General features: G+C 61.1%; 51 protein-coding genes, 1 tRNA gene and 1 rRNA gene (1 of these 53 running past the window's edge). 35 read left to right on the forward strand and 18 right to left on the reverse strand.

Annotated elements, in window-relative coordinates:
- The first annotated feature begins 14 nt into the window (after positions 1–14).
- Both rrf and CAG31_RS28320 read left to right on the forward strand, forming a co-directional pair.
- A 5S ribosomal RNA gene (rrf, locus tag CAG31_RS26025) occupies positions 15–130 on the forward strand.
- A gap of 743 nt (positions 131–873) precedes the next feature.
- Positions 874–1728 carry a hypothetical protein gene (locus CAG31_RS28320; RefSeq protein WP_139831403.1) on the forward strand — a complete coding sequence of 285 codons (855 nt, stop codon included), beginning with the start codon at positions 874–876 and terminating at the stop codon, positions 1726–1728.
- Positions 1729–2491: 763 nt separating this feature from the next.
- Here the strand turns inward: CAG31_RS28320 and CAG31_RS26035 are convergent.
- Both CAG31_RS26035 and CAG31_RS28790 read right to left on the reverse strand, forming a co-directional pair.
- Complete coding sequence (locus CAG31_RS26035) at positions 2492–3037, reverse strand: hypothetical protein (protein ID WP_085586618.1); 546 nt, start codon at positions 3035–3037, stop codon at positions 2492–2494.
- Between the two features lie 37 nt (positions 3038–3074).
- Complete coding sequence (locus tag CAG31_RS28790) at positions 3075–3293, reverse strand: hypothetical protein (RefSeq protein ID WP_085586619.1); 219 nt, start codon at positions 3291–3293, stop codon at positions 3075–3077.
- Between the two features lie 655 nt (positions 3294–3948).
- Here CAG31_RS28790 and CAG31_RS26045 point away from each other — a divergent pair.
- The gene (locus CAG31_RS26045; protein WP_176243885.1) at positions 3949–6423 is read left to right on the forward strand and encodes an SIR2 family protein; all 2475 of its coding nucleotides are present in this window, start codon (positions 3949–3951) and stop codon (positions 6421–6423) included.
- A gap of 260 nt (positions 6424–6683) precedes the next feature.
- On the forward strand, positions 6684–7589 hold the full coding sequence (locus CAG31_RS28325; RefSeq protein ID WP_139831404.1) for a DUF6216 family protein: 906 nt from the start codon (positions 6684–6686) through the stop codon (positions 7587–7589).
- Between the two features lie 660 nt (positions 7590–8249).
- On the opposite strand, the gene CAG31_RS26055 is transcribed toward CAG31_RS28325, so the two are convergent.
- The 10 genes from CAG31_RS26055 to CAG31_RS26105 form a co-directional block, all read right to left on the reverse strand.
- The gene (locus tag CAG31_RS26055) at positions 8250–8615 is read right to left on the reverse strand and encodes a histone-like nucleoid-structuring protein, MvaT/MvaU family (protein WP_085586621.1); all 366 of its coding nucleotides are present in this window, start codon (positions 8613–8615) and stop codon (positions 8250–8252) included.
- 282 nt (positions 8616–8897) lie between these two features.
- Positions 8898–9764: a chromosome segregation protein SMC gene (locus CAG31_RS26065; protein ID WP_371856131.1), complete on the reverse strand. Its 867-nt coding sequence runs from the start codon at positions 9762–9764 to the stop codon at positions 8898–8900.
- A 231-nt stretch (positions 9765–9995) separates the two neighbouring features.
- Positions 9996–12902: a DUF927 domain-containing protein gene (locus CAG31_RS26070; protein ID WP_085586623.1), complete on the reverse strand. Its 2907-nt coding sequence runs from the start codon at positions 12900–12902 to the stop codon at positions 9996–9998.
- On the reverse strand, positions 12899–13171 hold the full coding sequence (locus tag CAG31_RS26075; RefSeq protein ID WP_085586624.1) for a DUF3077 domain-containing protein: 273 nt from the start codon (positions 13169–13171) through the stop codon (positions 12899–12901). Before CAG31_RS26075 ends, CAG31_RS26070 begins: the two co-directional genes overlap by 4 nt.
- The gene (locus CAG31_RS26080) at positions 13168–13452 is read right to left on the reverse strand and encodes a hypothetical protein (protein ID WP_085586625.1); all 285 of its coding nucleotides are present in this window, start codon (positions 13450–13452) and stop codon (positions 13168–13170) included. The genes CAG31_RS26075 and CAG31_RS26080 overlap by 4 nt, the downstream gene beginning before the upstream one ends.
- Before the next feature lie 528 nt (positions 13453–13980).
- Positions 13981–14286 carry a hypothetical protein gene (locus CAG31_RS26085; RefSeq protein WP_085586626.1) on the reverse strand — a complete coding sequence of 102 codons (306 nt, stop codon included), beginning with the start codon at positions 14284–14286 and terminating at the stop codon, positions 13981–13983.
- A complete protein-coding gene (locus tag CAG31_RS26090; protein ID WP_085586627.1) occupies positions 14283–14564 on the reverse strand; it encodes an AlpA family transcriptional regulator in 282 nt (93 codons plus the stop codon). Before CAG31_RS26090 ends, CAG31_RS26085 begins: the two co-directional genes overlap by 4 nt.
- 100 nt (positions 14565–14664) lie before the next feature.
- Positions 14665–15504, reverse strand: coding sequence for a hypothetical protein (locus CAG31_RS28530; RefSeq protein WP_085586668.1), 840 nt, complete (start codon positions 15502–15504; stop codon positions 14665–14667).
- A 283-nt stretch (positions 15505–15787) separates the two neighbouring features.
- The gene (locus CAG31_RS26100) at positions 15788–17029 is read right to left on the reverse strand and encodes a tyrosine-type recombinase/integrase (RefSeq protein WP_085586628.1); all 1242 of its coding nucleotides are present in this window, start codon (positions 17027–17029) and stop codon (positions 15788–15790) included.
- 164 nt (positions 17030–17193) lie between these two features.
- Positions 17194–17278 (reverse strand) — tRNA-Leu (locus CAG31_RS26105).
- 108 nt (positions 17279–17386) lie between these two features.
- Between CAG31_RS26105 and queA the strand changes: the two genes are divergently transcribed.
- From queA to CAG31_RS26135, 6 genes are all read left to right on the forward strand, one after another.
- Entirely contained in the window at positions 17387–18436 is a 1050-nt protein-coding gene (queA, locus tag CAG31_RS26110; protein ID WP_085586629.1) for a tRNA preQ1(34) S-adenosylmethionine ribosyltransferase-isomerase QueA, read from the forward strand.
- Positions 18437–18450: 14 nt separating this feature from the next.
- On the forward strand, positions 18451–19566 hold the full coding sequence (tgt, locus tag CAG31_RS26115) for a tRNA guanosine(34) transglycosylase Tgt (RefSeq protein ID WP_170930080.1): 1116 nt from the start codon (positions 18451–18453) through the stop codon (positions 19564–19566).
- A 45-nt stretch (positions 19567–19611) separates the two neighbouring features.
- A complete protein-coding gene (gene yajC / locus CAG31_RS26120; protein WP_085586631.1) occupies positions 19612–19947 on the forward strand; it encodes a preprotein translocase subunit YajC in 336 nt (111 codons plus the stop codon).
- Between the two features lie 63 nt (positions 19948–20010).
- On the forward strand, positions 20011–21879 hold the full coding sequence (gene secD, locus CAG31_RS26125; RefSeq protein WP_085586632.1) for a protein translocase subunit SecD: 1869 nt from the start codon (positions 20011–20013) through the stop codon (positions 21877–21879).
- A 9-nt stretch (positions 21880–21888) separates the two neighbouring features.
- Positions 21889–22803, forward strand: coding sequence for a protein translocase subunit SecF (gene secF / locus CAG31_RS26130; protein ID WP_085586633.1), 915 nt, complete (start codon positions 21889–21891; stop codon positions 22801–22803).
- Between the two features lie 120 nt (positions 22804–22923).
- Positions 22924–23472 carry a glycine zipper 2TM domain-containing protein gene (locus CAG31_RS26135; RefSeq protein WP_085586634.1) on the forward strand — a complete coding sequence of 183 codons (549 nt, stop codon included), beginning with the start codon at positions 22924–22926 and terminating at the stop codon, positions 23470–23472.
- Positions 23473–23660: 188 nt separating this feature from the next.
- Here the strand turns inward: CAG31_RS26135 and suhB are convergent, their stop codons facing one another.
- Positions 23661–24479: an inositol-phosphate phosphatase gene (gene suhB, locus CAG31_RS26140; protein WP_085586635.1), complete on the reverse strand. Its 819-nt coding sequence runs from the start codon at positions 24477–24479 to the stop codon at positions 23661–23663.
- 145 nt (positions 24480–24624) lie between these two features.
- On the opposite strand from suhB, the gene trmJ reads away from it, so the two are divergent.
- The 21 genes from trmJ to CAG31_RS26245 all read left to right on the forward strand — a co-directional run bounded on the left by trmJ (position 24625) and on the right by CAG31_RS26245 (position 43476).
- Positions 24625–25395: a tRNA (cytosine(32)/uridine(32)-2'-O)-methyltransferase TrmJ gene (gene trmJ / locus CAG31_RS26145; protein WP_085586636.1), complete on the forward strand. Its 771-nt coding sequence runs from the start codon at positions 24625–24627 to the stop codon at positions 25393–25395.
- A gap of 2 nt (positions 25396–25397) precedes the next feature.
- The gene (cysE, locus tag CAG31_RS26150) at positions 25398–26174 is read left to right on the forward strand and encodes a serine O-acetyltransferase (RefSeq protein WP_085586637.1); all 777 of its coding nucleotides are present in this window, start codon (positions 25398–25400) and stop codon (positions 26172–26174) included.
- 215 nt (positions 26175–26389) lie between these two features.
- Positions 26390–26881 carry a Fe-S cluster assembly transcriptional regulator IscR gene (gene iscR, locus CAG31_RS26155; RefSeq protein ID WP_007956690.1) on the forward strand — a complete coding sequence of 164 codons (492 nt, stop codon included), beginning with the start codon at positions 26390–26392 and terminating at the stop codon, positions 26879–26881.
- 50 nt (positions 26882–26931) lie between these two features.
- The gene (locus tag CAG31_RS26160; protein ID WP_085586638.1) at positions 26932–28146 is read left to right on the forward strand and encodes an IscS subfamily cysteine desulfurase; all 1215 of its coding nucleotides are present in this window, start codon (positions 26932–26934) and stop codon (positions 28144–28146) included.
- Positions 28147–28229: 83 nt separating this feature from the next.
- Positions 28230–28616 (forward strand): Fe-S cluster assembly scaffold IscU, encoded by a 387-nt coding sequence (gene iscU, locus CAG31_RS26165; RefSeq protein WP_002552476.1) that lies wholly within the window; start codon positions 28230–28232, stop codon positions 28614–28616.
- 31 nt (positions 28617–28647) lie between these two features.
- Positions 28648–28971, forward strand: a complete 324-nt coding sequence (iscA, locus tag CAG31_RS26170) for an iron-sulfur cluster assembly protein IscA (protein WP_085586639.1) — start codon at positions 28648–28650, stop codon at positions 28969–28971.
- An 8-nt stretch (positions 28972–28979) separates the two neighbouring features.
- Complete coding sequence (gene hscB, locus CAG31_RS26175; RefSeq protein WP_085586640.1) at positions 28980–29501, forward strand: co-chaperone HscB; 522 nt, start codon at positions 28980–28982, stop codon at positions 29499–29501.
- Between the two features lie 51 nt (positions 29502–29552).
- Positions 29553–31418, forward strand: a complete 1866-nt coding sequence (gene hscA / locus CAG31_RS26180; protein ID WP_085586641.1) for a Fe-S protein assembly chaperone HscA — start codon at positions 29553–29555, stop codon at positions 31416–31418.
- Positions 31418–31759 carry an ISC system 2Fe-2S type ferredoxin gene (fdx, locus tag CAG31_RS26185; RefSeq protein ID WP_085586642.1) on the forward strand — a complete coding sequence of 114 codons (342 nt, stop codon included), beginning with the start codon at positions 31418–31420 and terminating at the stop codon, positions 31757–31759. Before hscA ends, fdx begins: the two co-directional genes overlap by 1 nt.
- Before the next feature lie 14 nt (positions 31760–31773).
- Entirely contained in the window at positions 31774–31974 is a 201-nt protein-coding gene (gene iscX / locus CAG31_RS26190; RefSeq protein ID WP_085586643.1) for a Fe-S cluster assembly protein IscX, read from the forward strand.
- Positions 31975–32062: 88 nt separating this feature from the next.
- Positions 32063–32488, forward strand: coding sequence for a nucleoside-diphosphate kinase (gene ndk, locus CAG31_RS26195; RefSeq protein ID WP_003227894.1), 426 nt, complete (start codon positions 32063–32065; stop codon positions 32486–32488).
- A gap of 29 nt (positions 32489–32517) precedes the next feature.
- A complete protein-coding gene (gene rlmN / locus CAG31_RS26200) occupies positions 32518–33666 on the forward strand; it encodes a 23S rRNA (adenine(2503)-C(2))-methyltransferase RlmN (protein ID WP_085586644.1) in 1149 nt (382 codons plus the stop codon).
- Positions 33667–33678: 12 nt separating this feature from the next.
- Complete coding sequence (gene pilW / locus CAG31_RS26205; RefSeq protein ID WP_085586645.1) at positions 33679–34437, forward strand: type IV pilus biogenesis/stability protein PilW; 759 nt, start codon at positions 33679–33681, stop codon at positions 34435–34437.
- Positions 34437–35495 carry a RodZ family helix-turn-helix domain-containing protein gene (locus CAG31_RS26210; RefSeq protein ID WP_085586646.1) on the forward strand — a complete coding sequence of 353 codons (1059 nt, stop codon included), beginning with the start codon at positions 34437–34439 and terminating at the stop codon, positions 35493–35495. The genes pilW and CAG31_RS26210 overlap by 1 nt, the downstream gene beginning before the upstream one ends.
- 3 nt (positions 35496–35498) lie before the next feature.
- Positions 35499–36608, forward strand: a complete 1110-nt coding sequence (gene ispG, locus CAG31_RS26215; RefSeq protein WP_007956680.1) for a flavodoxin-dependent (E)-4-hydroxy-3-methylbut-2-enyl-diphosphate synthase — start codon at positions 35499–35501, stop codon at positions 36606–36608.
- Positions 36609–36630: 22 nt separating this feature from the next.
- Positions 36631–37920: a histidine--tRNA ligase gene (gene hisS / locus CAG31_RS26220; RefSeq protein ID WP_085586647.1), complete on the forward strand. Its 1290-nt coding sequence runs from the start codon at positions 36631–36633 to the stop codon at positions 37918–37920.
- Positions 37921–37961: 41 nt separating this feature from the next.
- On the forward strand, positions 37962–38603 hold the full coding sequence (locus CAG31_RS26225) for a tetratricopeptide repeat protein (RefSeq protein ID WP_085586648.1): 642 nt from the start codon (positions 37962–37964) through the stop codon (positions 38601–38603).
- Positions 38596–39747, forward strand: a complete 1152-nt coding sequence (bamB, locus tag CAG31_RS26230) for an outer membrane protein assembly factor BamB (RefSeq protein WP_085586649.1) — start codon at positions 38596–38598, stop codon at positions 39745–39747. The genes CAG31_RS26225 and bamB overlap by 8 nt, the downstream gene beginning before the upstream one ends.
- Positions 39748–39941: 194 nt before the next feature.
- Complete coding sequence (gene der / locus CAG31_RS26235; RefSeq protein ID WP_085586650.1) at positions 39942–41414, forward strand: ribosome biogenesis GTPase Der; 1473 nt, start codon at positions 39942–39944, stop codon at positions 41412–41414.
- A 134-nt stretch (positions 41415–41548) separates the two neighbouring features.
- A complete protein-coding gene (locus CAG31_RS26240; protein WP_085586651.1) occupies positions 41549–42697 on the forward strand; it encodes a pyridoxal phosphate-dependent aminotransferase in 1149 nt (382 codons plus the stop codon).
- Positions 42685–43476, forward strand: coding sequence for an amidohydrolase (locus CAG31_RS26245; protein WP_085586669.1), 792 nt, complete (start codon positions 42685–42687; stop codon positions 43474–43476). The genes CAG31_RS26240 and CAG31_RS26245 overlap by 13 nt, the downstream gene beginning before the upstream one ends.
- A gap of 80 nt (positions 43477–43556) precedes the next feature.
- On the opposite strand, the gene leuA is transcribed toward CAG31_RS26245, so the two are convergent.
- From leuA to CAG31_RS26270, 4 genes are all read right to left on the reverse strand, one after another.
- Positions 43557–45236 carry a 2-isopropylmalate synthase gene (gene leuA / locus CAG31_RS26250; RefSeq protein WP_085586652.1) on the reverse strand — a complete coding sequence of 560 codons (1680 nt, stop codon included), beginning with the start codon at positions 45234–45236 and terminating at the stop codon, positions 43557–43559.
- A gap of 486 nt (positions 45237–45722) precedes the next feature.
- Complete coding sequence (locus CAG31_RS26260) at positions 45723–46544, reverse strand: peptidoglycan DD-metalloendopeptidase family protein (protein ID WP_085586653.1); 822 nt, start codon at positions 46542–46544, stop codon at positions 45723–45725.
- Positions 46545–46547: 3 nt separating this feature from the next.
- Positions 46548–47927 (reverse strand): exodeoxyribonuclease VII large subunit, encoded by a 1380-nt coding sequence (gene xseA / locus CAG31_RS26265; protein WP_085586654.1) that lies wholly within the window; start codon positions 47925–47927, stop codon positions 46548–46550.
- 80 nt (positions 47928–48007) lie between these two features.
- Positions 48008–48940, reverse strand: coding sequence for a LysR family transcriptional regulator (locus CAG31_RS26270; RefSeq protein ID WP_085586655.1), 933 nt, complete (start codon positions 48938–48940; stop codon positions 48008–48010).
- Between the two features lie 101 nt (positions 48941–49041).
- Between CAG31_RS26270 and CAG31_RS26275 the strand changes: the two genes are divergently transcribed.
- From CAG31_RS26275 to guaA, 4 genes are all read left to right on the forward strand, one after another.
- A complete protein-coding gene (locus CAG31_RS26275; protein ID WP_085586656.1) occupies positions 49042–49809 on the forward strand; it encodes a sulfite exporter TauE/SafE family protein in 768 nt (255 codons plus the stop codon).
- A gap of 163 nt (positions 49810–49972) precedes the next feature.
- A complete protein-coding gene (locus tag CAG31_RS26280) occupies positions 49973–50521 on the forward strand; it encodes a sugar ABC transporter ATPase (protein ID WP_085586657.1) in 549 nt (182 codons plus the stop codon).
- Positions 50522–50636: 115 nt separating this feature from the next.
- A complete protein-coding gene (gene guaB / locus CAG31_RS26285) occupies positions 50637–52106 on the forward strand; it encodes an IMP dehydrogenase (protein WP_085586658.1) in 1470 nt (489 codons plus the stop codon).
- 96 nt (positions 52107–52202) lie between these two features.
- A complete protein-coding gene (gene guaA, locus CAG31_RS26290; RefSeq protein WP_085586659.1) occupies positions 52203–53780 on the forward strand; it encodes a glutamine-hydrolyzing GMP synthase in 1578 nt (525 codons plus the stop codon).
- Between the two features lie 94 nt (positions 53781–53874).
- Here the strand turns inward: guaA and CAG31_RS26295 are convergent, their stop codons facing one another.
- Positions 53875–57671, reverse strand: partial view of a membrane-targeted effector domain-containing toxin gene (locus tag CAG31_RS26295; protein WP_085586660.1) — the 3' portion only. Its footprint extends 823 nt past the window's final position; only the last 3797 of its 4620 coding nucleotides appear in the window; its start codon lies off the right edge, out of view; the stop codon is at positions 53875–53877.

Genomic DNA, 57671 nt, shown 5'->3' on the forward strand with positions numbered 1-57671 from the left:
GGCACACAGAATTTCTTGACGACCATAGAGCGTTGGAACCACCTGATCCCATCCCGAACTCAGAAGTGAAACGATGCATCGCCGATGGTAGTGTGGGGTTTCCCCATGTGAGAGTAGGTCATCGTCAAGATTAAATTCCGAAACCCCAACTGCGAAAGCGGTTGGGGTTTTGTTTTGCCCGCAGGAAAGTTCCTACGTCGAGTTTCCTGGTGGGGGGGCACTCGCAGGGGGCATGGCTGATGATTGCCGTGCAGAAGAGGGGTGTGGGGCTGTTCAGGATGGCCTCTTGCAAACGCAAGCGATTGTTTGCGCCCCAACTGCAATGGTGGCAGCACGTGGCTGTGATGACCGCAGAGAGAGGCTGTGCCGCGCCCTGGAGGCGCCCAGCGACGGGCATTGGTACGTTGCACTCCCCATGCCTTGCCTCGGCTTGATCGCCGCGCAGCGCGGACCTGGTCGAGCTGGCGCCGTGCAATTGATCATGCCGCAGTGGCGATGACGAGTTTCTTGCCATTGCTGATGGCGGGACATTGCTCGCCACTATCCGGAAACGGGCAGTGGCAGCGCCCAATGCATGGGCGCATGCCTGATCAGATTCGCGATCGGTGAGGGAAGGGGTGGGAGATAAACCCCAAAAACAAAAAAGCCCGCTGTTAGCGGGCTCTAGAGATGTTACGTAGACGTTGGTAGTCGTCTATGTGTTGCAGATGGTGCCCCGAGGGAGACTCGCATATTCCATGTTTCCTAGGCCTCTCAGGCCATTTTCAGTTCAAGGGATACAAGGAGGGATACACGCCGTCGTCTACTGGGCCGCCAGTTCAGATTAGGTACTGCTACGATGAAGCGGCAGGAGGCTACCAAAAAGGGAAAACCATGCGCACTGATTTTGAGGAAGATTTTCTTACTTTTGTCCTGGCGGAACTGAAGAAGCTCAACGTGACTCCCCCAAGTCGGGATCTAACGGCGTGTGCGCTCCTTCTCTTCAAACTTGAGCGGCGGTGCCCTATCGCAGTACCTCGGCAGACGGCGCTTGCCACCTCCTTTTCAGTTCCCTCTCATTTGCAGGCTGGTTTCGATGGGCTCTGTTCAGCCATACACCAAGGCGATTCCCTATTCCCGTATTTGAGCCGATCGACGTTTAGTGTGGATAAAAACGATAGTCTTCTAGACGATTGGGGAATTTTGCATTTTCACCTTGGTACTGAGCGGTTGCCTAACGGTCTGATCAAAAGCACCAAGGTAGTAGCGTTTGGGTTAGTGCGCCCCGACTGCGTTTACTTTCTAGATGCATACCCTCATGGCCTTGGGTACCCAGAGACTTGGGTGCGAGAGCACTTGATTCATACGATTGAAGCTAATTGGCCCCGTCTTCTGCCCCCGAGTATCAATACGGTGACCCCGGACGTTCTGACACCTGAGCAGCGGGCAACCTGCAGGAAGAAATCGGTAAACGTTACGGTAACGACACTGGCTGGCGCAGTGATTTACCCACCAGGTGGTGGCGTTATGAGTAATGGAACCGCCATGAGTGATTTTACCCAGTTGCAAAGGATTTACTCACAACTCGATTGGGCTCGACGAATGTGTGAGGTGAACGAGCAGCCGATACGAGATGCCCTGGGCCTCCTTGATGAAGAACTCCGCCTACACATTGGTTTTGTAGAAAGGCAGATGCATTTGTATGAAGCCAGCACGGGTACTCGCATTGAGTTCGAGGGACTCAACTAGCCCGCTATTTTAGAAACGTGTCCAGATCAAACCGGAAATGCGAGGGGGCCCCTGGGAGCTTCCTTCACATACGGGGTCGGAAACCCGCGGGGCTGTGGTAGCGGGAGATGCTCCAGCTTACTGAAATTTCAACGTTGAAATTGAAAGGATCTTTAAGAAAACAGGACATCGTTACCGTACCGGTAACGGTGGCCTTAGATCGATTGTTTCGTAGTGCAGATGCACAGGTGAACTGGCAGTTCACTAAGCTGGGAGTTCTCCCGCTAACAAGGTCCGGCGGGTTTCCGACCCCGTGTCTCGAATAAGACCTCAGGGGGCCCGGCACATTGCGGGAGATACACCTGACGTTCGCTGGTGGGATTGATGCTTACGGGGTGTGGGGGTATGTACCCCTCCAAAATGCGGTGTAACTGGTGTAACTGGTGTAACTGGTGTAACGATGGTTGATAAGTGGCTGTATTTATTCAATATTTTTGATGTTGCATCGGCTTCATACGCCAACCTTTAAGCGTGTAACTCTGCCATCTGGTGTAACGCTTCGGTGCTGAAAAAGGGACGGAGGAGGTCATGTCCATGCGCAGGAGACCAAGTCCTTCCCCATTCCCAGTCTGCCCAATAGATGCGATTAACGGGCTGTAATCATCAGTTTGGCCGCTGTGCCAGCAATCAGTCAGCAGTCGTAACGGGCCACTTTCGGCCACAAGTGGTCATCGCTCGTCTAAGAAACTAGGGCGACGCATATGACGTCGGCTGAAACCTAGCGTTAGGTATCCGCTAATATCCTAAGCCTCGCCCGTATGCTCTGACAGAGCACTTCGAAGCGCTGGAGTTGCTGCTCGTCATATAAAAAACTCCCCTGGCTGTGTGTCGGTGCCTCAATGATCGCGGTTACTGACTCATCAATTGCACTGACAATGGATTTACGCTCTATGGAGAGTTGATCTGTATTGAAGTGAATAAGTATATTTCTGTACTCATTCAGCCAGCTTATCACGTCCCGATTTATACCAGGCTCTTTACCAAATAGTCTGTCAAATAGCTCCATAAAGAAGTCGAGCTGAGGGTCAGGTAAATCCTCACTGTATTCATACGCCGCTAACCACTTCTTGAGGTGACTCGGCTTCCACGTATCAAAACCTGCACTGCCTCGAAGCGCAATGCAAACTGCTCCCTGCAGGGCAGAATGAGCAGCGATGAGCGACCACTTCCAACAGGTTGCAGTCATTGGCTCCCCTTGAATTTGAGCAAGAAGTTGCTCAAGGGATGTTTCCAGATCAATAAAACGGTCGAACCGAATAGAGACTTCCATATTCTACCAACCCTTCATATTGCCTAATGGGCGATTCCTACGACTGCCGTAGTCGCGTAATCGCATCTGTAATCGCTTTGGCATTCGTGTCCAAGGTTTCCATGGCGACCAGTGCGTTATCGGCAACACTCGCTACGCCATTTTCTGAAAGCCATCTAGTGACCTCTTCTATGGCCGCACCAAGGGCATGCTGGTTGTGCAGAAGCAATGTCAGAGCGTCTGCCGTGGCAATGTTGGAGTCTGAGTTATTTGGCATAAATTCGTCCTTGATCGAGGCGTCTAGAGAGACTAGTCCATTGCAGACGGATCATGCTCGGCCGAAAAATCGCGAAGCTGTATTCCCCGCACTAAAATATCGCCCTGATCCCATCTCAGTCCCATATGGCCTTTTTTCAGACGCCAAAAACCATAAAAACTACTTTCTCTAGGGGATTCAGTGGGTTGCGTTTACTGAATGTGGCGGTGAAGGAGAGATTCGAACTCCAAACCCCTAGCGACTATCAACATTCATCGCGACCCTGGCAACGGCAGCTTTCGGCCATTAGCGGGCGCTCACAAGCGACCGCTACCGGCCAAAAGCGGTCGATCCAATGTATCTAGAAAATCTTGGGCAATTCAATATTTTTCTTTTTCCGGCTCTCGACTGAACGAACCGCCTCACCCAATGAAGAAATAAACCATTTGTCTCACCCGACATCGTCCCAAACGGGTGCTTTGCCCTTGACGTAAGAGATCGCGTACGTTTGCTAAGGCGATGTAGATTGTGGCCACCACCAGATCACGGGCATTGTCGATTGCGGGCGCCAACTAATCACCGCCAAGGCCCCCCGCTGCCTATACGGCGTCGAAAGTATATGGACATCATACCCATACAGCAGATACATTCTGTTTTTTATGTCAAGGAAGAAACAATGATATCTGCAGTTGAAAACCATTCTGATACGCTTGAAGCAATCGCATCGTCCATCGCCTCCGGAAAAGCAATACTCTTCACAGGTGCCGGCTTCTCTGCAGATGCGACCAATATCAAAAACCTCCCCCCACCTCGTGCCACCGACCTCGCAAAAAAAATCTGTAACCTTGGCAATTTCGATGAGGATGAGGATCTAAGGTTTGCAGCAGATTATTATCTTGAACACCACAACAAGTCCTTGCTTATAGATTTACTTAGAGACACTTTCACCGTAAAACAAACTTCTCCGAGCCAGGATTTAATTATGTCGGCAAATTGGAGAAGGTATTACACGACAAATTACGATAACGTAATGGAATTAAGCGCTTTAAAATCAAGCAAGAGATTGGACTCAATCGATCTCACCGCGAGACCTGATCAGCATTCAAAGGCGAGCAATTTATGTATCCACATAAACGGATCTATAAACTCATTAACTGCCGACTCCATTGAGCAAGGCTTCAAGCTTTCTACATCATCCTACATTAGTTCTGACAATTTCTTGAATTCGCCCTGGTACTATCAGTTTAAGCGCGACCTAGAAATAAGTACTGCTATAGTTTTTATAGGGTATTCAATGTATGACATTGATATCCAGAAAATACTCTTTAATAATAAAGATCTGCGAGAAAAAACCTACTTCATAACCCAGCCCAACCCGTCAGCTAAAAACATTTTTACATTAAATAAATTTGGTCATGTTCTACCGATCGGAGCAGAGGGGTTTGCAGAATACATTGAAGCAACTGAGCTAAATAAATCTCAGGCGCCCAGTGAGCGCTCCTTAGTGTTTTTTGATACGTATACTACCGATGATGGTGAATACACAATACAAGACAAGGATGTAGAAAACTTAATATATCATGGCGAAATAAAGAAAAATGCCATCGACTACAATATCACTAGTGCTCCGCCAATTTCTGCAATTGTAAAAAGAAAAGAACTAGAAACGATCCTTAGGTTTCTTGAGGCAAAGCGCCACACTATAATCAGTAGCACTTTTGGCAACGGCAAATCAATATTATCTCGCGAGCTTATGCCATTTCTTCAGGTGCGTGGTTTTGATGTTTACTCAATCACTGATCATGACGCAGACTTCACCGACGATCTCGAAATAATTCGCGAATCAAATGGGCGATCGGTATTGGTGATTGATGACTACCACAATCACACAGAACTTCTTTGCTATATTGGCACACATAAGCCCGAAAATATTTTTGTAGTTGCAATGACTAGGCTGCATGCTCATGAACGACTCAGGCTAGAACTTCGCAACAGTGGCTTTACATATCAAGAACTCAGCGCAGACCATCTCTCAGCTGAAGAAGCCGAAGAATTTATTGATATTGTAGATAATATCGGAGGCTGGGGTGATAAGGCAGGGCTTACTCAAAGTCAAAAACGCGAGTTCTTATTTAATGATAATGATGCACAGATATCGCTTGCGCTCCTCAGTCTGTTCAACTCCCCACAAATAAAGCATCGAATTGACTCGCTTATGAGCTTCTGTTCGTCAACTGAAACGCAGCATTATAAAGATACCGTCTTCGCAATCTGCATAATTGAGATAATGGGACTGCCAACAACAAACAGTTTTATATCAGAAATAGCATTAAATGACGACATATATGAAGACAGTCTTAGGCAAAATGATAGCTTTAACCAGCTATTCAGAATTTCGCCGCGCGGCATAGCTTCGAAATCTAGTTTGTTCTGCCTTTCTCTAATTAAATATCATTTTTCCTCAACGTATATAACAACCCAGCTACTTAAGATTGTTAAGAAATATGGCGAGCGTGACGGGAAAGTTCGAGAAGAAACAGAGGTGTTTCGTTCCCTAGTGAAGTTTTCATTTATTGAGCGACTGCTTCCAGATACCAATAAGAAAACCGCAATAAAACGATATTATGAAAACTTGAAAACCAATGTCAGGTGGTTGAAGTCCGACCCGCATTTTTGGTTGCAATATGCCATGGCCCATATACCATCTAAAGAGTATTCCAAGGCTCAGCAGTATATGGATCAATCCTATGCGTTAGCCAAAAAGAAAGTAAACTACCATACAAACCATCATGACACCCAACAAGGCCGCCTATATTTACTCCAAGCACTTGAACCTGCCAATGCACTAATGGCACATGATCTCTTCTCTAAAGCCCATAGCCTATTCACAAAAATCGATAACGATATTTATAAGTTCAGGCAGGTTGACAAATACAAAGACTTTTACGACACATGTTACGAGGGGTTGGCAAAAAGATATAAATCGGACTTCGAGCACGCTTGCAAAAAAATGCTCAAGGACATAGCAAAACTAATAAAGACAGAAAGCAACTACAACGGCCCAACAGTAATTCGTGTAAAAGAAAAGCTAGAAGCCATTTTAGAGAGGATTGCATGCGGCCGGTCCGTGCTCCCGCCGCAGGTTAGTTAGCGCAAAAATTAAATATCCCCAAGTAGCCCCAAAAATTGAAAACGACGCCCCCCTCGGAAATTGCACAGAAGTAGTCCCCCGGGGGGGGCGCCAACGGATTAACTACCAAAAGCGGTCACCTAGCGGTCAAGGTTAAGGGCTTAGTGGATTTTCCTGGCTCTCGTACATATTCCCAATAACAGTTCATGGGAGACAGTCGCATGCTATGGAATTGAACAAGCTAGGCTGATCGGATGTGCTTAATTGTGATGGAAATTTAAATGGCAGATTCTGATAGTCAAGTACAATTGCTCGATAACGTTGTAGGCAGCCTGAAAGATATAAATCCTTGGATTACCACAGTAATTATATGCTTGTTGATTGTATGGGCTATAGCTCGTGCTCGATCCGCGCACTTTCTATACGATAGAGTTTGGAGGATGGTCGGTGGTGGGGGAATACAAAATCCCACACTGAAGGCATACTGGGATGATGTCCGCGATGTTGAGGGTTTCAGATTTCGAACAGGAATAAACTTTCCTTCAATGGAGGTTTTGCTGGCTACAGCGAAGTGGACAAAAGATCATAATATTAATATCAAAGATTTGTCTTTTGCACGAGGTTGGATTCGCGATTTGCCATGGGTTTTTGGAGCGCCACCAATAAGGATGATAAGGAGTGTAGTAATAGCTCTGTTGATTCCATTTGGCGTACTTGCAATCGGCGCCGCTTACATGCTGGGAAATGAAAGCGTACTTCTGACTATAAAAGAATCGAAAATGATTTTCTGGACGGACGGTTTGACGGCGGAAAATTATTTATTTGAAACGCATATTCCTGATTTTTCTGTAACTCAAAACAACTGTTCAACAACCCCTCTTGAAGGGTTGACTCAAGAAGATGTAAAGGTCATTTGCGAAACATTATCCCCAGACAACTTTAAAAAAATCAAAAAATCTTTGACTGAACAGAGGGTTATTGCTGGATATTTTTTAGCTGTGTTGACGTATATTTCATTCATTCTCCTACGAACTCTTGCTCAGGCGCAGATGGCGATAAAACTCCGTAAATATCCCATGCCGAATTTTGGAGCAAGCGAGCCACAAGATGGATTGACATCCAGCATTCAGCCCGTACTGACTGAGCCATCAACCTTCCAAAGGGAATCAACGGCTCCTTCTGGCTAACTGATAGGTGGTATGAAATCGGCGTAGGCCTCCAAGCTGATCGTCAGTTATTGACTGAAGGGAACCTGCCCTGAGCGTCCGCTTTTGGCCGAAAGCAGACGTACGTGAGCGGCAGCTAGTGGGCAGACGCGGTCGTTAAGAAAAAATCGTGGAGGGCAGAGAGGAGCAGCTCTTTTCTATCAGGTTGGAAGAGCCGAGCAATACTTCGCGGAAGGCTTCATCATTTATGAGAGCGCAAAGCGATGATCGAGAAGGCTGCAGCGAACTGCAGGAATGCAATCGAGGGCGTAGGGCAAGGCACCTAGCATTAGTCCAGATTTGTAGACCGGCGAGATATAATCATCTCTTCCAGGATCTCGCGGAGCAGGCGGTTAATTCCCGTTTCGCCGTGGTACCTGGAACGATCAATATTCGCGATCGTGAATTGTCGCTGGTCGGGGCCGATCACCTCGACAGACACGCTACGGTCGGCGTTTATCGAGCAGGTGATGGTGCATTATGGAAGGCGCCGAGACAACAAGTCGACTATTTCTCGTCTGCTCATTGTGTCCACAACGTTGATTCCTTTTGCTGATGATAGTGATAAGGGTGAGGTCGCAGGCGCGAAGGATGTGATCAGCAAAAGAAAAGGCCTCTGAGAGGCCTTTTATTCAAGCTGCGTTACTTCGTTACCCAGCTTTCAACTTCGTCGTCACCGTGCTTGGTTTTCCACTCCTTCAGTATCTTGTGATTGCCGCCTTTGGTTTCAACCACATCACCAGTGTGCGGGTTCTTGTAGACCTTCAGTTCACGAGGTTTACGCTTGCCAGGTGCCGCCGCCGGAGTTGAAGCGCGCTTCGTGCTCTCTGGATCCAGCAGGTTGATGATGTGCTTGAGGCTGAAGCCGTATTGGTCCAGCAGGGCGCGCAGCTTGGTCTCGAACTCAATCTCTTTTTTCAGCGCGCCGTCGCTCTTCATCGTCTCCAGTGCCTGCATCTGTTCAGCTAGGTGTTTTTCCAGTTGACGGTATTCGGCAAGTTTGGACATGTTTATTTCCTATGTTTGTTTGATGACAGTTAGAATGTTCGTGCGGCTCACAAGTTCAGCGCTATTCTGACAGTTTCAGATACTCTCGGATGTTGATCATCTCGACCTTGATCAAATTTACGGTAAGAGCCTCGACTTTCGTTTTTTTGCGGGGGATGTCCACGAATTCGAGCATTTCCTTTAAGGAGCCTAAGCGTGCTTTCAGTAGGTCTTTCCAGTTGGGAGTGTTTCTGAGGTCTATTTGAATGATCATTCTGTAGCGCCTGGGGAGGTTTAAACAGCCTACCTGCGTGGGCTGTTTCGATGGCTCAGCAAGTTAGAGCGAAAGAATGGCTTGCATGCTGTGCTGGCCGGATCGATCCGCCAGCTCCAGCTGTGGAAGTCTTCGCCTTCTTGTGGAAGCACCAGCTTCATTAGGCGGAGGTGTTCGCTCCCCAACATGCCTTGCACATTCCACAGCTTGCCGCCCAACTCCATCAGCGCTTGGGTTTGTTCGTTCCATTGTTCTTCCAACACCGTCCGGGCCAGCGACAAGGCAGTTCTCTGGATTGTTTGGTGCTCCCTTTGCGCCTCGTCGATGTGCTGGTCGACGATGACCAGTTCCTGCTCCAGCGCTGTGATGATCAGGTGTTGGCGACGATTGTGTTCGGTCGCCGTCGTGAGGTTTTTCGCGGCCTTCTGCGCGTCGGCGTTGGCGTTCTTTTCGCCCTCGGTGTCGCCCCAGGCCACGGCCTGCGCATAAGCGGTCGCGGCATCGGTTTCGGCCTGCCGGGCCTTGGTCATGTCCTCTTCCGCTTGCTGCTGGATCTGTGCCAGGCGGGTGCTGAGGCTATCGCGTTTTTCGTAGAGCGCTTGCTCGTCGGCTTTCCAGTTCGCCATCGACTCGGTGTAGCCCGCCATCAGGGTTTCATGATTGAGCAGTTGCTCGCGCCGGGTGATCCTTGCATCGAGCAGCCAGGCACGGTGCTTACTTGAGTCGTACGGAAGTTTCAGGCTGCTGTGCTCCTTGTGGATTTCGGTCAACCGGTCCGCCTCGATGACCTCGTCCCCTTCCAATAGCGCCTCCAAAGGCGCCATCTTGGCGTGGTGCTGTTCAGCTTCGCGCAGGTGTTGATCGCGTTGGGCGGTCAGTTGGTTGATCTCGTCAATCAACCGTTGCTTCTTGCCGCGATGACCAGGGGCGTGAAGTTTCTCGGAAACGGGTTGTGCAAGTCCGGTGGTCTCCCGGCTGTCCACTTCGCCGGCCAGCAGTTCGTGTTGTTCGGTAGAGGCGTGGAATTCGTTCATCTGTCTTGTTCCTTCGAAAATTGGGTATGGGTTGAATGAGCGGCTGGCGAGGCCGGGAATGAGCCGGCGCTACCTCGATCAGCGGACGTGCCTTCAGGCAGCCCGAGCCTCGCTCTCATCCGTTCCCGGAATCGTCTTCACGATGTAGCAGCGCTGGGGCCCCAGGCCGGGCAACCGGACTAGACTTGACGCCTTGCCGTCGCTGGCCGGCTCCAACACGCCACGCTGCAACAATTCCTTGTTCACCGCGTTGATGTTCATGCCCCGGAAGATCTCCGAGCGCCACGCCTCGGGCAGCACGTAGTAGGTGTTCGTGGTGTGCATGGTGTCGCCCATGCCGTGCTCCAGCGTCTTGCGAAAGCCGAGGCGGTCGATGGTGCGCGGACCGTGTTCGTCGATCTTGGCCGCCGCCGATTCCCAGCGGGTGAAGCGGCTTTCGCCGAAGCGCTCGATGACCTGGCGCAGCCGCGCCAAGATCGCATCGCCCTCGAAATTGCCGGCACCGCCGCGCTCGTTCAGCCAAGCGCTCAGGCACACCCGAGCCGCGGTGGTGGCCGTGCCGTCCGGCCAGCCCGTGATGCCCATGGCGGTGGCCAGCTCGCCGGCGGCGGCTGCGAGACCGAAGCGGGCAGCGGCACGGTGCGCCTGTCCGCTGGCAGATGCCGGGAGCGACTTGGCAATGAAGCCCTCCAAAGTGCGGCGCAGGATCGCTGCCCAGCCAAGACGCTTGCCGGGTTCGCACAGGGCGGTCAGGAACGCGGTGAGCGGGGTGCCGTAGTAGTTCGCCACTCGCGCCTTGAGTGCGTCGGACAAAGCGGCGGCGTCCTCAAAGCCGTTGAGCGTGTCGAACATGCCGAGGCCTTTGCTGGCATCGGCCGGGACGGCGAGCATGCGCACCTCCATACCCGCTTTCAGTTCCTTGTTTGCTTCGGCCATGTGCTGCGCCAAGGTCTTCTCGCCGGTGGACAGGAACAGCAGACGCCATTCCTGAACCTGCCGGCCGGCCTGGCCCCGGTCATTGGCGCGGGCTTTGCCGGTGCCGTTGCCGAGCATGTAGACCGTCTCTCCGATGATGCGGGCATCGCACATGCCGATTTCATCGAGCACAAGGAGCCCGTCGGAATGCGCGGCGGCGATCGACTCCAGCGCGTTGTCGGTCGAGCGCCACGAACGCACCAGACGCGGTCCGCCGTAGATCGAGGCGGCGACCTGCAGGTGAGTGGTCTTGCCGCCGGAGCTGTCGCCGTACAGGTGAAAACCGCCCGACTCGTGGCCGAGCATTTGCAGCAGTGGGCCGGCGAAGGCGACGCCGACGACAAACGCCAAGCGGTGGTTGCCGACACACAGTGCGCCGATCTGCTGTTGCCATTGCTCCAACGTGCCCGCTTCGCTGATCGGCGGAAGCTGCGCGCCGGCCTCGTAGAAGTGCAGGTGTTCGGCGTGCGCGCCGACCTGCTGCTCAGGCAGCAGAAAGGCGTTGTCGTGCCAGCCCAAGCGGGTGACCAAACGCGCACGCTGCGCACTGTCGAAGCCGCCCAGGTAGCTTTGCAGGTCGTTGCGTGCGTTGCGCCCCGAACGGCTGCCGGCGAGACGCAACCCCATGTCCACCAGCGGGCCGAGCACATCCTTGCCGAAGTCGCCGGTCATGGTGCGTGCCGGGATGTTCCAGCGCTTCTTGGTGCCGTCGGGGTCGTCGAACTCGACGAGCAAGCCCCAGTTGTGGCCCTTCTCGTCGCGGGTTCGCGCAAGTATCGCCAGCGGCGAACACACCGGGCGCGCCTCGCCGTCGTCGCCGGCATAAAACACACCTTCGGGCGTCAGGCGAAAGCCACCGGGCATCAGGTCGGTTTTCGATTTCGCCGGTCGTTTGGCCGGTGCTTTGGGTTTCGGTTCCGGCTCGGGTTCCACCAGGGCAACTATCGCCTTTTCTTCGATCATGCCGAACAGCTCACCGCTGCTTTCCAGCGCGGAGAAGTGGCCGGCGGTCCAGCCTTTGTCGAGCGCATCGGCCGCGTCGTCGCCGTCGTCCCATTGACCACCCTTGGCGAACGCGGCGCGGTCGTTCTTCAGCGTCGGTTTGCGTTTGAACACCTCCAGCGCGATGACCCGGACCGAGGCGGCGCCGATTTCCCGCAGCCTCTCGGCGACGGTGGCCATGCAGGCTTTGCCGCTGTCGTCGTTGTCCGGCCACAACAGTACGTCGCGTCCCTTGAGCGGCTTCAGGTCGGTCTTGTGCCAGGAGTTGGAGCCGTTCGGCCAGCAGGTGGCCACGTAGCCCGGCAGCAGCTCGGCGCCGGCATCGGCGGCTTTCTCGCCTTCGCACAGAACCACCGGTGCATCAGCGCGCTGCGCCAGCTCATCAAGGCGCAGCAGCGGACGCGGATCCGGCAGGCCCTGCCAGCGCCATTGCTGGCTTTGCCCATCGGCGTGCTGGCACCACGTCAGGGGCGCAAAGACCTTCTTCGGCTTGCCGTCCTCGTCGGGGCCGAGATCGAAGCGGTACAGCGCCATGAGGGGCTGACCCTGCGTATCGCGATAGACCCAGATCTTGGACGGGGCGCCGTGTTCACGGTGCTTGGCCGGGCACTTGTTCATGGCCTCGGTCGGTATCGGCTGGATGGGGTACCATGTCGGCGCCTTCGGTTTGCTCGGTGCGGCCTTTGTCTTGGCGGCGCCGGGCGCGACGTTCAGCCAGTCCGCCAGTTTGTGGCAGGCTTCAACGTCAGTGCCGCCGTCCAGATAGCGAACCAGGTCGATCAGGTCGCCGCCCTTGTCCCCGGTGGCGAAGTCGGCCCAGGTGCCCTTGCTCAAGCTGACCTTAAGCGATCCGGCGCGCTTGTCGCTGCGGGTCGGATTTGGGGCGGTGTATTCCTTGCCGCCGTCCACGCGCTTGCCGTTGGGTAGCCAGTGCGACAAGACACGTTCAATGTCTTTCAGCGCGGCGGCTTTCACGTCGGCGAAGCTCGGACGTTTCGCGGCGCTGCTCGGTCGCTGGCTCATGTGTCAGCCCTCGGCAGAAACAGCGCGTCGTTGATATCGTCGATCAATGCTTTGGCCATCTCGCCCAGGTACAGGGCGGGCCAACTGAAACGCTCGCCGTTGTCACTCATGGCTGCGTCGAAATTGAGCTGGTTCGCATGATGCTGCAGCAACGACACCATCTCCAGTGCGTCTTCGACCGGCACGCCGGCGTTTACGCGGAACAGCTTCAGGTCAGTGGCATTGACGCGGGAAAAGGTGGCGTGACCCAGCGTGGTGGAGGTGCTCATAGCGCACCGCCTTTCCGCACCGCAGGCGTCGAGGTGTTGTCACCGTGCATGGCCAGCGTCTTGATCAGGCCGAGGGTGCCGCGCACGTCCCAGAGGACGGCGGCAATGACGTAATTGGAAAGGCGCGAAGATTCGTTTTCGAAGTGATCCTCGAGGAGGGTCAGTACCGAGTCGGCGCGGTCAATGGCGCAGGTGATGGCGTCGATGGGCACACCGGCTTCGGCGGTCGGATTCACGCAGAGCAGGTCTTCGGGCAGGGCACAGCTCAGGGGGGTGTTCATTGGGCACCGCCTGCGGTTTCGAGCGCGCGGGCTTTGGCCATGTGAGCGTTGTAGCGGGAGAGGCGTGTAGCGAGGCTGGAGTTGGCGTTTAGAGCGGCGAGAGCCATTGCACGGTGTGCAGCGGCGCGGATTTTGGACGGATTGAGGGCAGACATTGGTGACACTCCAAGTTTGAGGATGGAGCTGCCACTGATCGTCGCCAAACGATTTAGGGTGGCAGCTGTGCGCAGGTTGGCGAACCGGGAACTTGGAACCCGGCAGACCCGAAGGTCTCCCACGCACAGCTGCCATAACACGAAACGGCGGGCACAAAAAAAGCGCCTGCTGTCGGATGGGGCGCCTGTGCGCCAAGTTTCTCGGGTCGCCAAACCCGGTCGCTGAATTTGCAGCGACGGCCAGAGAGTAGCGTTCGTTTTTCGAAAGTGCAACTGCGCTGATGACTTGCGGCTTTTTCAGGTGCGGCATAGATTGTTCGTGCATGTAGATTGACCTCAACGCCTCCGGATTGCCCCCGGAGGCGTTTTCGTTTCAGGCATGGGCTTCCCAGCGCAGGGATAGAAGGGGCAGAAATCCGCCGCTGAGCATGGAGCGGGCGTCTTCGTAGGCATCGCTTTGCTGGCCCTCGTCGACGACCACAGCCCCGATCCTTTCGCAGTGGAGGGAGAGGGCGCACCAGGTGCCGTCGGCCCAACTCAGCACGCTCACCACGCGACCTTGCTTGTCCTGCTGGCTGCGGTAGCGCTCAAGACGCTGCATGACGCGAGGCGAGAAACCGATCCGACGTAAGACGGAAAAGGGGTGCATCAAAGCGTTGCTAGCAGTCTTGTGGCTCATGCGGCCACCTGATCACGCGCCTCGATGCGGCTGCGCGCCCACGCCTGAACCTCGGAAAGGACCCAGGCGACAGGGGCGCCGCGTGCATTGCTGTTGCTCAGTTTGACGGGCTGCGGAAAACCACAGTCGGTGCGCTGCATCAGTTTGTAGATGGTCGAACGCTTCATTCCTACGATGCCTTCCACCTCTCGCATTCTGATCAAAGTCGAAGCGGCATCAAAAAGGGAGGGAGAACTGGTGGGCGTCGTGCGGGAAAAGTCGATAACAGAGGTGTTCATAGGTATTGCTCTCGATTGATTTGGACAACGGGAGCAATGGTCTAGAAATTGGTCGGCAGTTTGCTGTTCGCTTCCAATTGAAATTCCATTGAAATTTGAGTCACAGAACGAAATTGCGTTTGAGAATGGCCTCAACGCTTTTGCGAGTTAGCCCCTTTTCGATCTCCGGGGTGACCCATTTAGGACGCTGCGTGAGGGGCTTAGCCAATTCACGCTGCAGCCAGGTATACACGGCAGTCGTAACGTTACTTTGCCGCATGCCCTTCTCTAAATAGTGGTCAGCTTGCTTAATGATTGCAGTGTCTCGGTCGTTGACGTCGTGGCTTCGCGCTGTGCCACTGATGATGCCGGCTTTGCTGCGGATGGCTGACCTTATCGCTCGGTTAGCGAGAGTCGTTAGTTCGTCATCGATCAAACAGGGCAGGGACACGATCGGCTCTAATCTGAAGACATATTCGTCAAGCGCCGTAGTTCTTTCATTCATATCGATCTGTGACTCAACAAACCGGCAGTAGAGATCCCATGGCCAGTCGGTTGGTATTTCCTTGATATGCCGCCAAACAGCATCATCAGCGGCACGCATCCAGTTGCTAAGAGCTTCAAGCGCTTTGACGGCACAGGCCATGATGTAGGCAGCGTGCGCCTCGCGATCAGTGGCTGAGTAGCAGGCGCTGTATTGGCGAACCCAATGAGCAAGACGCGCTCTATTGTCAGTTGAGGCATATTGGAAAATGAGCTCTTCGTGCATCGTTGTCTTGATGCACATGCTGCTGAGATCGACATCGATGCCATCGGCTTGAATACGTTTGCAGCACTGATCGATCAAATAACACACATTCGCGAGCTGTTTACGGCAAAGATCGTAGAGCGGTTGCGCTGAGAGATGATTGATAAGGCTGGCTGTAAACGCTGAATGGGTGGCAGGGTACTTATCATTCATCGTCATGCGTCCCTGGCAGCGCGTAGAATTCTATCCCATGCCCTGCGAGGCGAAGGCGTAGCCAGCGGGATTTGCGTTATCGCCAAGAGTGATGAGTGTCGGCCCGCAGCAGGCGAGGGGCTTGTTCTGGCGTTACACAAATTGCGTGCGATACATCGAGTGTACGAAAGGACATGCAGCAGTGTAACAGGTGTGAAAGTCAATGAATTCGGGCCGTTGGTGCGCGCCGTTACACGCGTAACACTCGTAACATGGATTTTGAACGGGGTATGTGTAGGTGCGTTCATACCGCTTTACCCAATTGTCCCTTGATCATCTGCACGCTTGCCAACGCATCAAGGTGATCTGCGTACCACTGCATCATCTTCACCCTGTGCTCAAAGTATTGAGCCTTGTTATATACCCCGGAAATTCCCTCTTCTTTGTGAGCGAGCTGCGCTTCGACATGCTCTTTCGGCCAGCCGTGTTCCCTGAGCAAAGTGCTGGCCGTATGACGAGTACCATGACCAACCAAGCGACCTTTGTAGCCAACAGTCGCGAAGACTTTGTTGATTGTGTTTTCGCTAATCGTCGGATTTTTAGTGCCCACCCCGGGGAACAGCCAGCGACTACGACCTGTGAGGCAGTGAAGCTCTCTGAGGGCGGAGAGCGCTTGCTTAGGGAGTGGACACACAAAGTCCCTGCGCATCTTCATCTTGGCGGCAGGCGTCGTCCAAGTTGCTCTATCAAGGTCGAACTCTTTCCACTCAGCTAACCGAACCATGCCAGGTCTAGATGCGGTCCAGATGCAGAGCCATGCCGCAGTTCGGGCCGTCAGCCTGCTGGGGGTGTTTCTGAGTGCTTGGAGGAACTCTGCCAACTCAGGCTCCAGCAAATGCGGATGCTGCTGAGCTTTCGGGGCTTGAGCTGCAATGTCTCGCAGGCGGCTACCTGGATCGTTTTCCGTTAGGCCTAGACCGATGGCTCGCCCGAATATCTGATTGATCCACGTGCGGCACTTTTCCGCCACATTGTGTGCGTCCCGGGCTTCAAGAGATGCTTGGAGCTCCGCACAGTCAGTACGAGTGATTTCGTCAAGGGGCTTATCTCCCAGCGCCGGGAGTATGTCTTTGTCGAGGTAGGTGCGGATTTTGTTAAGTGTGGACGGGGCGAGGCCCTTTTCTTCTTTGGCCTTGAGCCAAGCTTCAGCAGCAGCTCGGAAGGTCCGAGTCCTTGCAGCATCAATGGCAGCTTTGGCAGAGCGTTTCTGTTCGAGAGGATCGGCCCCGCTGCTAACTACCTTGCGCAGTTCCGCAGCTTTGTCTCGTGCCAACGCACCACTTACTTCAGGGTAACCCCCGAGCCCCATCCAAGCCCAATTGCCCGCCGGACGTTTGTAGCGAAGCTGCCAGGATTTACCACCATCAGGCTTAACCCTGAAGTAGAGACCATTTCCGTCCAGTTCCCGGTATTCCTTTGATTCCGGCTCCAGTCCCGCAAGCGTCGTGTCAGCGAGAGGGCGGCGCTTGATGTCTGCGCGCTTCATCCTTGTATCCCAAAGTTCGGTATTTTTCTCAGGATACAAGTAGGGATACAGGGATACAACGGATAAGGGGAGACAGGGGTAGGCAGAGAGGCACAAAAAAACCGGCTAAGTGGCCGGTTTCTCTGGGTCTGAGAGGCTAGTAGAGACTCTCAGATACTGCTATGTGGTGCCCCGAGGGAGACTCGAACTCCCACTCCTTTCGAAAACGGATTTTGAATCCGCCGCGTCTACCAATTCCGCCATCAGGGCTTAATGGCGGCGAAGTATAGAGAGGCGTCTACCGTTGGTCAATCACGTTTCATGGTCAATTTTTGATATTTCCGCTAGACTTTCCGGCCCTGCCAGACGAACCCCATCATGCGTGTTGCTGACTTTACCTTCGAGCTTCCTGATTCGCTGATCGCCCGCCATCCGTTGGCCGAGCGACGCGGTAGCCGGCTGTTGACCCTGGACGGGGTCAGCGGTGCCCTGGCACACCGTCAATTCACTGATTTGCTTGAGCATTTGCGCCCTGGCGATCTGATGGTGTTCAACAATACCCGGGTGATTCCGGCGCGGTTGTTCGGGCAGAAGGCGTCCGGCGGCAAGCTGGAGATCCTCATCGAACGGGTGCTCGACACGCACCGCGTGCTGGCCCATGTGCGCTCCAGCAAGTCGCCCAAGCCGGGTTCGAAGATCCTCATCGATGGCGGCGGCGAGGCCGAGATGCTGGCCCGTCACGACGCGCTGTTCGAGCTGGGGTTCGCCGAAGAGGTGCTGCCGCTGCTCGACCGCGTCGGGCACATGCCGTTGCCTCCTTATATTGACCGTCCTGACGAAGGCGCCGACCGCGAGCGTTACCAGACCGTGTACGCCGAGCGCCTCGGCGCGGTGGCGGCACCGACCGCCGGCCTGCATTTCGACCAGACCCTGATGGAGGCGATCGCCGCCAAGGGCGTCGAGACCGCGTTCGTCACGCTGCACGTCGGCGCGGGCACGTTCCAGCCGGTGCGGGTCGAGAAGATCGAAGACCATCACATGCACAGCGAATGGCTGGAAGTCGGCCAGGACGTGGTCGATGCCGTCGCCGCCTGCCGTGCGCGGGGTGGGCGGGTGATCGCGGTGGGCACCACCAGCGTGCGTTCGCTGGAGAGCGCCGCCCGCGACGGCGTGCTCAAGCCGTTCAGCGGCGACACCGACATCTTCATCTACCCGGGCCGGCCGTTCCATGTGGTCGACGCCTTGGTCACCAACTTCCATTTGCCCGAATCCACGCTGTTGATGCTGGTTTCGGCGTTCGCCGGTTATCCGGAGACCATGGCGGCCTACAAGGCTGCGGTCGACAACGGTTACCGCTTTTTCAGCTACGGTGATGCGATGTTCATCACCCGCAACCCCGCTCCACGCGGCCCAGAGGAAACAGTATGAGTCGCACCTGTCGCATGTCGTTCGAGTTGCTCGCCACCGACGGCAAGGCCCGCCGTGGCCGCCTGACCTTCCCGCGCGGCACCGTCGAGACCCCGGCGTTCATGCCGGTGGGCACCTACGGCACCGTCAAGGGCATGTTGCCGCGGGACATCGAGGCGATCGGCGCAGAGATCATCCTGGGCAACACCTTCCACCTGTGGCTGCGTCCGGGCATGGAAGTGATCAAGAAGCACGGCGACCTGCATGACTTCATGCAGTGGAAAGGCCCGATCCTGACCGACTCCGGCGGCTTCCAGGTGTTCAGCCTCGGCGCCATGCGCAAGATCAAGGAGGAGGGCGTGACCTTCGCCTCTCCGGTCGACGGCGCCAAAGTGTTCATGGGGCCGGAAGAATCGATGCAGGTCCAGCGCGACCTGGGCTCCGACATCGTGATGATCTTCGACGAATGCACCCCGTACCCGGCCGACGAAGACGTCGCGCGGGTGTCCATGGAGCTGTCCCTGCGCTGGGCCCAGCGTTCGAAGAACGCCCACGGCGACAACACGGCGGCGCTGTTCGGCATCGTCCAGGGCGGCATGCACCAGGATCTGCGCATGCGCTCGCTCGAAGGCCTGGACAAGATCGGCTTCGACGGCCTGGCCATCGGCGGCCTGTCGGTGGGCGAGCCCAAGCACGAAATGATCAAGGTGCTGGACTACCTGCCTGGCCAGATGCCTGCTGACAAACCTCGTTACCTTATGGGCGTTGGCAAACCGGAAGATCTGGTTGAGGGTGTGCGCCGCGGGGTGGACATGTTCGATTGCGTGATGCCGACCCGCAATGCCCGCAACGGGCATCTGTTCATCGACACCGGTGTGCTGAAGATCCGTAACGCGTTCCATCGCCATGATGATTCGCCGCTGGATCCGACCTGCGATTGCTACACCTGCCGGAACTTCTCCCGCGCTTATCTGCACCACTTGGACAAATGCGGCGAAATGCTCGGCAGCATGCTCAATACCATCCACAATTTGCGCCATTATCAGGTGCTGATGGCTGGTTTGCGCGAGGCTATTCAACAGGGTACATTGGCCGCCTTCGTCGAGGCCTTCTATGCCAAGCGCGGGCTTCCCGTACCGCCTTTGGACTGAGTTTCCTGACCCCAAGATTCAACATTTTTGCAACTGGAGTGCTAAATGAGCTTTTTTATCTCTAACGCCATGGCCGACGCGGCTGCACCGGCTGCGGCGCCTGTCGGCGGCGGCTTCGAGTGGATTTTCCTGGTCGGTTTCCTGGTCATCTTCTACCTGATGATCTGGCGTCCGCAGGCCAAACGCGCCAAAGAGCAGAAAAACCTGCTGAGCAGCCTGCAGAAGGGCGACGAAGTGGTCACCACCGGCGGCATCGCCGGCAAGATCACCAAAGTGGCCGATGACTTCGTGGTGCTGGAAGTGTCCGACACCGTGGAAATGAAGTTCCAGAAGGGCGCGATCGCCGCCACGCTGCCAAAAGGCACGCTCAAGGCGATCTAAAGTTTCAACTTCCACTCAATCGACGGGGCGCGCAAGGCGCCCCGCGTCATAGCGGGCGGCGTGATGCTGAACAAATATCCTCTGTGGAAATACATTCTGATCCTGGCGGTGCTGGCGATCGGTCTGATTTATTCCGCTCCCAATCTGTACCCCGATGACCCGGCCATCCAGATCAGCGGCGCCAGCACGGCCCTGCAGGTCAACCAGGCCGACCTGGACCGTGCGGGTACTGCGCTCAAGGAATCCGGGATCGCCGTCAAGGCCGCGAGCCTGTCTGCCAACGGCAAGGGCGGCCTGATCCGCCTGACCAAGGCTGAAGACCAGCTGCCGGCCAAGGACGTGGTGCGCAAGGCATTGGGTGACGACTACGTCGTCGCGCTGAACCTGGCCCAGACCACGCCGCAGTGGCTGCGCAACCTGGCCGCGCACCCGATGAAGCTGGGTCTCGACCTGTCCGGCGGTGTGCACTTCCTGCTGGAAGTGGACATGGACAAGGCCATCGACGCTCGCCTGAAAATCTACGAAGGCGAAGTCAAGAGCCTGCTGCGCAAAGAGAAGCTGCGCTACCGCAGCCTGCCGCAACTGGGTGGCGCCATCCAGCTGGGCTTCAGCGACGATGCGTCCCGCGAACAGGCCCGTGCGCTGATCCGCAAGAGCTTCAACGATTTCGACATTGTTCCGGCCGACCTCAACGGCCAGCCGGTGCTGCGTCTGGCGATGACCCCGGCCAAGCTGGTGGAAATCCGCGAATACTCCATCAAGCAGAACCTGACCACGGTGCGTAACCGCGTCAACGAGCTGGGTGTCGCCGAACCGATCGTCCAGCGCCAGGGCGCCAACCGTATCGTGGTTGAGCTGCCGGGCGTGCAGGACACCGCCGAAGCCAAGCGGATCCTGGGCAAGACGGCCAACCTTGAGTTCCGCCTGGCCGCCGAGCCGGGTGCCTCCAAGGCCACCTCCGAGACCTTCGAGTTCCGCGAGGGCAAGCGTCCTCCGGCGCAGATCGAGCGCAGCCTGATCATCACCGGTGACCAGGTGACCGACGCCAAGGCCGGTTTCGGCGAGCACGGCACCCCTGAAGTGAACATCCGCCTGGACGGTCACGGCGGCGAGCTGATGAGCCGTGCGACCCGCAGCAACGTCGGTCGCAGCATGGCGGTGATCTTCATCGAGCAGCGTCCGGTCACCACCTACACCAAGCAGGTGGTCGACGGCGTCGAGAAAGACGTGGCGGTGCAGTCGTTCAAGGAAGAGAAGAAGATCATCAGCCTGGCGACCATCCAGTCGCCGCTGGGTGCGCAGTTCCGCATCACCGGCCTGAACGGCCAGGGCGAGTCCTCCGAACTGGCGCTGCTGCTGCGCGCCGGCGGCCTGGCGGCGCCGATGTACTTTGCCGAAGAACGCACCATCGGCCCGAGCCTGGGTGCGGACAACATCACCAAAGGCATCGACGCTTCGCTGTGGGGCATGCTGTTCGTCTCGCTGTTCATCATCGCCATCTACCGCTTCTTCGGTCTGATCGCCACGGTCGCGCTGGCCGTGAACATGGTGATGCTGCTGGCGCTGATGTCGCTGCTGGGCGCGACGCTGACCCTGCCGGGCATCGCCGGCATCGTGTTGACCATGGGCATGGCGGTCGACGCGAACGTGCTGATCTTCTCGCGGATCCGCGAAGAGATCGCCGCCGGCATGACCGTGCAGCGCGCCATCAACGAAGGCTTCGGCCGGGCGTTCACCGCGATCCTCGACGCCAACCTGACCACCCTGCTGGTCGGCGGCATCCTCTTCGCCATGGGCACCGGCCCGGTGAAGGGCTTCGCGGTGACCATGTCCCTCGGGATCTTTACCTCGATGTTCACGGCCATCATGGTGACCCGCGCGATGGTCAACCTGATCTTCGGCGGTCGTGACTTCAAGAAGTTGTGGATTTAAGGGGCTGCCATGTTACGTACTATCAACTTCATGGGCGTTCGCAACTTCGCGTTCGGCGTCACATTGTTCCTGACGGCCCTGGCCTTGTTCAGCGTGTTCCACAAGGGCATGAACTGGGGTCTGGACTTCACCGGCGGTACGCTCATCGAGCTGACCTACGAGCGTCCGGCCGACGTCACCAAGGTGCGCGAGCAACTGACGACGGCCGGTTACCACGAGGCCGTCGTGCAGAACTTCGGCGCGACCACCGACCTGCTGGTGCGCATGCCGGGTGAAGACCCGCAGTTGGGCCATCAGGTGGCCGAGGCGCTGCAGAAGGTCGGCGGCGAGAACCCGGCGACCGTCAAGCGCGTCGAGTTCGTGGGCCCGCAGGTGGGCGAGGAGCTGCGTGACCAGGGCGGCCTGGGCATGCTGCTGGCGTTGGGCGGCATCCTGCTCTACCTGGCTTTCCGCTTTCAGTGGAAATTCGCGGTGGGCGCCATCGTTTCGCTGATCCACGACGTGATCGTGACCATCGGCATCCTGTCGTTCTTCCAGATCACCTTCGACCTGACGGTGCTGGCGGCGGTGCTGGCGATCATCGGCTACTCGCTCAACGACACCATCGTGGTGTTCGACCGGGTCCGCGAGAACTTCCGTGTGCTGCGCAAGGCCAACTTGATCGAGAACATCAACATCTCGACCACCCAGACCCTGCTGCGCACCATGGCGACCTCGATCTCGACGTTGCTGGCGATCGCGGCGCTGCTGTTCTTCGGCGGCGACAACCTGTTCGGCTTCTCCATCGCCCTGTTCATCGGTGTTCTGGCGGGTACATACTCGTCGATCTACATCGCCAACGTGGTGCTGATCTGGCTGAACCTGACCAGCGAAGACCTGATCCCTCCGGCCAACACCGACAAGGAAATCGACGACCGTCCTTGAGGCCGGCTTCTCCTGACGGTGTCACCCGAAAAAGGCGCGAGTTGAACTCGCGCCTTTTTTCATGCTCCAAGGCTGGGAGAAGCGCGGGCACGCCCCGCATGTGATGGTCAGGAGGTTCATGTGAACAAGTCGTTGCTGGTTGGTGCGGTATTGGGTGCTGTCGGTGTGACCGCCGGGGGTGCTGTTGCTACCTACAGCCTGGTGAAAAGCGGCCCTGAGTACGCGCAAGTGCTGGCTGTCGAGCCGGTCAAGACGCAGATCAAGACTCCACGTGAAGTGTGCAAGGACGTCACCGTGACCCGTCAGGCGCCGGTGAAGGATCAGCACCAGATCGCCGGTACGGTGGTCGGTGCGCTGGCCGGTGGCCTTTTGGGCAACCAGATCGGCGGCGGCACGGGCAAGAAGATCGCCACGGTGGCCGGTGCGGTCGGCGGCGGTTACGCCGGCAACAAGGTGCAGGAGGGCATGCAGGAGCGTGACACCTACACCACGACGCAGACACGCTGCAACACCGTGAATGACATCAGCGACAAGGTCGTCGGCTACGACGTTCGTTACTCGCTGGACGGCAAGGAAGGCAAAGTGCGGATGGACCGGGATCCGGGCAACCAGATTCCGGTGGACAAGGAAGGCAAGCTGATCCTGTCCCAGGCCCAACCCGGGCAGTGATCAAACACAAAAAAGCACCCTGCGGGGTGCTTTTTTGTGCCTGTCGTTCGGCGTACGACTTGGGGGCTTGGCTGACTCCATCGCCAGCAGGCTGGCTCCCACATGGACTGTGGTGGCTGCCGAAAGCGTGCCAATCACAGGCATAAAAAAAGCACCCCGAAGGGTGCTTTTTTCGTATTGCGCAGCGCTTAACGCTTCATCGAGGCCGGCAGGTGCGGCTGGATGGCGGTCAGCACGGCCTTGAAGCATTTGGTGTTGCCGGCGACGACGTGGCCTTTCTCCAGGAAGTCGTGACCGCCGGTGAAGTCGCTCACCAGGCCGCCCGCTTCCTGAATCAGCAGGGCGCCGGCTGCCATGTCCCACTCGGACAGGCCCGATTCCCAGAACGCGTCGAAACGGCCGGCGGCCACGTAGGCCAGATCCAGGCTCGCCGAACCTGCGCGACGGATGCCGGCGGTCTGGCCCACCAGGGCGCGGAACATGCCCAGGTAGTTGTCCAGGTTGTCCATCTGGTCGTCACGGAACGGGAAACCGGTGCCCAGCAGGGCGCCGTCCAGGCTGGTGCGGCCGCTGACGCGCAGGCGACGGCCGTTCAGTTGGGCGCCACGGCCACGGCTGGCGGTGAACTCTTCCTGACGGACCGGATCCAGGACAACGGCGTGTTCCAGGCGGCCACGGTATTTGCAGGCGATGCTGACCGCGAAGTGAGGGATGCCGCGCAGGAAGTTGGTGGTGCCGTCCAGCGGATCGATGATCCACAGGTACTCTTCGCCTTCGATGCCGGAGCCAGCGTGCATGCCGGTCTCTTCACCCATGATCGAATGATTCGGGTAGGCCTTGCGCAGGGCGTCGATGATTTTCTGTTCGGCGGCGCGGTCCACCTCGGACACGTAGTCCTTGGCGTCTTTTTCGTCGACCTTGATGGTATCCAGGCGCTCGATGGAGCGGAAGATCAGTTCACTGGCGCTGCGGGCGGCGCGCAGCGCGATATTCAGCATGGGCTGCATGGATGTGTCACCTAAGGTTGTTAAAGAAAGCCGCGCATTCTATCAGAAGTTTTCTTCAGGTGAAGGTCGCTGTTCGCATTCATGGCTTAACGGTAGGCTGTTCTGTAAGATTTGCACCCCTTTCCCGAGTCCGAGAGCCTGCGCCGTGCTGCAAAACATTCGTGTCGTCCTGGTCAACACCAGCCATCCGGGCAACATCGGCGGGACCGCGCGCGCCATGAAGAACATGGGGCTTTCGCGGCTGGTGCTGGTGGAGCCCCGGGTGTTTCCGCACCACGAAGCCGACGCCCGCGCCTCGGGCGCCGGCGACATCCTTGAAAACGCGCAAGTCGTCGCCACCTTGGAAGACGCGCTGGTCGGCTGCAACCTGGTGCTGGGCACCAGCGCCCGTGACCGGCGGATCCCGTGGCCGTTGCTCGATCCTCGCGAATGCGGCGCAAAAGTGGTCGAGGAAGCCGGGCAGGGCGCGGAAATCGCCTTGGTGTTCGGGCGCGAGGACTCCGGCCTGACCAACGAAGAGCTGCAGCGATGTCACTACCACGTGCACATCCCCTCCGATCCGGAGTTCAGCTCGCTGAACCTCGGGGCGGCGGTACAGGTGTTGAGCTATGAAGTGCGTATGGCGTGGCTGGCGGCGCAGGGCCAGCCGAGCAAGTTCGAGAAGGAAGAGGTGGCCTCCGTCAAAAGCAATGAGCTGGCGACCATGGATGAGCTGGAGCGGTTCTATGAGCACCTGGAACAGACCCTGGTGGCCATCGAGTTCCTCGATCCTGAGAAGCCGCGGCACTTGATGGCGCGCCTGCGCCGGTTGTACGGACGCAGCTCGGTCAGCCGGGCGGAAATGAATATTTTGCGTGGCATCCTCACGGAAACCCAGAAAGCGGCCCGTGGCGAGCTCCTTAAACGGAAGGAATGATGATGTTCGAACGTTTGCGTGAAGATATCCAGAGCGTATTCCACCGAGACCCGGCGGCGCGTAACGCTTTTGAGGTTCTGACCTGCTACCCCGGCATGCACGCGATCTGGATCCATCGGCTGTCGGCGATGCTGTGGCGCGCGGAGCTGAAATGGCTGGCGCGACTGGTGTCGAACTTCGGCCGCTGGCTGACCGGGATCGAGATCCATCCGGGGGCGAAGGTCGGTCGCCGCTTCTTCATCGACCACGGCATGGGCATCGTGATCGGTGAAACGGCCGAGATCGGCGACGACGTGACTCTGTACCAGGGCGTGACCCTCGGCGGCACCAGCTGGAACAAGGGCAAGCGTCACCCGACGCTGGGCGACGGCGTGGTGGTCGGGGCCGGCGCGAAAGTGCTCGGACCGTTCACCGTGGGTGCCGGCGCCAAGGTCGGCTCCAATGCGGTGGTCACCAAGGAAGTGCCGCCGGGCGCGACCGTGGTGGGCATCCCGGGGCGGATCATCGTCAAGTCCGATGACGAGCTGGACGCCAAGCGTAAGGCGATGGCCGAGAAAATCGGCTTCGATGCCTATGGCGTCAGCGGCGACATGCCGGATCCGGTGGCCCGGGCCATCGGTCAGTTGCTCGATCACCTGCAGGCGGTGGACGGGCGGCTGGAGGGCATGTGCGGCGCACTGAAGGATCTGGGCAGCAATTACTGTGCGAAAGATCTGCCTGAGCTGCGCGAAGAAGACTTCGCCTGCGTCAAGGGCAAGGAAGACACCACGGCGGGATGAGGCCTGCCCGAGGGGCGGCGCGAGCGGCGCCGGCCTTCGGGTGTCGTGATCAGGCAACGGCGCAGCGCTGGCCGGTGTGCCATTAAGCCGCAGACCCTGCTATCATGCGCGCGCTCTTTGCGGGTAAACCCGACTAAAGCACTAGGTCTTATAGTTGACTTAAATGCTCGGGAATTGCATACTCCCGCCCATTCCGAACTCCGTGGTAATTGTCCATGCGACTGACTACAAAAGGCCGATACGCCGTGACCGCCATGCTTGACCTGGCGTTGCACGCGCAGCACGGGCCCGTGTCCCTGGCCGATATCTCCGAGCGCCAAGGCATTTCCCTGTCCTATCTCGAACAGCTGTTCGCCAAGCTGCGCCGCAGCAACCTGGTGTCCAGCGTCCGTGGTCCGGGCGGCGGTTACCAGCTGTCCCGCGACATGCAGGGCATCCAGGTCGCTCAGGTGATCGATGCGGTCAACGAATCGGTCGATGCGACCAAATGCCAGGGCCAGGGCGATTGCCATTCCGGCGACACCTGCCTGACCCATCACCTGTGGTGCGACCTCAGCCTGCAGATCCACGAATTTCTCAGCGGTATCAGCTTGGCCGACCTCGTAACTCGCCGTGAGGTGCAGGAAGTGGCCCAGCGCCAGGATCAGCGTCGTTGCAATGGCAAGGCGCCGCGCCTGGACAAGATTGAAGCGTCCGCCGTCGAATGACAGCCAGAGAGCCAGCGGTACGCCAGCCAGCCTGATTTAGGAGATAGTCCATGAAATTGCCGATTTACCTTGATTACTCTGCGACCACCCCGGTCGATCCGCGCGTTGCGCAAAAGATGAGTGAATGCCTGCTGGTCGACGGGAACTTCGGTAACCCGGCGTCCCGCTCCCACGTGTTCGGCTGGAAGGCCGAAGAAGCCGTGGAGAACGCCCGTCGTCAGGTGGCCGACCTGGTCAACGCCGACCCGCGCGAAATCGTCTGGACCTCCGGTGCCACCGAGTCCGACAACCTGGCAATCAAGGGTGCGGCACATTTCTACGCCTCCAAGGGCAAGCACCTGATCACCACCAAGATCGAACACAAGGCCGTCCTCGACACCATGCGCCAACTGGAGCGCGAAGGTTTCGAAGTGACCTACATCGAGCCTCGTGAAGACGGTCTGGTCACCCCGGAAATGGTCGAAGCCGCCCTGCGCGAAGACACCATCCTGGTGTCGGTGATGCACGTGAACAACGAGATCGGCACGATCAACGACATCGCTGCCATCGGCGAACTGACCCGTTCCAAAGGCATCCTGTTCCACGTCGACGCCGCTCAGTCCACCGGCAAGGTCGAGATCGACCTGCAGAAGCTGAAAGTCGACATGATGTCGTTCTCCGCCCACAAGACCTACGGCCCTAAAGGCATCGGCGCGCTGTACGTCAGCCGCAAGCCGCGCGTGCGCATCGAAGCGACCATGCACGGCGGCGGTCACGAGCGCGGCATGCGCTCCGGCACCCTGGCGACCCACCAGATCGTCGGCATGGGCGAAGCCTTCCGCGTGGCCAAGGAAGACATGGCCGCCGAGAACGTGCGGATCAAGGCCCTGAGCGACCGCTTCTACAAGCAGGTCGAGCACCTGGAAGAGCTGTACGTCAACGGCAGCCTGACCGCCCGCGTTCCGCACAACCTGAACCTGAGCTTCAACTATGTCGAAGGCGAGTCGCTGATCATGGCGCTCAAGGACCTGGCGGTATCGTCCGGTTCGGCCTGCACCTCGGCGTCGCTGGAGCCTTCGTACGTGCTGCGCGCCCTGGGCCGCAACGACGAACTGGCGCACAGCTCGATCCGCTTCACCTTCGGCCGCTTCACCACCGAAGAAGAGATCGACTACGCCGCGCAGAAGGTCTGCGAGGCCGTCACCAAGCTGCGCGCCCTGTCGCCGCTGTGGGACATGTACAAAGACGGTGTCGACATTTCGAAGATCGAGTGGGCGGCACACTGATTTCAAGTCGCCGCGAACCAGCCCTGCGGCCAGAGGCGGCAGGGCCCAAAGAGCGACTCTCTGATGAGTGAGGATTAAGCATCATGGCTTACAGCGAAAAGGTCATCGACCACTACGAAAACCCGCGCAACGTCGGCAAGATGAACGCCGAAGACCCGGATGTCGGCACCGGCATGGTCGGCGCCCCGGCGTGCGGCGACGTGATGCGCCTGCAGATCAAGGTCAACGAGCAGGGCGTGATCGAAGACGCCAAGTTCAAGACCTACGGCTGCGGTTCGGCGATCGCTTCCAGCTCCCTGGCCACCGAGTGGATGAAGGGCAAGACCCTGGACGAAGCCGAAACCATCAAGAACACCCAACTGGCTGAAGAACTGGCCCTGCCGCCGGTGAAGATCCACTGCTCCGTGCTCGCCGAGGACGCCATCAAGGCGGCCGTGCGCGACTACAAGCAGAAGAAAGGTTTGCTCTAACAGCACACATCGCAAGATGTAAGGAGTCTCGATGGCCATCAGCATGACAGAAGCCGCCGCCAAGCATGTGCGCCGTTCCCTGGACGGTCGCGGCAAGGGCGAAGGGATCCGCTTGGGCGTCCGTACCACGGGCTGCTCGGGGCTGGCCTATGTGCTGGAATTCGTCGATGCCCTGGGCGAAGACGACCAGGTGTTCGAAAGCCATGGCGAAAAGGTGATCATCGATCCCAAGAGCCTGGCGTACCTGGACGGCACCGAACTCGATTTCGTCAAGGAAGGGTTGAACGAAGGCTTCAAGTTCAACAACCCCAACGTGCGCGGTGAGTGTGGCTGCGGCGAAAGCTTCAACGTCTGAGGCCGCTCGTGGGTATTCCTTGTCATTTCGCCCTGTTTGACCTGCAACCGGATTTCCGCCTGGATCTCGAGCAGCTGGCCACGCGCTACCGCGAGCTGGCGCGCGGGGTTCACCCTGACCGCTTCGCTGACGCCTCCGAGCGCGAGCAGCGGTTGGCGCTTGAGCAGTCCGCCCGGCTCAACGAGGCGTACCAGACCCTCAAGAGCCCCCCGCAACGCGCGCGTTACCTGCTCACCATGAGCGGGCGTGAGCTGCCGCTGGAGGTCACGGTGCACGATCCGGAGTTCCTGCTGCAGCAGATGGAGCTGCGCGAGGAGCTCGAGGATCTGCAGGACAGCGCCGACCTGGACGGTGTCGCCGCCTTCAAGCGCCGGCTGAAGGCCGCCCAGGACCGATTGAACGAAAGCTTCGCAGCCTGCTGGAACGACGCGGCGCAACGCGAGCAGGCCGAACGCCTGATGCGGCGCATGCAGTTCCTCGACAAGCTCTCCTACGAAGTGCGCCAGTTAGAAGAGCGCCTCGACGATTAACCCAGTGCCGCTCCGGTCGCACGCCTGATATACAGATAAGTCCTGATCACGATGGCCCTACTGCAGATCGCCGAACCCGGCCAAAGTCCTCAACCGCACCAGCGCCGTCTGGCTGTGGGGATCGACTTGGGCACTACCAATTCGCTGGTCGCTGCGTTGCGCAGTGGTCTTTCCGAGCCGCTGGCCGACGCCCAAGGGCAGGTGATCCTGCCGTCCGCCGTGCGTTATCACGCCGACCGCGTCGAAGTCGGCGAGTCGGCCAAGCTGGCCGCGTCCTCCGATCCCCTGAACACCGTGCTGTCGGTCAAGCGCCTGATGGGGCGCGGCCTGTCCGACGTCAAGCAGTTGGGCGAGCAACTGCCGTACCGCTTCGTCGGCGGCGAGTCGCACATGCCGTTCATCGACACGGTCCAGGGGCCGAAAAGCCCGGTCGAAGTCTCCGCCGACATCCTGAAGGTGCTGCGTCAGCGCGCTGAAGCGACGCTGGGCGGCGAGCTGGTCGGCGCGGTGATCACGGTGCCGGCCTATTTCGATGATGCTCAGCGCCAGGCCACCAAGGATGCGGCGAAGCTCGCCGGCCTGAACGTGCTGCGCCTGCTCAACGAGCCGACCGCGGCCGCTGTGGCCTATGGCCTGGATCAGCACGCCGAAGGCCTGGTCGCGATCTACGACCTGGGCGGCGGTACGTTCGATATTTCGATTCTGCGCCTGACCGGCGGAGTCTTCGAAGTGCTGGCCACCGGTGGCGACAGCGCCCTGGGCGGCGATGACTTCGACCACGCCGTCGCCGGCTGGATCATCGAGGGCGCCGGCCTGTCCGCCGATCTCGATCCGGGCGCGCAACGCAACCTGCTGCAGACCGCCTGCGCGGCCAAGGAAGCGTTGACCGACGCCGCTGCCGTCGAGGTCGTCTACGGCGACTGGAAGGCGCAGCTGACCCGCGAAGCGTTCGACGCATTGATCGAGCCGATGGTCGCCCGCAGCCTCAAGGCCTGCCGCCGCGCGGTGCGTGACTCGGGCATTGAGCTTGAAGACGTCCATGCCGTGGTCATGGTCGGCGGTTCGACCCGTGTGCCGCGTGTGCGCGAAGCCGTCGCCGAAGCCTTCGGCCGTCAGCCGCTGACCTCCATCGACCCGGATCAAGTGGTGGCCATCGGGGCCGCGATCCAGGCCGACACCCTGGCCGGCAACAAGCGTGACGGCGGCGAACTGCTGCTGCTCGACGTGATTCCGCTGTCCCTGGGGCTGGAAACCATGGGCGGGCTGATGGAGAAGGTGATTCCGCGCAACACCACCATCCCGGTCGCCCGCGCCCAGGACTTCACCACCTACAAGGACGGCCAGTCGGCCATGGCGATCCATGTGCTGCAGGGCGAGCGCGAGCTGATCAGCGATTGCCGCTCCCTGGCGCGCTTCGAACTGCGCGGGATCCCGGCGATGGTGGCTGGCGCGGCGAAGATCCGCGTGACCTTCCAGGTCGATGCCGATGGCCTGCTCAGCGTCTCCGCCCGTGAGTTGGGCTCGGGCGTCGAGGCCAGCATCCAGGTCAAGCCGTCCTACGGCCTGACCGACGGCGAAATCGCCAAGATGCTCAAGGATTCGTTCCAGCACGCCAACGACGACAAGGTCGCCCGTGTCCTGCGCGAGCAGCAGGTCGACGCCCAGCGTCTGGTCGAGGCGGTGCAGGCTGCCCTGGACGCCGACGGCGAGCGCCTGCTGGACGCCGAAGAACGCATGGTCATCGACCTGCAGGTGCAGGAACTGACCGAACTGATGAAAGGCACCGATGGCTTCGCCATCGAGCAGCAGACCAAGCGTCTGTCGCAAGTGACCGACGCCTTTGCCGCCCGCCGCCTGGATTCGACGGTGAAAGCCGCGCTGGCGGGGCGCAACCTGAATGAAATCGAGGATAACTGATGCCGCAGGTCATTTTTCTGCCACACGAGAAGTTCTGCCCTGACGGCATGGTGGTCGAGGCCGAGCCCGGCACGTCCATTCTCGAACTGGCCCACGAGCACCACATCGAGATGGAAAGCGCCTGCGGCGGCGTTTGCGCCTGCACCACCTGTCACTGCATCATTCGCGAGGGATTCGACTCGCTGGAAGAGGCCGACGAGCTGGAAGAGGACTTCCTCGACCGGGCCTGGGGCCTGGAAGCGCAGTCGCGCCTGGCCTGCCAGGCCATTGTCGGCGAGGACGACCTGACCGTCGAAATCCCGAAATATTCGCTTAACCATGCGGCCGAAGCGCCGCACTGACTGGTAAGACTGTCATGAGCTACGGCTGGAATGATGTTCAACGCATTGCAGAGGAGCTGGCCGAGGCCCATCCGGGCGTCGATCCGTACTCTGTCAATTTCGTCGACTTGAAAGAATGGATCATGGCGCTGCCGGATTTCGACAACAACTCGGGCCGTGTGGGCGAGAAAGTGTTGGAAGCGGTTCAGACGCTCTGGGCCGACGAGTTAGACTGATCGTCCTCGCAGGTTAGGCAATACCCAAGAACCCGCGTATAATTCGCGGGTTTAATTTTTCGCAAATTACTGTTTCTGGAGTTACACCATGGCTGTTCAACGTACTTTCTCCATCATCAAGCCTGACGCCGTTGCAAAAGGCGCTGCCGGCGAAATCGTTACCCGTTTCGAAAAGGCCGGTCTGAAAGTGGTTGCCTCGAAAATGAAGCAACTGTCCAAAGCCGAAGCCGAAGGCTTCTACGCTGAGCACAAAGAGCGCGGTTTCTTCGGTGACCTGGTTGCTTTCATGATCTCCGGTCCAGTGGTCGTTCAGGTTCTGGAAGGCGAAAACGCCATCGCTCGCAACCGTGAGCTGATGGGCGCCACCAACCCTAAAGAAGCTGCTGCCGGCACCATCCGCGCTGACTTCGCCGAGTCGATCGACGCCAACGCCGTTCACGGTTCGGACTCCGAAGCCGCTGCCGCTCGCGAAATCTCGTACTTCTTCGCAGCTACCGAAGTAACCACTCGCTAAGCATCGGCTTAAAGAGTGAAGGTGAATCCATGACGACATCGACTGCTAAAACCAACCTGCTGGGTCTGACCCAGCCGGAAATGGAAAAATTCTTCGACTCAATCGGGGAGAAGCGTTTCCGTGCCGGTCAGGTTATGAAATGGATTCACCACTTTGGCGTGGATGATTTCGACGCCATGACGAACGTCGGCAAGGCCTTGCGCGAAAAGCTCAAGGCCGTTGCCGAAATTCGTGGTCCCGAAGTGGTCAGCGAGGACATCTCCAGCGACGGCACCCGCAAGTGGGTGGTGCGTGTGGCGTCCGGCAGCTGCGTCGAGACCGTGTACATTCCCCAGGGCAAGCGCGGCACCCTCTGCGTTTCGTCCCAGGCAGGCTGTGCCCTGGACTGCAGTTTCTGCTCCACCGGCAAGCAAGGCTTCAACAGCAACCTCACCGCCGCCGAAGTCATCGGCCAGGTGTGGATCGCGAACAAATCCTTCGGCAGCGTTCCGGCCACCATCGACCGCGCCATCACCAACGTGGTGATGATGGGCATGGGCGAACCGCTGCTGAACTTCGACAACGTCGTGGCCGCCATGCATCTGATGATGGATGACCTGGGCTACGGGATCTCCAAGCGCCGCGTGACCCTGTCCACGTCGGGTGTGGTGCCGATGATCGATGAGCTGGCCAAGCACATCGACGTGTCCCTGGCGTTGTCCCTGCACGCACCGAACGACGCTCTGCGTAACCAGTTGGTGCCGATCAACAAGAAATACCCGCTCAAGATGCTGCTCGACTCCTGTGTGCGCTACATGTCCGCCCTCGGCGAGAAGCGTGTGCTGACCATCGAGTACACCTTGCTCAAGGACGTCAACGACAAGCTTGAGCATGCGGTCGAGATGATCGAGCTGCTCAAGGACATCCCCTGCAAGATCAACCTGATCCCGTTCAACCCGTTCCCGCATTCCGGGTACGAGCGGCCGAGCAACAACGCCATCCGCCGGTTCCAGGATCAGCTTCACCACGCAGGCTTCAACGTCACCGTGCGCACCACCCGTGGTGAGGACATCGACGCCGCCTGCGGTCAATTGGTAGGACAGGTGCTGGATCGCACCCGTCGCAGCGAACGCTACATCGCGGTGCGCGAATTGAGCGCCGACGGCGATCTGGCGCAGAACGCCGCGAACACTCACTAAGAGAGGATCTCTATGTCCCTGCGCTTCGCGCTGCTGTTGCTGTTGGCCAGCCTCTGTGCTGGCTGTGTCCTGTCGGGCGACTACAACCCGATGAAGACCAGCAAGGGCCGCGACGAGGCGCGGGCTGCCTACGTGCAGTTGGGGCTGGGTTATTTGCAACAGGGTATGACCGAGCGGGCCAAGGTGCCGCTGAAGAAGGCCCTGGAGCTGGACGGTTCGGATGCCGACGCCAATGCCGCCCTGGCGCTGGTGTTCCAGGCCGAGCTGGAGCCCCAGCTGGCCGACGAGCACTTTCGCAAGGCGCTGTCCGCCCGTCCCGCCGATGCCCGGATCCTCAACAACTACGGCAGTTTTCTCTACGAGCAGCAGCGTTACAAGGACGCCTACGAGCGATTTGAACAGGCAGCCGCCGATACCCTGTATCCTGAGCGTTCCCGGGTCTTCGAGAACCTCGGCATGACCGCGGCGAAGCTCGGCCAGCGCGACCTGGCGCAGCAACAGCTGGAAAAGGCGCTGCGCCTGAACCGTCAACAGCCGCGCGCGTTGCTGGAAATGGCTGAGTTGTCCTTCGAAGACAGGCATTATGTGCCCGCGCGAGACTATTACGACCGTTACAGCCAGTTGTCCGAGCAGAACGCACGCAGCCTGCTGCTCGGCGTGCGCCTGGCGAAAGTGTTTGAAGATCGCGACAAGGCCGCCAGTTACGGCCTGCAACTAAAACGACTCTATCCCGGTACGCCGGAATATCAGCAATACCTGTCGGAGCAATGATGAAAGCGGCGCATCCCGAAGTTGTAGCAGCGACTCGCGTTAACCCCGGTGAGACCTTGCGCCAGGCCCGCGAAAGCAATGGCTGGTCGCTGGCCGAAGTGGCCCTCAAGCTCAACCTCACCGTGACTTCCCTGAGCAACCTGGAGGCCGGTGCGTTCGACAAGCTGCCGGGGCATACCTTCGCTCGCGGCTACATTCGCGCCTACGCCAAATTGCTCGGCATGGATCAGGCTGTCCTGGTCCAGCAGTTCGACCAGTCCACCGGCACCGACTCCCAGGGCAGCAACGTGCACAGCCTGGGGCGGATCGAGGAGCCGGTGCGGGTTTCCCACACCATCCTGCGCATCGTCAGCCTGTTGCTGCTGATCGCGGTCATCGGCGGCGGTTTCGTCTGGTGGCAAGACCAGACCTCGCTGCGCACCAAGGATCTGATCGGCCTGGCGCCGGAGCACGTCGAAGTCGAAGGCGCCGACGGCACCACCCAGATCCACCCGATCGACGAGCCTGAAGACCAGGCCGTCGAAGAGGGCCAGGCCGAGGCTTCCGCCCCGCTGGCGCTGCCGCAGGGCGAAACCGCCGCTGAAACCGCCGCAGAAGCGACCGGTACCGAAGCGGCCGCTGCGCAGACTGCGCCGGCAGCGTCTGCCCCGACTGCAACGCCTGCCGCCCCGGTTCACACGCCGGCACCTGTCGTCGCCGCGCCTGCCCCTGTTGCTCCGGCCGCCCCTGCGCCAGCCGTTGTCGCCCCGGCGGCTCCGGTCGTCCAGGCGCCTGCGCCGGTTGCGGCACCAGCCGCCCCGGCAGCCCCGGTGGCCGGCCAGGGCCAGGTTCAGGTGCAGTTCACCGCCGATTGCTGGACACAGGTCACCGACGGCAGCGGCAAGGTGCTGTTCAGCGGGCTGAAGCGCAAGGGCGACAGCCTGTCGGTCGCCGGCAAGCCTCCGTTCGCGGTGCGCCTGGGCTATGCCCGCGGCGCTCAGGTCAGCTACAACGGCCAGGCGGTCGATGTGGCTCCGTTCACCAGTGGCGAGACCGCTCGCCTGAAGTTGGGTCAATAAGTCATGCACGGCGAATCTCCAATCAAACGGCGCGAATCGCGCAAGATCTGGGTCGGCAACGTGCCGGTGGGCGGCGATGCGCCCATCGCTGTGCAGAGCATGACCAACAGCGACACCAATGACGTCGCCGCCACCGTCGCCCAGATCAACCGTCTGGAAGCCGCCGGCGTCGACATCGTGCGGGTGTCGGTGCCGGACATGGACGCCGCCGAGGCGTTCGGCAAGATCAAGCAACTGGTCAAGGTGCCGCTGGTGGCGGACATCCACTTCGACTACAAGATCGCGCTGCGAGTGGCCGAGCTGGGCGTCGATTGCCTGCGGATCAACCCGGGCAACATCGGTCGCGAAGACCGCGTGCGTGCGGTGGTCGACGCGGCCCGCGACCGCGGCATCCCGATCCGCATCGGCGTCAACGCCGGCTCCCTGGAAAAGGACCTGCAGAAGAAGTACGGCGAGCCGACCCCGGCCGCGCTGGTCGAATCCGCCCTGCGCCACGTCGAGCACCTCGAGCGCCTGAACTTCCAGGACTTCAAGGTCAGCGTGAAGGCCTCCGACGTGTTCATGGCCGTCGAAGCCTACCGCCTGCTGGCCAAGGAAATCGTCCAGCCGCTGCACCTGGGCATCACCGAAGCCGGTGGATTGCGCTCGGGCACGGTGAAATCCGCCGTGGGCCTCGGTATGCTGCTCGCCGAAGGGATCGGCGATACCATCCGCATCTCGCTGGCGGCCGACCCGGTCGAGGAAGTGAAAGTCGGTTACGACATCCTCAAGTCCTTGCATTTGCGTTCCCGAGGCATCAACTTCATCGCCTGCCCGAGCTGCTCGCGGCAGAACTTCGACGTGGTCAAGACCATGAACGAGCTGGAAGGGCGCCTCGAAGACCTGCTGGTGCCGCTGGATGTCGCGGTGATCGGCTGCGTGGTCAACGGCCCCGGCGAAGCCAAGGAAGCCCATATCGGCTTGACCGGCGGCACGCCCAACCTGATTTACATCGACGGCAAGCCGTCGCAGAAACTGACGAACGACAATCTGGTGGACGAACTGGAAAAGCTGATCCGCGAGAAGGCGGCCGAGAAGGTCGAAGCCGACGCAGCGGTCATCGCGCGCGGCTGATCGAACGAATTAAGGAATCTTTGTGAGCAAGTCTCTGCAAGCCATCCGTGGCATGAACGACATCCTGCCCGAGCAGACCCCGGTATGGCGCTATTTCGAAGGCACCGTTTCGCGTCTGCTGGACAACTACGGCTACCGCCAGATCCGCATGCCGATCGTCGAGTTCACCGAGCTGTTCAAACGCTCGATCGGCGAAGTGACCGACATCGTCGAAAAAGAGATGTACACCTTCGAGGACCGTAACGGCGACTCCCTGACCCTGCGTCCGGAAGGCACCGCCGCCTGCGTGCGCGCTGTGCTCGAGCACGGCATCACCGGGGGCGGCCAGGTGCAGAAGCTGTGGTACATCGGCCCGATGTTCCGTCACGAGCGTCCGCAGAAAGGCCGTTACCGCCAGTTCCACCAGATCGGCCTGGAAGTGTTCAACCTCGACGGCCCGGACATCGACGCCGAACTGATCGTGCTGACCTGGCGCCTGTGGGGCGAGCTGGGCATCCGCGATGCGGTCAAGCTTGAGCTCAACAGCCTGGGCACCAGCGAGTCCCGCGCCCGTTACCGCGATGCGCTGGTCGAGTACCTCTCGGCGCACCACGACAAACTGGACGAAGACAGCCAGCGCCGCCTCAAGACCAACCCGCTGCGCGTGCTCGACACCAAGAACGCCGACACCCAGGCCGTGCTGGTCGGTGCGCCGAAGATGGCGGACTACCTGGACGACGAGTCCCGCGCGCACTTCGAAGGCCTGAAGGCCCGTCTGGATGCCGTCGGCATTCCGTACGTGCTCAATCCGAAGCTGGTCCGCGGTCTCGACTACTACAGCAAGACCGTGTTCGAGTGGGTCACCGACAAGCTGGGCGCCCAGGGCACCGTGTGCGCGGGCGGCCGTTACGACGGCCTGGTCGAGCAGATGGGCGGCAAGCCGACCGCAGGCGTCGGTTTCGCCATGGGCATCGAGCGTCTGGTGCTGCTGCTGGAAACCCTGGAGCAGATCCCGGAAGAGATTTCCCGCCAGGTGGACGTCTACCTCTGCGCCTTCGGCGAAGAGGCCGAACTGGCCGGTCTGGCCCTGGCCGAGCGCGTGCGTGACGCGCTGCCGAACCTGCGTCTGCAGGTCAACGCCGGCGCCGGCAGCTTCAAGAGCCAGTTCAAGAAGGCCGACAAGAGCGGCGCGCTGTTCGCGCTGATCCTCGGCGACGACGAAATGGCCCAGCGCACCGTCGGCGTCAAACCCCTGCGTGGCCAGGGCGAACAACAAAACATCGGCTGGGACGCGCTCGCTGCGCACCTGGCCACCTGCGTCGTGCAGGGTTGAAGCTGTCAAACAGCCGAATTAGCGATCAAAGGAGTATTGGGGTGTCGAGTACCGAAGACGAACAGTTGGCGGATTTGAAGGACTGGTGGGCACGCAACGGCAAACCTCTGGTCACCGGCGGCCTGTTGGCGCTGGTCATCGTGTTCGGCTGGCAGGCTTTTCACAAGTACCAGAGCAACCAGGCGCAAGGCGCTTCGGTGCTCTATCAGCAATTGCTGGAAACCACGCTGACCCCTGACGGCAAGCCTGACGCCGCCCGCGTCACGGATCTGGCCGGCAAGCTCAACAGCGAATTCGGCGGCAGCGCCTATGCGCAGTACGGCAGCCTGTTCGTGGCCAAGGTGGCCGTCGACAGCGGCAAGCTGGACGACGCGGCGACCGAGCTCAAGGCCATCATCGACAAGCCGGCCAACCCGGCGCTGGGCGAAATCGCCCGTCAGCGCATGGCGCAGGTGCTGGGTGCGCAGAACAAGGCCGACGAAGCCCTGAAGCTGCTCGAAGGCGACGCCGACAAGGCGTTCCTCGCCACCCGCGAAGAACTCAAGGGCGACCTGCTGGTGCAGCTGGGCCGTACCGACGAAGCGAACGCGGCGTATCAAAAGGCCAAGGCGGCGCTGTCGGACGAGGCAGCGGTCGGTGGCCTTCAAATCAAGCTGGACGACCTGGCCAAAGGGGATGCGTGACGTGATCGGTTGGAAGCATGCAGCAGTGCTGGCTCTGGCCATTCTGGCCGCGGGTTGCAGCAGCAACAGCAAAAAGGAACTGCCACCGGCCGAACTGACCGACTTCAAAGAGGAAGTGGTTCTGCACAAGCAGTGGAGCCGCTCGATCGGTGACGGTCAGGGCGAAACCTACAACATGCTGGTGCCGGCGATCGACGGCGACAGCATCTACGCCGCCGACGTGACCGGCATCGTGATGGGCCTGGACCGCAGCAACGGCGACGTGAAGTGGAAAAAGGACCTTGAGCTGCCGGTGTCCGGCGCCGTGGGCGTGGGTTACGGCCTGGTGCTGATCGGCACGCTGCGTGGTGAAGTCGTCGCGCTCGACGCCATCAACGGCGAAGAGAAGTGGCGTTCACGGGTCAACAGCGAAGTCCTCGCGCCGCCGGCCAACAACGGCGACGTGGTGGTGGTGCAGACCCAGGACGACCGTCTGATCGGCCTGGACGCGTCCACCGGCAACCAGCGCTGGGTGTATGACAGCACCCCGGCCGTGCTGACCCTGCGCGGCACCAGCGCGCCGATCGTCACCAACCGCCTGGCGGTGGCTGGCCTGTCGACCGGCAAGGTGGTCGCGGTGGATATCTCCAACGGCGTGCCGGTGTGGGAGCAGCGCATCGCGATCCCGCAGGGCCGTTCCGAACTGGAGCGTGTGGTCGACATCGACGGCGGCCTGCTGCTGTCCGGCGGCACCCTGTACGTCGCCAGCTACCAGGGCCGCGTCGCAGCGCTGGACCTGGAGAGCGGCCGTCAGCTGTGGCAGCGCGACGCGTCGAGCTACGCGGGCCTTGCCCAAGGCTTCGGCAGCGTCTACGTGAGCCTGTCCTCGGGCACCGTCGAAGGCGTCGACGAGCGTTCCACCACCGCGCTGTGGAGCAACGACTCGCTGGCCCGCCGTCAACTGTCGGCCCCGGAAGTGTTCTCCAGCTACGTGGCGGTCGGTGACCTGGAAGGTTACCTGCACCTGCTGAGCCAGGTGGACGGCCGTTTCGTCGGCCGTGAGCGCATCGACAGCGACGGCCTGCGCGCACGTCCGCTGGTGGTGGGCGATACGATCTACGTGTATGGCAACAGCGGCAAACTGGAAGCCCTGACCATCAAGTAACAACTATGCTTGGGGAGTTCCCCAAGCGGCTTCACCTGTGGGAGCGGGCTTGCCCGCGATGGGCGTCAACGATGACGCGTGCCGCTTTTGCGGTGCGTTTCTTCGCCGACAGTCCCCCGCAGAGCAGCCCCGAGCACCAGCCGCTGCCACGCAGCGGCTTTTGTATTTTCTGAAATAACGCAGTGGAGAGCCGCATGGTTCCCGTAATCGCCCTGGTGGGCCGACCGAACGTCGGCAAGTCCACCTTGTTCAACCGCCTGACCCGGACCCGCGACGCCATCGTCGGCGACCTGTCCGGTCTGACCCGTGATCGCCAGTACGGTGAGGCCAAGTGGCAAGGGCGCTCCTACATTCTGATCGACACCGGCGGCATCTCCGGTGACGAGTACGGCATGGACGAAAAGATGGCCGAGCAGTCGCTGCTGGCCATCGAAGAAGCGGATGTCGTCCTGTTCCTGGTGGACGCCAAGGCCGGCTTCACCGCCGCCGACCAGATGATCGCCGAGCACCTGCGCAAGCGTAACAAGCGTTCCTTCGTGGTCGCCAACAAGGTCGACAACATCGACCCGGAAATGGCCCGCGCCGAATTCGCCCCGATGGGCATGGGCGACGCCATCCCGATTGCCGGTGCCCACGGCCGCGGCATCACCCAGCTGCTGGAGATCGCCCTGGGCGACTTCCCCAAGGATGATGACGAGCCGCAGGAAGGCGAAGAGGACGAAGAGGTCGCCGAAGGCGAGGAAGCCAAGCGCATTCCTGGCCCGAGCGAGAAGGACGGCATCAAGATCGCCATCATCGGTCGCCCGAACGTCGGCAAGTCGACCCTGGTCAACCGCATGCTCGGCGAAGAGCGCGTGATCGTCTACGACCAGCCCGGCACCACCCGCGACAGCATCTACATTCCCTTCGAGCGCAATGAAGAGAAGTACACGCTGATCGACACTGCCGGTGTGCGCAAGCGCGGCAAGATCCACGAGGAAGTCGAGAAGTTCTCCGTGGTGAAGACCCTGCAGGCGATCAAGGACGCCAACGTGGTGATCTTCGTGATGGACGCCCGCGAAGGCGTGGTCGACCACGACCTCAACCTGCTGGGCTTCGCCCTCGAGGCGGGCCGTGCGATGGTGATCGCGCTCAACAAGTGGGACGGCATGACCCCGGGCGAGCGTGACTACGTGAAGACCGAGCTGGAACGCCGGCTGTTCTTCGTCGACTTCGCCGACATCCACTTCATCTCGGCGCTGCACGGCACCGGCGTGGGCAACCTCTACGGTTCGGTGCAGAACTCGTTCAAGTCGGCGGTCACCCGCTGGCCGACCAGCCGCCTGACCCAGATCCTCGAAGACGCGGTCAGCGAGCACCAGCCGCCAATGGTCAACGGTCGCCGGATCAAGCTGCGCTATGCCCACCTGGGCGGTGCGAACCCGCCGCTGATCGTGATCCACGGCAACCAGATCGAGAAAGTGCCGAAGTCGTACGTGCGCTACCTGGAGAACACCTACCGCCGTGTGCTGAAGCTGGTCGGTACGCCGATCCGCATCGAGTTCAAGGGCGGCGAGAACCCGTACGAAGGCAACAAGAACACGCTGACCGACCGCCAGGTCAACAAGAAGCGTCGCTTGATGTCGCACCACAAGAAAGCCGAGAAGAAGCGCCGCGACAAGCGCTGATCCAAGGCTTGCGGCTCCCCTTGGGGAGTTCCGGGAAGGGCGCCGTTTGGCGCCCTTTTTCATGGGCGGCGGATGGGCTATCCTCGGGCACTCCCGCGCCGACGTCAGAGCCGGGTGCAGAGCAGGGAACCTTGATGATCACCAGCAAGCTGCCGAATGTCGGCATCACCATCTTCACGCAGATGTCTCAGCTCGCGGCGCAGACCGGAGCGATCAACCTGTCCCAGGGTTTTCCCGATTTCGACGGCCCCGAGGCGCTGCGCGATGCCGTCGGGCGGCACATCGCCAGCGGCCATAACCAGTATTCGCCGATGACCGGCCTGCCGGCGCTGCGCCAGCAGATCGCGGCGAAGATCGCCCGCAGCTACGGCGCCAGCGTGGATGCCGACAACGAAGTGACGGTCACCCCCGGCGCGACCCAGGCGATCTTCTGCGCCATCCAGGCGGTCATCCGCAGCGGCGATGAAGTCATCGTGTTCGACCCGGCCTACGACAGCTACGAGCCGGCGGTGGAGCTGGCCGGCGGCCGTTGCGTGCACGTGCAGCTCGCCCTGGACGATTTCGCCATCGATTTCGACCGGCTCAGCGCCGCCATCGGCCCGCGCACGCGGATGATCATCCTCAACACCCCGCACAACCCCAGCGGAGCCCTGATCAGCCGCGCCGAGCTCGACCGGTTGGCCGAACTGATCCGCGACCGCGACATCTATGTGATCAGCGACGAAGTCTACGAGCACCTGGTGTACGACGGCGTGGCCCATGTCAGCGTGCTGGCCCACGAAGAGCTGTATCAGCGTGCGTTCGTGGTCAGCTCCTTCGGCAAGACCTATCACGTCACCGGCTGGAAGACCGGCTACGTCGTGGCGCCGCCGGCCCTGAGCGCCGAGCTGCGCAAGGTGCACCAGTACGTCAGCTTCTGCGGGGTCACGCCTTTGCAGTACGCCTTGGCCGACTACATGGCCGCGCACCCTGAGCACGTCGAAGAACTGCCGGCGTTCTACCAGGCCAAGCGCGACCTGTTCTGCGATCTGCTGGCGCCTTCGCGGTTCCGGTTCACCCGGGTGGCCGGCACCTATTTCCAACTGGTCGACTACTCGCAGATCCGTCCCGACCTGAACGACGTCGAGATGGCGATGTGGATGACCCGCGAGCATGGCGTGGCCAGCATCCCGGTGTCGGTGTTCTGCCAGCATCCACCGCAAGGCCAGCGCCTGGTGCGCCTGTGCTTCGCCAAACGCGAGGAGACGCTGCGCGAAGCAGCGGCAAAACTATGCGTGATCTGAGTGCGTTGCCGAATCTTGATGTGGCGTTGATCCAGACCAGCCTGGCCTGGCACGACCGGCAGGCTAACCTGGAGCATTTCGAGGTGCTGCTGGAGCAGGCCCGTGGGGCTGACCTGGTGATCCTGCCGGAGATGTTCACCACCGGGTTCTCCATGGCGTCCGAGACGCTGGCCGAAGCCGAGAACGGTCCGACCAGCAAATGGCTGCGGGCCCAGGCGGCGAAGCTGGAGGCCGTGGTCACCGGCAGCGTGATCATCCAGGCCGCCGACGGCAGCCACCGCAACCGCTTGCTGTGGGCGCGGCCGGACGGGGAGGTGCTGCATTACGACAAGCGCCATCTGTTCCGCATGGCCGGCGAGCACAACCACTACACGCCGGGCGAGCGGCAGGTGCAGTTCGAGCTCAAGGGCTGGCGCGTGCGCCCGCTGATTTGCTACGACCTGCGTTTCCCGGTGTGGAGCCGTGACGCCCAGGACACCGACCTGCTGCTGTACACCGCCAACTGGCCGGGTGCCCGCCGGCAACACTGGAACCGTTTGCTGCCGGCGCGGGCCATCGAGAACCTGTGCTACGTAGCGGCGGTCAACCGCATCGGCACCGACGGCAAGGGTTTCGCCTACACCGGCGACAGCCAGGTGCTGGACTTCCAGGGCGAAACCCTGCTGGCGGCGGGGGAGGCGGACGGCGTGTTCCGGGTCGTGCTGGAGGCGGCGCCGCTGTCCGCCTACCGTGAGCGCTTCCCGGCGAACCTGGATGCGGACACGTTCGAGTTCACGTGAGGCGGCCAACGTAAAACCATCCGGCAAAAAGAAAGGCCCCAGGGCTCACACCCTGGGGCCTTTTGCATGGCGGCGGCCGGTTATGCGGCTTTCGCTTCCGGCTGGCTCAGGGAGCGGTTCAGCGCGCTGAACAGGGCCTTGAAGCTGGCGGTGGTGATGTTTTCATCGATGCCCACGCCGTGCACCGCACGTTCGCCGTTCACCCGCAGCTCGATGTAGGCCGCTGCCTTGGCGTTGGTGCCCGCGCCGATGGCGTGTTCGTTGTAGTCCATGATCTCCACCGGAATCGGCAGGCCGGCCACCAGCGCTTCGAGCGCGCCGTTGCCCTTGCCGCGCCAGTGCAGGTTGGTCTCGCCCTGGCCCTTGCTCGCCACTTCCACTTCGACGGCGCTGTGGCCGTTCTCTTCCTGCAGGCGATGGCTGACCAGCGCGTACGGGGTGTTGGCCTGCAGGTACTCGGTGTGGAGCAGCGCGTGGATCTGCTGGGCGGTCATCTCCAGGCCCAGGCGGTCGGTCTCGCGCTGCACGACCTGGCTGAACTCGATCTGCATGCGGCGCGGCAGGCTGATGCCGTATTCCTGCTCCAGCAGGTAGGCGATGCCGCCCTTGCCCGACTGGCTGTTGACGCGGATCACCGCCTCGTAGCTGCGGCCGATGTCGGCCGGGTCGATCGGCAGGTACGGCACTTCCCACAGGGCGTCGGATTTCTGCTGGGCGAAGCCCTTGCGGATCGCGTCCTGGTGGGAGCCGGAGAACGCGGTGTGCACCAGGTCGCCGACGTACGGGTGACGCGGGTGCACCTGGATCTGGTTGCACTCCTCGACGACCTTGCGCACGCCGTCGATGTCGGAGAAGTCCAGCTCAGGGTCGACGCCCTGGGTGTACATGTTCAGGGCCACGGTGACGAGGTCGACGTTGCCGGTGCGCTCGCCGTTGCCGAACAGGCAGCCTTCAACGCGGTCGGCGCCGGCCATCAGGCCCAGCTCGGTGGCGGCCACGCCGGTGCCGCGGTCATTGTGGGTGTGCAGGCTGATGATCACGCTGTCACGGCGGTTGATGTGACGGCCGAACCACTCGATCTGGTCGGCGTACACGTTCGGGGTCGCGCACTCGACGGTGGCCGGCAGGTTGAGGATCATCTTGCGCTCAGGCGTCGGGTTCCAGACCTCGATCACCGCGTCGCAGACTTCCTTGGCGAACTCAAGCTCGGTGGCGCTGAAGGTTTCCGGCGAGTACTCGAACGTCCACTCGGTTTCCGGCTGCTGCGCGGCGTACTTGACGAACAGCTTGGCGGCGTTGACCGCGATGGCCTTGATGCCGTCCTTGTCCTGGTTGAACACGATGCGGCGGAACGACGGCGAGGTGGCGTTGTACAGGTGAACGATGGCTTTCTTCGCCCCGCGCAGGGACTCGAAGGTGCGCTCGATCAGGTCTTCGCGGCCCTGGGTGAGCACCTGGATGGTGGTGTCGTCCGGGATGTGGCCGTCTTCGATCAGGGTGCGCACGAAGTCGAAGTCGGTCTGCGAGGCGGCCGGGAACGAGGCCTCGATTTCCTTCACGCCCACTTGCACGAGGGTTTTCCAGAAGCGCAGCTTTTTCGCCGAGTCCATCGGTTCGATCAGCGACTGGTTGCCGTCACGCAGGTCGGAGCTGCACCAGATCGGCGCGGCGTCGATGGTCTTCGACGGCCAGGTGCGGTCCGGCAGGTTGATCACGGGAAATGCGCGGTATTTCGAAGACGGGTCTTTGAGCATGCTCATCGGGAAATTCCTTATTGTCTGGGCCGAAAAGAGGCGGCCTGCCGGTGGAACGAATGTTCGGAGAGAAGCAGAGACGAGGCGCAGCGATTCAGCCCGGCAGTCGTGCGCTGACGAGGCACAGGCTGCGGTGCTGGCGAAGCTGAATAAGGGTGTGAGAGGTTTTCATGTCCTCAACCCTAACCGCGAGGGGGGAGGATGGCAAGCAGTCGGAAAAAATTGAGAGGAATACTCGGAAAACGGGGATTCGCGAGATTTTATTGTGCTGGGTGGCGCTGAATTTCTGAATGATTGCGCACTGTTTTGGGTCGGCGCAATTGGCGGATACGGGCTTGTGGGGATGAAAAGTGCCGGTTTTTCCGGGGTGTTGCGCTGATGTTCAGATCGCCATCGCCAGCAGGCTGGCACCCACAAGGGACTGTGCCATGGCACGGATTTCCCGTGGGAGCCAGCCTGCTGGCGATGAGGGCGGTCGCTGCGAGCGCCGGCTCAGGGCTGGAACGCGCCGATGAAGATCGCCGGATCCACCCGCGCATCGTTCAGGCTGACGTTCCAGTGCATGTGCGGCCCGGTCGCCCGGCCGGTGGCGCCGACCTTGCCCACGACGGCCCCGCGGGCCAGTTGCTGGCCGTTGGTCACGTCGATCTTCGACATGTGGCAGAACATGCTGATGAAGCCCTGGCCATGGTCGACGAACACCGTGTTGCCGTTAAAGAAGTAATTGCCGATCAGGATCACCTTGCCCGCCGCCGGGGTCTTGATCGGGGTGCCGGCCGGCACCGCGAAATCCAGGCCCGCATGGGGGTTGCGCTCTTCGCCGTTGAAGAAGCGGCGCACGCCGAACTTGCTCGACAGCGGACCGTTGACGGGTTTGTCCAGCAGCAGGTTGCTCGGCGTGTTCGGGCTGAAGCTGCGGTAGGCCTTGATCTGTTCGGCCAGTTCGCCCTCGATGCGTTTGAGGTTGGCCGGGTTCGGGTTGACCTGCTGGGTGTTCTTCAGGGTGATGTGCTGTTCCGGGTATTTCTTGCTGCCCACCGTGAAGTTCAGGCTGCGGCCGGCGCTGTTGACCTGCTGCACGCCCGGCTTGACCGTCAGCGGTACGCCGACGATGGCCAGCCAGTTGTTCTGTTCCTTGACCACCAGCACCGGTTTTCCCTGGTACGTGGCTTTGGGCGCCTGGGCGGCGCTGCCCAGGTCGATCACCGCCACGCCGCCCGGCACCGGTTTGTTCAAAAGCCTTGTGATGTAGCTGTCGGCGTGGGCGTTGAAGGTCAGGCACAGCAACAGCAGCGGAGCGAGGAAGCGCGGCATGGATCAGTCCAGTAAAGAAAGGGTGACAGGCGTCAGGTGATTGTCCTCGACGCGCACGTGCAGTTCGCCTTCGCCGAGCCTGGCCTTGAGGCGTTGGCCGTTCTGCGTCTGCGCGGCGCTGCGGATCGCGTTGCCGCGCTCGTCCAGCAGGATGCTGTAGCCCCGGCCGAGCGTGGCCAGCGGGCTGACCACGTGCAGGGTCTGCATCTGGCTATGCAACTGCTGGCGCCGGCTCTTCAGGCCTTCGCGCATGGCCCGGGGCAGGCGTTCGGCGAGGCTGTCCAGGCGCTGGCGCAGCAGGGCCAGCTGGCGTCCCGGGTGTTGTCCGGCGAGGCGAGTCTCCAGGCGCAGCAGGCGTTCGCGGCGGGTGTTCAAATGGCGCTCGAAGGCCCGGCGCAGGCGCATGTCCAGGTCGTCCAGGCGTTGGGCCTGCTGGCGCAGGCGTTCGCCGGGATGGCGCAGGCGGCGGGTCATGCCTTCCAGGCGCAAGCGGTCGCGCATCAGCCGGTCGCGCATGCGCATCACCAGGCGCCGGTGCAGGCTTTCGACCTGGCGGATCAGGTGCCCGGAATCCGGGGCGAGCAGTTCGGCGGCGGCGGAGGGCGTGGGCGCGCGCACGTCGGCCACGAAGTCGCTGATCGACACGTCGGTCTCATGGCCGACGGCGCTGACGATCGGCGTCACGCAGGCATCCACGGCGCGTGCCACGGCTTCTTCGTTGAAGCACCAGAGGTCTTCCAGCGAACCGCCGCCCCGGGCCAGGATCAACGCGTCGAAGCCCCGGGCGTCCGCCAGCTTCAGGGCGCGGACGATCTGCGCGGTGGCCTCGCGGCCCTGCACGGCGGTGGGGACCAGCGTCAGTTGCACTTGAGGCGCGCGGCGGCGGAACACGCTGATGATGTCGCGGATCACCGCGCCGGTCGGCGAACTGATGATGCCGATGCGCTGCGGGTGCGCCGGCAGCGGCACTTTGCGTTCGGCGCTGAACAGGCCTTCGGCGCTGAGCTTTTCCTTCAGCGCGTCGAAGGCCAGGCGCAGGGCGCCGTCGCCCGCCGGCTCCACGGTATCGAGGATCAGCTGATAGTCGCCGCGGCCCTCGAACAGCGAGACCTTGCCGCGCACCTTGACCGCCAGGCCGTCCTTCAGCGCCTGGCGCACCCGCGCCGCGTTCTGGCGGAACAGCGCGCAGCGCACCTGGGCGCCGCTGTCCTTGAGGGTGAAATACACGTGGCCGGACGCCGGCCGGGCCAGGTTGGAGATTTCGCCTTCGACCCAGATGTTGCTGAACACGTCTTCGAGCAGCACGCGGGCGCGGCCGTTGAGCTGGGTGACGGTCAGGACTTCGCGGTCAAGGCCGAGCCTTGCAAAGGGATCTTTAATCATGGGGCGCAGTGTAAAGGCATTCGGTGGCGATTCTCCATGACCGCGCCCAATTCCCTTGTGGGGGCGATGGTCTCGCCCGGCTAGGCGCTGCGCTCTTTGACGCCATCGCCAGCAGACTGGCTCCCGCAGGATGCGGTGAAGGTCTCGATGAAGCGTCGGATCAGCGGCGGCGGATCCTGTCGGCAGGCCAGGGCGACGGTGCTTCGGCAGCCGGGGTCGGCTAAGGGCAGGAAGCGCACGCCCGGCGGGGCGATGGCCTGCATCGACTCCGGCAGCAGGGCGATGCCGAACCCGGCCTGGATCAGCTGCAGTTGCGTGGTCTTGCGCGACATCACCCGAGCCGCTTTCGGGAAAAAACCGTGGCGCATGCACAGGTCCGCACATAAATAGCTGAGCCCGCCGCGTTGCGGGTGCGGGATCGAAATGAACGGCTCGTCCTTCAATTGCGCCAGGTCGATGGCCGAACCACTCTTGACCAGCCGATGGGTGTCCGGCGCCGCCAGCAGCAGGCGTTCGGTGAACAGCGGCAGCACCTGGACGCCTTCGCGCTGGCGCAGCACCGGCAAACGCAGCAGGCCGACATCGAGGCGGCCCTCGGCGAGTTCCTCAAGCTGCGCTTCGGAGGAGAGCTTGCCGATGTCCAGCGATACGCCGGGCAGTTGCCCGAGGAACACGCCGATGTCGTTGAGCAGCCCACCGCTGAGCGCAACGGTGCTGGAATGGCTCAGGCGCACCGTGCCGCGCCGGCCGGTGCCGACCTCGGTGGCCAGGGCGCTGGCCTTGTCTAGTTCGGCGAGCAGGTTGCGGGCCCGGGGCAGGAAGGCTTCGCCCGCCGCCGTGAGCCGGGGCTGGCGGGCGGTGCGTTCGAACAGCGGGGTGTGCAGGCGCTGCTCCATGTCCTTTATTTGCCGGCTCAGCGCCGATTGGGCGATGAACAGGCGTTCGGCGGCGGCGCTGAAGCTGCCGCAGTCGGCGATTTCCACGAAATAGCGCAGTTGGCGGGTGGAGAGCACGAGGTATGCCTTTTCGAGATGGCTGGGTGGCTCAAGCGATATTAGTCGCAAGTCTCGCCGCTGGCTAAAGTCATCCCGGACTGACATGAGGAGGCGGACGGATGAGTGTGGCGGCGTTGTTGAGCGAATGGTCGTGGGGTGTGGGGGGCTGGGCCGCCATCGGCGCGGGGGTGGCGCTGGCGTATGTGGTCTTCGGCATCGCCGGTTTCGGCACGGCGCTGGTGGCGGGGCCGATCCTGATTCTGTTCATGCCGCTGTCCAAGATCGTGCCGTTGCTGGTGCTGCTCGACTTCGTCGCCGCGTTCGGCAATCTGTTGCCGTCGCGGCGGGAGGTGGCGAAACCGGAACTGCTGCGACTGTTGCCGTGCATGGCGGTGGGGTGCACGCTGGGGGTGATTTTCCTGCTCAACCTCAAGTCCGACCTGCTGTTGCTGATGATGGGGCTGTTCATCAGCGCGTATGCGGTCTACAGCCTGTGGATCAAGGCCCGGCCGACGCGGCTGGCCGCCGGCTGGGCGCTGCCGATGGGCACGGTGGGCGGGCTTTTCGGCGCGCTGTTCGGCAGCGGCGGGTTTCTGTATGCGATCTACCTCAACAGCCGGTTGCCCAAGGACGCCGCGCGGGCCACGCAGAGTGCGCTGATCAGTTGCAGCACGGTGGTGCGCTTGAGCCTGTTCGCCGTCGCCGGGGTGTATGCCGAGCTACCTTTGCTGATGCTCGCGCTGTGCCTGATGCCGGCCATGGCGTTGGGCTTGTGGTCCGGGCGGCGGCTGACCGCGCGCCTGTCCCGCGAGGCGTTCGTGCGGCTGGTGACCTGGCTGGTGCTGGCCAGCGGGGTTGCGCTGATCGGGCGTTACCTGGGCACTTGACCGCAGCGCGTCAGGGATTAAGCTGCCGGCCGCACTTCCTTGTGGGAGCGAGCCTGCTCGCGATAGCGCCCATTCAGTCGACACATCGCTGACTGGTGCGACGCCATCGCGAGCAGGCTCGCTCCTACAGGATGATCAACCGTATCCGCAGCAGGCTGGGCCCATGAACTCGCAAAGCATCCTCGTCCCGAAAATCTCCACCTTGCCGGTGCACGAGCCCCGCGCCCGGGCCATCTTGCGCTGGCTGGTGCGCAAGAACATCGTCGAGGAACAGTTGAGCACCTGCGCACGCACCGGCAACCGCATGGGCCATGCGATCGCCGAAGGCGCCCGCGAGGTGGTGCTGCATCCGGAGGCGCTGCCGTTCGGCGAGCCGGTCAACGGCCTGGAGATCATCGTCAAGCGCTGCATCTATACGCCGGCCAAGGGCTTCCTCGAAGAGGCCGGCTGCGCCGAGTGCCGCCAGGAGGTGGGCGAAGCGCTGTTCGAAAGCCTGGAAGACTGGATGCCCAACCGCACCGACAACTTCACCTGCCCCGAGTGCGGGCACGAAGACGACATCAACGGCTTTCTGTTCCTGCAGCCCTGCGCGTTCTCCAACCTGGGTTTCATCTTCAACAACTGGCTGGAGGCGGGGTTCAAGCAGAGCTTCATCGACGAATTCGCCGACTGGCTGGATCAGCCGGTGAGCTGGGTCAAGGTGGAGCTCTAGGCCCCGGGCTTTCCGTACATCAGCAACATTGATGTCAGGCGAGTTTTGCATTGAGCCCGGCGGGGTGTCTGAGTATAATGGCGCGCTTCCATTTTCCCGCCCGGGAGCCCCCGCGATGCTGCGTATCAGCCAAGAAGCTCTGACCTTCGACGACATTCTCCTAGTGCCCGGTTATTCCGAGGTGCTTCCCAACGAAGTCAGCCTGAAGACCCGCCTTACCCGTGGCATCGAGCTGAACATTCCTCTGGTTTCCGCCGCCATGGACACCGTCACTGAAGCCCGTCTGGCCATCGCCATGGCTCAGGAAGGCGGCATTGGCATCATCCACAAGAACATGACCATCGAGCAGCAGGCCGCCGAAGTGCGCAAGGTCAAGAAGTTCGAGGCCGGTGTGGTCAAGGACCCGATCACCATCGAGGCCGACGCCACCGTGCGTGACCTGTTCGAACTGACCCGCCAGCACAACATCTCCGGCGTGCCGGTGCTGCACGACGGCGACCTGGTCGGCATCGTCACCTCCCGCGACGTGCGCTTCGAGAACCGTCTGGACGTCAGCGTGCGCGAAGTGATGACGCCCAAAGAGCGTCTGGTCACCGTCCGCGAAGGCGCCGACAAGAACGAAGTCCGCGAGCTGCTGCACAAGCACCGCCTGGAAAAAGTCCTGATCGTCGACGACAAGTTCGCCCTCAAGGGCATGATGACCGTCAAGGACATCGAGAAGGCCAAGGCCTACCCGCTGGCCAGCAAGGACGACCAGGGTCGCCTGCGCGTCGGCGCGGCGGTCGGCACCGGCAAGGACACCGGCGAGCGTGTCGCCGCCCTGGTCAACGCCGGCGTTGACGTGGTGGTGGTCGACACCGCCCACGGTCATTCCAAAGGCGTGATCGACCGCGTTCGCTGGGTCAAGGAAAACTTCCCTGAAGTGCAGGTGATCGGCGGCAACATCGCCACCGGCGCCGCCGCCAAGGCCCTGGCCGAAGCCGGCGCCGACGCGGTCAAGGTCGGCATCGGCCCTGGCTCGATCTGCACCACCCGCATCGTCGCCGGTGTCGGCGTTCCGCAGATCAGCGCCATCGCCAACGTGGCCGCCGCCCTTGAAGGCACCGGCGTTCCGTTGATCGCCGACGGCGGCATCCGTTTCTCCGGCGACCTGTCCAAGGCCATCGTGGCCGGCGCGTCCTGCGTGATGATGGGCTCGATGTTCGCCGGCACCGAAGAGGCGCCGGGCGAGATCGAACTGTTCCAGGGCCGTTCCTACAAGGCTTACCGCGGCATGGGTTCGCTGGGCGCGATGGCCCAGGCCCAGGGTTCCTCCGACCGCTACTTCCAGGACTCCTCGGCCGGCGCCGAGAAACTGGTTCCGGAAGGCATCGAAGGCCGCGTGCCGTACAAGGGCACCCTGACCGCGATCATCCACCAGCTGATGGGCGGCCTGCGCTCCTCGATGGGCTACACCGGCAGCGCCAACATCGAAGAGATGCGCACCAAGCCTGAGTTCGTGCGGATCACCGGCGCCGGCATGGCCGAATCCCATGTCCACGACGTGCAGATCACCAAGGAAGCGCCAAACTACCGCGTAGGTTGAGCCTTCAAAATCGCTAAGCAACCGGGGCTGTTCATTCAGCCCCGAGTTGTTTCTGAATCACGACTGTTACTGATTGACTTAAGACGAGACTGAATCATGGCCCTCGATATTCACGCTCACCGCATCCTGATCCTCGACTTCGGTTCCCAGTACACCCAACTGATCGCCCGCCGCGTGCGCGAGATCGGCGTGTACTGCGAACTGCACCCGTTCGACATGGACGAAGATGCGATCCGCGAATTCGCCCCGAAGGGTGTCATCCTCGCCGGCGGCCCCGAGTCCGTGCACGTCGCCGACAGCCCACGCTGCCCGCAGGCCGTCTTCGACCTGGGCGTGCCGGTCTTCGGCATCTGCTACGGCATGCAGACCATGGCCGAGCAACTGGGCGGCAAGGTCGAAGGCTCCGAACTGCGTGAGTTCGGCTACGCCCGTGTCGACGTGGTCGGCAAGAGCCGCCTGCTCGACGGCATCGAAGACCACATTGACGCCGACGGCCTGTTCGGCCTCGACGTGTGGATGAGCCACGGCGACAAGGTCACCAAGATGCCGGAAGACTTCCACATCCTGGCCAGCACCCCGAGCTGCCCGATCGCCGGCATGTTCAACGACGAGCGCGCCTACTACGGCGTGCAGTTCCACCCGGAAGTGACCCACACCAAGCAGGGCGGCCGCATCCTGTCGCGCTTCGTCCTCGACATCTGCGGTTGCGAAGCCCTGTGGACGCCGTCGAAGATCGCCGAAGACGCCATCGCCAACATCCGTGCCCAGGTCGGCACCGACAACGTGCTGCTGGGCCTGTCCGGCGGCGTCGATTCCTCGGTAGTCGCCGCGCTGCTGCACAAGGCCATCGGCGACCAGCTGACCTGCGTGTTCGTCGACAACGGCCTGCTGCGCCTGCACGAAGGCGACCAGGTGATGGCCATGTTCGCCGAGAACATGGGCGTCAAGGTGATCCGCGCCAACGCCGAAGACCAGTTCCTGAACAACCTGGCCGGCGAAGCCGACCCTGAGAAGAAGCGCAAGATCATCGGCCGCACCTTCATCGACGTGTTCGATGCCGAGTCCTGCAAGCTGAACAACATCAAGTACCTCGCCCAGGGCACCATCTACCCGGACGTGATCGAGTCGGCCGGCGCCAAGAGCGGCAAGGCCCACGTGATCAAGTCGCACCACAACGTGGGCGGCCTGCCGGAAGAGATGAACCTGAAGCTGGTCGAGCCGCTGCGCGAACTGTTCAAGGACGAAGTCCGCCGTCTGGGCCTGGAGCTGGGCCTGCCGTACGACATGGTCTACCGTCACCCGTTCCCGGGTCCGGGCCTGGGCGTGCGCATCCTCGGCGAAGTGAAGAAGGAATACGCGGACCTGCTGCGCCGCGCCGACCACATCTTCATCGAGGAACTGCGCAAGGCCGACTGGTATCACAAGGTCAGCCAGGCGTTCGTGGTGTTCCAGCCGGTGAAATCGGTGGGCGTGGTCGGCGACGGCCGCCGTTACGCGTGGGTCGTGGCCCTGCGTGCCGTCGAGACCATCGACTTCATGACCGCCCGTTGGGCGCACCTGCCGTACGAGCTGCTGGAAACCGTTTCCGGCCGCATCATCAACGAGATCGAAGGCATCTCCCGCGTCACCTACGACGTGTCGAGCAAGCCGCCAGCCACCATCGAGTGGGAATGATCACGAACGGGCCCGTCAACCCAGGCCCGTTGCTGTGACATCCGAAAGCCCCCGGTCGCAAGACCGGGGGCTTTTTTTCGGCTGGCGGGAAGGTTCAGTGCGGCAAGCGGCCCTCAAGGAGCATGCCCATCTCGCTGAGGCTCCAGGACAATTCTTCGAGGCTGGCGAACGCTACCTGATCGATGCCCACCCACACCGGGCGATGGATCCGCAAGGTGCCGTCAGCGAGACGTTCGACCGGCGTGTGAACGATCTTTCCTTCCCGGTTGCGGTGGATCAATGTCACGCCGTCTTCGGTTTTCTGGAAGGTGTACTGGCCGCGCCGCATCAGCATCCGTTCGATGTCCGCCGGCGTTCTTTCGACGGAAGGCTGCGGCGACTTCAAACTCAGATCGGCATAGAGCGTGTCGAATGCCCCCTGTTGTGGCCTGTCTTGATGCACATAGCCTCTGCCGATGCGGATGCCGCGGTCGATCTCGATCGTTGCCGGCGCATCGAGCGGCACTTCTTCGATGCGCAAGCCGATGCCGCCCTGCAGTTCGCTGATGCCGACCACGCCACGGAAGGTGTTGGTGTTTTCCTGGCCGGTGAGGACAACCCACTTGCCCGCTTCGTTGAGCTTTTGGTCGGCCTGCATGACGGTATGCGTAAGGTAGTTCTTGATGCCTTGTTCCTGCAGCTGCGTAAACGGTGCCTCGGGAAAGCGGTAGCTGGCCAGGCAGTCCGTCGCCTGAACCCGGATGCCGTTGAGGCGCGCGACCTTGACCGTTTCCAACGGCGTATGCACGCCCGATGGATCATTTTGCAGCTGCCGCAGAACGGTTTCGAGATCCGGGGACATCTCGCCTGTGCGGAAAAACGCATTCAGGTCGCCTTGGCTGAAGTCGTTGAGCAGGCGGTGGAAGTACAGGGTTCTGACCCCCTTGCGCGACAGGGTCGGCATGTTTTCGATGAGAAAACGCAGGCTGGCGATCCGGTCCTGACCTTCGCCGATGACCAGGCCGGGCACTGCGTCGAATACGTGTTCGATCAGGCTTGAGGCCGAAGTCGTGGGGATTGCGTCGACTGCGGGACGGGCGGGCAACTCACGGTAAAGGTCTCGGCGTCCAAAGAATTGATCGGTATCCCGTGCCAGCTTGCGCCGCAGGTCCGTGACGTATTCGTCATAGGAGGTGATTCCTCTAATGCTGCCATCGGGCAACCTGCTGACTTTGATGTGCGTCTCCGGCTTGCCCAGCGCCACATTCCTGAGGCCGTAACGGATGGGCGATTCGTAGCCGGTGGCAGGAGCGCGCAACGGTGCAGGCGCAGGTGCAGGTGCAGGTGCAGGCGCAGGCGCAGGCGCGGCCTCAGTCCTGATCCGAGACATGCCCTTGAGGTTGTTGCCACCGCCCTTCAGGCCACCCGTTGGAGCCAGTTCCCATTCGCCTTGGGCGTTCAGGCGCACCGGCAGGGTGCCGGAAAACGCGTTCGGGCGTTCAGGGTTGATGATGGCCCAGGTGCCGGGGCCGTTGACGTCGGGTTCGAAGCGCACGTAGTAGGCGGTGCCGTCGAGGCTGATGGCCGTCGCAGGGTCGCCGTCGAGCCGATAGATGCCCTGGAACTTGCCGGGCCCGGTGTCAGGCCTTCGAGCTTCAAGCAGATCATTGGCTTGCCAGCGTGCGAGTTTGTCCTGGATCTGGGCCAGGCCGGGCTCGACCGGCAGCGCAGCGGGTTCGGCCGGCAACGGCCACCCCATGGGCCGAAGGCCTCGCTCCATCAGGGCCTGCTTGAGCTCATCGCAATGGTCGGCCGTGATGAAGTCGTACTCGGGCCGCATCGGCACCTGCAGACTGATCCTGCCGCCGGGTGTCGTACGCACGACGCTGTCCGCCATGTGGCCCGCTTCGTTGCGGTAGACCACCAGAATGCTGTTGCGGTAGCGCTGGAAGGTGAACATGCCGGGCTCGGGCAACAGGGCGCGCAGATTCTGCGGTGTGCGGTAGGCCCACGGGGTCGGCATCTGCACGCGCCAGGTGCCCTGGATCTGGGCCTGCACGGCATCCATGTCGCCTCCGTCCAGCGGTTCCTCGACGGGTGAGCCGGGGTAGTCGGCGTATTCGACGACCACCCCGGGGTCGGTGCCGATGGGCGCCTCAAGGCCTGGCGGCACGTCGTCGAAACGCAGGCTCAGGGCGTCTGCCTGTTCGCTGATGCCCTGGTGGCCCCTGAAGGTGGTCATGTGTTCCCGATCCACCAACGCCACCCACCTGGCCGGGCCTTTGACGGCTTCGTTGAAGCGGATGACCTGGCCGGCGAAGAAGCTCCTGGCCATCGGCAGACCCGGTTCCGAGCCGAACGCGGAGCGGTTGATGTGGTAGGTGGTGGACAGGTCGAGCGCCTGCACCCGGATCTTTGCGGCATTGGCGGCCTTCACCACCTCTGTCAGCGTGAAGCGGCCATCGGGGTCGTTGCCGGCCATGAAGTCGAGCTTGCGCAGGTATTCTTCCAGTTCGGCAGGCATCTGGCCGGTGCGGGCGAATGTATCCAGCGCCGTCTGGTTGACGTTGGCCAGCAGTTGCTGGGTGTAGAGCGTCTTCACGCCGCGCCGGGCGAGGGCCGGCATGTTCTCGATCAGGAACTGCTTGCTGCCGATGCCGCCTTGCGTTTCGCCGATGACCAACCCCGGCTTCCGGGCGAAGGCAGCGTCGAGCAGGTCGCCGGGTGAGTCGAAGGCCGCCGCCGTGGCGACGGGCAGGCGCGGCGTGACAGGATTGGCCGCATACCAGGTGCGGGCGTCGCTGATCAGGTTGTCGCGTGCGGTTTCCTGGCTCAGTTCGAAGCGGCTCAAGGTGCGCGTCCGGCCGAAGGCATCGGTGACCGGCCTGACATCGTCCGCGCCGCCCAGGGCCCAGGCGCGCATGTCCGGGGCGTCGATTTCGGTGACCAGGGTGCCGGGCAGTTGTGCCCATTGCTGCGCGGCGGAGGTGCTGGCGTGCGGCAGATCCATGCCGCCCTTGAGCCCGAGCTGCGGAAGGGTTTCCCATTGGCCGGCGGCGTTCAAGCGTACGGGAATCGAACGGACGAAGGCATTCGGCCGGGCGGGGTCGATGATGGCCCAGTGGCCGGTGCCGCTCGCCGAGGTTTCGTAGCGCACGTAGTAGTTGCCGTCGCCGAGGCGGATGGCCCGTGACGGGTCGGACGGCAGGCTGTGGATGCCCTGGTACTTGCCCGGTTCGCGGCTCAGCGTCGTGTCGTCGAGGGTAAGGCCGATTCGGTAGGATGCCGGGATGCCAGACACAGGCCGCGGGGGCTCGACGGCTTGAGCATCCGCCGGAGGGGGCGGTGGCTTGGGTGTACGTGCCGGCTGCGTCGCTTCCTGCAGTTCTGCCATTTCCCTGGCCTCGGCCGCTTCGATGTCGGGGCCGACTTCTTCCAGTGAGCCAGGGCCGGCGAGGGCGGCCAGGTTCAGCAGCAGGTCGATGCCGCCGAGCACGGCCCCCAGGATGCCGGCCTTGCGCTCCTCGGACGTTTTGCCGTTGACCGCCTGATCGATGTTCAGCCCCATGTCGGCGATGCTCGCCCCGATCAACGGCAATGCGACCGGCCAGCCGACGATGGCCATGGGGGCGAAGACCCTCAGGCCGGCGCTGAGGTAACCGATCCAGAGTTTCTTGCGCAGGTCGGCGTTGGCGGTCAGCGTGAGTTCGGCTTCGATGAACAAGGCGTCGCGGGTCGATGTCTGCAGCCAGGTGAAGGTGTCGCCTTCGATGGCTTTGTCGTTCTGGTTGATCAGGTGGTGGTCGTACCGGCTCCAAGTGCTGACCAGGCGGTTCATCAGGTCACTGATGTGGTCGGCGATCTCCTGTCGGTCGGCCAAGGGAAAATGCGTCATGAAGATCTGGCGGTCCT

This window comes from Pseudomonas sp. R25(2017) (assembly GCF_002112565.1).
Classification (GTDB): Bacteria; Pseudomonadota; Gammaproteobacteria; order Pseudomonadales; family Pseudomonadaceae; genus Aquipseudomonas; species Aquipseudomonas ekonensis.

What these genes read in the sequence shown, in the direction of transcription:
- iscX (WP_085586643.1), top strand. Translation starts at nt 31,774, where the DNA reads ATGAGCTACGGCTGGAATGATGTTCAACGCATTGCAGAGGAGCTGGCC.
- secF (WP_085586633.1), top strand. Translation starts at nt 21,889, where the DNA reads ATGTTACGTACTATCAACTTCATGGGCGTTCGCAACTTCGCGTTCGGC.
- cysE (WP_085586637.1), top strand. Translation starts at nt 25,398, where the DNA reads ATGTTCGAACGTTTGCGTGAAGATATCCAGAGCGTATTCCACCGAGAC.
- fdx (WP_085586642.1), top strand. Translation starts at nt 31,418, where the DNA reads ATGCCGCAGGTCATTTTTCTGCCACACGAGAAGTTCTGCCCTGACGGC.
- CAG31_RS26075 (WP_085586624.1), bottom strand. Translation starts at nt 13,171, where the DNA reads ATGAGCACCTCCACCACGCTGGGTCACGCCACCTTTTCCCGCGTCAAT.
- yajC (WP_085586631.1), top strand. Translation starts at nt 19,612, where the DNA reads ATGAGCTTTTTTATCTCTAACGCCATGGCCGACGCGGCTGCACCGGCT.
- CAG31_RS26260 (WP_085586653.1), bottom strand. Translation starts at nt 46,544, where the DNA reads ATGCCGCGCTTCCTCGCTCCGCTGCTGTTGCTGTGCCTGACCTTCAAC.
- hscA (WP_085586641.1), top strand. Translation starts at nt 29,553, where the DNA reads ATGGCCCTACTGCAGATCGCCGAACCCGGCCAAAGTCCTCAACCGCAC.
- ndk (WP_003227894.1), top strand. Translation starts at nt 32,063, where the DNA reads ATGGCTGTTCAACGTACTTTCTCCATCATCAAGCCTGACGCCGTTGCA.
- CAG31_RS26210 (WP_085586646.1), top strand. Translation starts at nt 34,437, where the DNA reads ATGAAAGCGGCGCATCCCGAAGTTGTAGCAGCGACTCGCGTTAACCCC.
- CAG31_RS28530 (WP_085586668.1), bottom strand. Translation starts at nt 15,504, where the DNA reads ATGAATGATAAGTACCCTGCCACCCATTCAGCGTTTACAGCCAGCCTT.
- queA (WP_085586629.1), top strand. Translation starts at nt 17,387, where the DNA reads ATGCGTGTTGCTGACTTTACCTTCGAGCTTCCTGATTCGCTGATCGCC.
- xseA (WP_085586654.1), bottom strand. Translation starts at nt 47,927, where the DNA reads ATGATTAAAGATCCCTTTGCAAGGCTCGGCCTTGACCGCGAAGTCCTG.
- CAG31_RS28325 (WP_139831404.1), top strand. Translation starts at nt 6,684, where the DNA reads ATGGCAGATTCTGATAGTCAAGTACAATTGCTCGATAACGTTGTAGGC.
- CAG31_RS26245 (WP_085586669.1), top strand. Translation starts at nt 42,685, where the DNA reads ATGCGTGATCTGAGTGCGTTGCCGAATCTTGATGTGGCGTTGATCCAG.
- CAG31_RS26045 (WP_176243885.1), top strand. Translation starts at nt 3,949, where the DNA reads ATGATATCTGCAGTTGAAAACCATTCTGATACGCTTGAAGCAATCGCA.
- iscA (WP_085586639.1), top strand. Translation starts at nt 28,648, where the DNA reads ATGGCCATCAGCATGACAGAAGCCGCCGCCAAGCATGTGCGCCGTTCC.
- CAG31_RS26085 (WP_085586626.1), bottom strand. Translation starts at nt 14,286, where the DNA reads ATGAGCCACAAGACTGCTAGCAACGCTTTGATGCACCCCTTTTCCGTC.
- CAG31_RS26160 (WP_085586638.1), top strand. Translation starts at nt 26,932, where the DNA reads ATGAAATTGCCGATTTACCTTGATTACTCTGCGACCACCCCGGTCGAT.
- guaA (WP_085586659.1), top strand. Translation starts at nt 52,203, where the DNA reads ATGGCCCTCGATATTCACGCTCACCGCATCCTGATCCTCGACTTCGGT.
- CAG31_RS26090 (WP_085586627.1), bottom strand. Translation starts at nt 14,564, where the DNA reads ATGAACACCTCTGTTATCGACTTTTCCCGCACGACGCCCACCAGTTCT.
- CAG31_RS26240 (WP_085586651.1), top strand. Translation starts at nt 41,549, where the DNA reads ATGATCACCAGCAAGCTGCCGAATGTCGGCATCACCATCTTCACGCAG.
- CAG31_RS26100 (WP_085586628.1), bottom strand. Translation starts at nt 17,029, where the DNA reads ATGAAGCGCGCAGACATCAAGCGCCGCCCTCTCGCTGACACGACGCTT.
- der (WP_085586650.1), top strand. Translation starts at nt 39,942, where the DNA reads ATGGTTCCCGTAATCGCCCTGGTGGGCCGACCGAACGTCGGCAAGTCC.
- CAG31_RS26275 (WP_085586656.1), top strand. Translation starts at nt 49,042, where the DNA reads ATGAGTGTGGCGGCGTTGTTGAGCGAATGGTCGTGGGGTGTGGGGGGC.
- iscR (WP_007956690.1), top strand. Translation starts at nt 26,390, where the DNA reads ATGCGACTGACTACAAAAGGCCGATACGCCGTGACCGCCATGCTTGAC.
- ispG (WP_007956680.1), top strand. Translation starts at nt 35,499, where the DNA reads ATGCACGGCGAATCTCCAATCAAACGGCGCGAATCGCGCAAGATCTGG.
- bamB (WP_085586649.1), top strand. Translation starts at nt 38,596, where the DNA reads ATGCGTGACGTGATCGGTTGGAAGCATGCAGCAGTGCTGGCTCTGGCC.
- CAG31_RS26055 (WP_085586621.1), bottom strand. Translation starts at nt 8,615, where the DNA reads ATGTCCAAACTTGCCGAATACCGTCAACTGGAAAAACACCTAGCTGAA.
- pilW (WP_085586645.1), top strand. Translation starts at nt 33,679, where the DNA reads ATGTCCCTGCGCTTCGCGCTGCTGTTGCTGTTGGCCAGCCTCTGTGCT.
- secD (WP_085586632.1), top strand. Translation starts at nt 20,011, where the DNA reads ATGCTGAACAAATATCCTCTGTGGAAATACATTCTGATCCTGGCGGTG.
- CAG31_RS26080 (WP_085586625.1), bottom strand. Translation starts at nt 13,452, where the DNA reads ATGAACACCCCCCTGAGCTGTGCCCTGCCCGAAGACCTGCTCTGCGTG.
- iscU (WP_002552476.1), top strand. Translation starts at nt 28,230, where the DNA reads ATGGCTTACAGCGAAAAGGTCATCGACCACTACGAAAACCCGCGCAAC.
- CAG31_RS28790 (WP_085586619.1), bottom strand. Translation starts at nt 3,293, where the DNA reads ATGCCAAATAACTCAGACTCCAACATTGCCACGGCAGACGCTCTGACA.
- CAG31_RS26070 (WP_085586623.1), bottom strand. Translation starts at nt 12,902, where the DNA reads ATGAGCCAGCGACCGAGCAGCGCCGCGAAACGTCCGAGCTTCGCCGAC.
- CAG31_RS28320 (WP_139831403.1), top strand. Translation starts at nt 874, where the DNA reads ATGCGCACTGATTTTGAGGAAGATTTTCTTACTTTTGTCCTGGCGGAA.
- suhB (WP_085586635.1), bottom strand. Translation starts at nt 24,479, where the DNA reads ATGCAGCCCATGCTGAATATCGCGCTGCGCGCCGCCCGCAGCGCCAGT.
- leuA (WP_085586652.1), bottom strand. Translation starts at nt 45,236, where the DNA reads ATGAGCATGCTCAAAGACCCGTCTTCGAAATACCGCGCATTTCCCGTG.
- guaB (WP_085586658.1), top strand. Translation starts at nt 50,637, where the DNA reads ATGCTGCGTATCAGCCAAGAAGCTCTGACCTTCGACGACATTCTCCTA.
- tgt (WP_170930080.1), top strand. Translation starts at nt 18,451, where the DNA reads ATGTCGTTCGAGTTGCTCGCCACCGACGGCAAGGCCCGCCGTGGCCGC.
- rlmN (WP_085586644.1), top strand. Translation starts at nt 32,518, where the DNA reads ATGACGACATCGACTGCTAAAACCAACCTGCTGGGTCTGACCCAGCCG.
- CAG31_RS26035 (WP_085586618.1), bottom strand. Translation starts at nt 3,037, where the DNA reads ATGGAAGTCTCTATTCGGTTCGACCGTTTTATTGATCTGGAAACATCC.
- CAG31_RS26280 (WP_085586657.1), top strand. Translation starts at nt 49,973, where the DNA reads ATGAACTCGCAAAGCATCCTCGTCCCGAAAATCTCCACCTTGCCGGTG.